General features: G+C 65.1%; 47 protein-coding genes, 1 tRNA gene and 2 riboswitches. Of the genes, 27 read left to right on the top strand and 21 right to left on the bottom strand.

Annotated elements, in window-relative coordinates:
* Positions 1–211 precede the first annotated feature (211 nt).
* The 11 genes from Q0Q48_RS26675 to Q0Q48_RS26625 all read left to right on the top strand — a co-directional run bounded on the left by Q0Q48_RS26675 (position 212) and on the right by Q0Q48_RS26625 (position 7,996).
* Positions 212–445, top strand: coding sequence for a hypothetical protein (locus Q0Q48_RS26675; RefSeq protein WP_295145129.1), 234 nt, complete (start codon positions 212–214; stop codon positions 443–445).
* Positions 446–576: 131 nt separating this feature from the next.
* Positions 577–783 (top strand): helix-turn-helix domain-containing protein, encoded by a 207-nt coding sequence (locus Q0Q48_RS26670; protein WP_295145127.1) that lies wholly within the window; start codon positions 577–579, stop codon positions 781–783.
* 253 nt (positions 784–1,036) lie between these two features.
* Positions 1,037–1,369, top strand: a complete 333-nt coding sequence (locus Q0Q48_RS26665; protein ID WP_295145125.1) for a hypothetical protein — start codon at positions 1,037–1,039, stop codon at positions 1,367–1,369.
* A complete protein-coding gene (locus Q0Q48_RS26660; RefSeq protein WP_295145122.1) occupies positions 1,366–2,256 on the top strand; it encodes a hypothetical protein in 891 nt (296 codons plus the stop codon). Before Q0Q48_RS26665 ends, Q0Q48_RS26660 begins: the two co-directional genes overlap by 4 nt.
* Positions 2,253–3,716, top strand: coding sequence for an AAA family ATPase (locus tag Q0Q48_RS26655; RefSeq protein ID WP_295145120.1), 1,464 nt, complete (start codon positions 2,253–2,255; stop codon positions 3,714–3,716). Before Q0Q48_RS26660 ends, Q0Q48_RS26655 begins: the two co-directional genes overlap by 4 nt.
* Complete coding sequence (locus tag Q0Q48_RS26650; protein WP_295145117.1) at positions 3,703–4,149, top strand: DUF5681 domain-containing protein; 447 nt, start codon at positions 3,703–3,705, stop codon at positions 4,147–4,149. Before Q0Q48_RS26655 ends, Q0Q48_RS26650 begins: the two co-directional genes overlap by 14 nt.
* A gap of 259 nt (positions 4,150–4,408) precedes the next feature.
* Positions 4,409–4,639 (top strand): hypothetical protein, encoded by a 231-nt coding sequence (locus Q0Q48_RS26645; protein ID WP_295145115.1) that lies wholly within the window; start codon positions 4,409–4,411, stop codon positions 4,637–4,639.
* Positions 4,636–4,854 carry a hypothetical protein gene (locus Q0Q48_RS26640; RefSeq protein ID WP_295145113.1) on the top strand — a complete coding sequence of 73 codons (219 nt, stop codon included), beginning with the start codon at positions 4,636–4,638 and terminating at the stop codon, positions 4,852–4,854. Before Q0Q48_RS26645 ends, Q0Q48_RS26640 begins: the two co-directional genes overlap by 4 nt.
* Positions 4,855–4,925: 71 nt before the next feature.
* Positions 4,926–5,723 carry a hypothetical protein gene (locus Q0Q48_RS26635; RefSeq protein ID WP_295145110.1) on the top strand — a complete coding sequence of 266 codons (798 nt, stop codon included), beginning with the start codon at positions 4,926–4,928 and terminating at the stop codon, positions 5,721–5,723.
* Between the two features lie 421 nt (positions 5,724–6,144).
* Positions 6,145–6,660, top strand: a complete 516-nt coding sequence (locus tag Q0Q48_RS26630; protein ID WP_295145107.1) for a hypothetical protein — start codon at positions 6,145–6,147, stop codon at positions 6,658–6,660.
* Between the two features lie 100 nt (positions 6,661–6,760).
* Complete coding sequence (locus tag Q0Q48_RS26625) at positions 6,761–7,996, top strand: hypothetical protein (RefSeq protein WP_295145105.1); 1,236 nt, start codon at positions 6,761–6,763, stop codon at positions 7,994–7,996.
* A gap of 26 nt (positions 7,997–8,022) precedes the next feature.
* Here the strand turns inward: Q0Q48_RS26625 and Q0Q48_RS26620 are convergent, their stop codons facing one another.
* Together Q0Q48_RS26620 and Q0Q48_RS26615 are read right to left on the bottom strand one after the other, a co-directional pair.
* On the bottom strand, positions 8,023–9,474 hold the full coding sequence (locus Q0Q48_RS26620; protein WP_295145102.1) for a TIR domain-containing protein: 1,452 nt from the start codon (positions 9,472–9,474) through the stop codon (positions 8,023–8,025).
* A gap of 319 nt (positions 9,475–9,793) precedes the next feature.
* Complete coding sequence (locus Q0Q48_RS26615; RefSeq protein ID WP_295145099.1) at positions 9,794–10,849, bottom strand: hypothetical protein; 1,056 nt, start codon at positions 10,847–10,849, stop codon at positions 9,794–9,796.
* Between the two features lie 189 nt (positions 10,850–11,038).
* Between Q0Q48_RS26615 and Q0Q48_RS26610 the strand changes: the two genes are divergently transcribed.
* From Q0Q48_RS26610 to Q0Q48_RS26600, 3 genes are all read left to right on the top strand, one after another.
* Positions 11,039–11,497 (top strand): thermonuclease family protein, encoded by a 459-nt coding sequence (locus Q0Q48_RS26610; RefSeq protein ID WP_295145097.1) that lies wholly within the window; start codon positions 11,039–11,041, stop codon positions 11,495–11,497.
* Positions 11,494–11,718 carry a hypothetical protein gene (locus Q0Q48_RS26605; RefSeq protein WP_295145095.1) on the top strand — a complete coding sequence of 75 codons (225 nt, stop codon included), beginning with the start codon at positions 11,494–11,496 and terminating at the stop codon, positions 11,716–11,718. The genes Q0Q48_RS26610 and Q0Q48_RS26605 overlap by 4 nt, the downstream gene beginning before the upstream one ends.
* 410 nt (positions 11,719–12,128) lie before the next feature.
* Positions 12,129–12,470 (top strand): hypothetical protein, encoded by a 342-nt coding sequence (locus Q0Q48_RS26600; RefSeq protein WP_295145092.1) that lies wholly within the window; start codon positions 12,129–12,131, stop codon positions 12,468–12,470.
* Positions 12,471–12,510: 40 nt separating this feature from the next.
* Here the strand turns inward: Q0Q48_RS26600 and Q0Q48_RS26595 are convergent, their stop codons facing one another.
* The 4 genes from Q0Q48_RS26595 to Q0Q48_RS26580 form a co-directional block, all read right to left on the bottom strand.
* Positions 12,511–13,035 (bottom strand): hypothetical protein, encoded by a 525-nt coding sequence (locus tag Q0Q48_RS26595; protein WP_295145091.1) that lies wholly within the window; start codon positions 13,033–13,035, stop codon positions 12,511–12,513.
* On the bottom strand, positions 13,035–13,355 hold the full coding sequence (locus Q0Q48_RS26590) for an STAS-like domain-containing protein (protein WP_295145090.1): 321 nt from the start codon (positions 13,353–13,355) through the stop codon (positions 13,035–13,037). Before Q0Q48_RS26590 ends, Q0Q48_RS26595 begins: the two co-directional genes overlap by 1 nt.
* A 7-nt stretch (positions 13,356–13,362) precedes the next feature.
* On the bottom strand, positions 13,363–14,289 hold the full coding sequence (locus Q0Q48_RS26585) for a hypothetical protein (RefSeq protein ID WP_295145087.1): 927 nt from the start codon (positions 14,287–14,289) through the stop codon (positions 13,363–13,365).
* Positions 14,290–14,637: 348 nt separating this feature from the next.
* A tRNA-Ser gene (locus Q0Q48_RS26580) sits at positions 14,638–14,727 on the bottom strand.
* Positions 14,728–14,848: 121 nt separating this feature from the next.
* Here Q0Q48_RS26580 and Q0Q48_RS26575 point away from each other — a divergent pair.
* Positions 14,849–15,196: a hypothetical protein gene (locus tag Q0Q48_RS26575; RefSeq protein WP_295145085.1), complete on the top strand. Its 348-nt coding sequence runs from the start codon at positions 14,849–14,851 to the stop codon at positions 15,194–15,196.
* Between the two features lie 21 nt (positions 15,197–15,217).
* Here Q0Q48_RS26575 and lepA read toward each other — a convergent pair whose 3' ends face one another.
* The 5 genes from lepA to rpmI form a co-directional block, all read right to left on the bottom strand.
* Positions 15,218–17,020, bottom strand: a complete 1,803-nt coding sequence (gene lepA / locus Q0Q48_RS26570) for a translation elongation factor 4 (protein WP_295145084.1) — start codon at positions 17,018–17,020, stop codon at positions 15,218–15,220.
* A 43-nt stretch (positions 17,021–17,063) separates the two neighbouring features.
* On the bottom strand, positions 17,064–19,460 hold the full coding sequence (gene pheT, locus Q0Q48_RS26565) for a phenylalanine--tRNA ligase subunit beta (RefSeq protein WP_295145082.1): 2,397 nt from the start codon (positions 19,458–19,460) through the stop codon (positions 17,064–17,066).
* Complete coding sequence (gene pheS, locus Q0Q48_RS26560) at positions 19,457–20,536, bottom strand: phenylalanine--tRNA ligase subunit alpha (protein ID WP_295145079.1); 1,080 nt, start codon at positions 20,534–20,536, stop codon at positions 19,457–19,459. Before pheS ends, pheT begins: the two co-directional genes overlap by 4 nt.
* 95 nt (positions 20,537–20,631) lie before the next feature.
* Positions 20,632–20,988 (bottom strand): 50S ribosomal protein L20, encoded by a 357-nt coding sequence (gene rplT, locus Q0Q48_RS26555; protein ID WP_295145076.1) that lies wholly within the window; start codon positions 20,986–20,988, stop codon positions 20,632–20,634.
* Between the two features lie 6 nt (positions 20,989–20,994).
* The gene (gene rpmI, locus Q0Q48_RS26550; RefSeq protein WP_295145073.1) at positions 20,995–21,198 is read right to left on the bottom strand and encodes a 50S ribosomal protein L35; all 204 of its coding nucleotides are present in this window, start codon (positions 21,196–21,198) and stop codon (positions 20,995–20,997) included.
* A 204-nt stretch (positions 21,199–21,402) separates the two neighbouring features.
* On the opposite strand from rpmI, the gene Q0Q48_RS26545 reads away from it, so the two are divergent.
* Positions 21,403–22,161, top strand: coding sequence for an SDR family NAD(P)-dependent oxidoreductase (locus Q0Q48_RS26545; protein ID WP_295145070.1), 759 nt, complete (start codon positions 21,403–21,405; stop codon positions 22,159–22,161).
* Here the strand turns inward: Q0Q48_RS26545 and Q0Q48_RS26540 are convergent.
* Entirely contained in the window at positions 22,158–23,189 is a 1,032-nt protein-coding gene (locus Q0Q48_RS26540) for an alpha/beta hydrolase (protein WP_295145067.1), read from the bottom strand. The two genes, Q0Q48_RS26545 and Q0Q48_RS26540, sit on opposite strands and share 4 nt — an antisense overlap.
* Before the next feature lie 47 nt (positions 23,190–23,236).
* On the opposite strand from Q0Q48_RS26540, the gene Q0Q48_RS26535 reads away from it, so the two are divergent.
* The gene (locus tag Q0Q48_RS26535; RefSeq protein WP_295145064.1) at positions 23,237–24,112 is read left to right on the top strand and encodes a hypothetical protein; all 876 of its coding nucleotides are present in this window, start codon (positions 23,237–23,239) and stop codon (positions 24,110–24,112) included.
* 21 nt (positions 24,113–24,133) lie between these two features.
* Here the strand turns inward: Q0Q48_RS26535 and infC are convergent, their stop codons facing one another.
* The 3 genes from infC to Q0Q48_RS26520 form a co-directional block, all read right to left on the bottom strand.
* Positions 24,134–24,670: a translation initiation factor IF-3 gene (gene infC, locus Q0Q48_RS26530; RefSeq protein WP_295145131.1), complete on the bottom strand. Its 537-nt coding sequence runs from the start codon at positions 24,668–24,670 to the stop codon at positions 24,134–24,136.
* 57 nt (positions 24,671–24,727) lie between these two features.
* A complete protein-coding gene (gene thrS, locus Q0Q48_RS26525) occupies positions 24,728–26,671 on the bottom strand; it encodes a threonine--tRNA ligase (protein ID WP_295145062.1) in 1,944 nt (647 codons plus the stop codon).
* A gap of 194 nt (positions 26,672–26,865) precedes the next feature.
* A complete protein-coding gene (locus Q0Q48_RS26520; RefSeq protein ID WP_295145060.1) occupies positions 26,866–28,002 on the bottom strand; it encodes a glycosyltransferase in 1,137 nt (378 codons plus the stop codon).
* 59 nt (positions 28,003–28,061) lie between these two features.
* Here Q0Q48_RS26520 and Q0Q48_RS26515 point away from each other — a divergent pair, with 59 nt between their 5' ends.
* The gene (locus Q0Q48_RS26515) at positions 28,062–28,808 is read left to right on the top strand and encodes an alpha/beta hydrolase (protein WP_295145057.1); all 747 of its coding nucleotides are present in this window, start codon (positions 28,062–28,064) and stop codon (positions 28,806–28,808) included.
* 95 nt (positions 28,809–28,903) lie between these two features.
* Here Q0Q48_RS26515 and Q0Q48_RS26510 read toward each other — a convergent pair whose 3' ends face one another.
* Positions 28,904–29,767 (bottom strand): SDR family oxidoreductase, encoded by an 864-nt coding sequence (locus tag Q0Q48_RS26510; protein ID WP_295145054.1) that lies wholly within the window; start codon positions 29,765–29,767, stop codon positions 28,904–28,906.
* Positions 29,768–29,803: 36 nt separating this feature from the next.
* Here Q0Q48_RS26510 and Q0Q48_RS26505 point away from each other — a divergent pair, with 36 nt between their 5' ends.
* Positions 29,804–30,652, top strand: a complete 849-nt coding sequence (locus tag Q0Q48_RS26505) for a tetratricopeptide repeat protein (protein WP_295145051.1) — start codon at positions 29,804–29,806, stop codon at positions 30,650–30,652.
* 34 nt (positions 30,653–30,686) lie between these two features.
* On the top strand, positions 30,687–31,334 hold the full coding sequence (locus tag Q0Q48_RS26500; RefSeq protein ID WP_295145048.1) for a hypothetical protein: 648 nt from the start codon (positions 30,687–30,689) through the stop codon (positions 31,332–31,334).
* Between the two features lie 165 nt (positions 31,335–31,499).
* Here the strand turns inward: Q0Q48_RS26500 and rnhA are convergent, their stop codons facing one another.
* From rnhA to ispH, 3 genes are read right to left on the bottom strand one after another with little or no spacing between them, the layout of a single operon-like run.
* Positions 31,500–31,952, bottom strand: a complete 453-nt coding sequence (gene rnhA / locus Q0Q48_RS26495) for a ribonuclease HI (RefSeq protein WP_295145046.1) — start codon at positions 31,950–31,952, stop codon at positions 31,500–31,502.
* Positions 31,949–32,899 (bottom strand): homoserine kinase, encoded by a 951-nt coding sequence (locus Q0Q48_RS26490; RefSeq protein ID WP_295145043.1) that lies wholly within the window; start codon positions 32,897–32,899, stop codon positions 31,949–31,951. Before Q0Q48_RS26490 ends, rnhA begins: the two co-directional genes overlap by 4 nt.
* A gap of 1 nt (position 32,900) precedes the next feature.
* Positions 32,901–33,851 (bottom strand): 4-hydroxy-3-methylbut-2-enyl diphosphate reductase, encoded by a 951-nt coding sequence (gene ispH, locus Q0Q48_RS26485; RefSeq protein ID WP_295145040.1) that lies wholly within the window; start codon positions 33,849–33,851, stop codon positions 32,901–32,903.
* Positions 33,852–33,971: 120 nt separating this feature from the next.
* Between ispH and Q0Q48_RS26480 the strand changes: the two genes are divergently transcribed.
* The 4 genes from Q0Q48_RS26480 to Q0Q48_RS26465 all read left to right on the top strand — a co-directional run bounded on the left by Q0Q48_RS26480 (position 33,972) and on the right by Q0Q48_RS26465 (position 36,499).
* Entirely contained in the window at positions 33,972–34,214 is a 243-nt protein-coding gene (locus tag Q0Q48_RS26480) for a CDGSH iron-sulfur domain-containing protein (protein WP_295145037.1), read from the top strand.
* Complete coding sequence (locus Q0Q48_RS26475) at positions 34,211–34,744, top strand: hypothetical protein (protein ID WP_295145034.1); 534 nt, start codon at positions 34,211–34,213, stop codon at positions 34,742–34,744. The genes Q0Q48_RS26480 and Q0Q48_RS26475 overlap by 4 nt, the downstream gene beginning before the upstream one ends.
* On the top strand, positions 34,744–36,096 hold the full coding sequence (locus Q0Q48_RS26470) for a (Fe-S)-binding protein (protein WP_295145031.1): 1,353 nt from the start codon (positions 34,744–34,746) through the stop codon (positions 36,094–36,096). Before Q0Q48_RS26475 ends, Q0Q48_RS26470 begins: the two co-directional genes overlap by 1 nt.
* 64 nt (positions 36,097–36,160) lie before the next feature.
* Positions 36,161–36,499, top strand: a complete 339-nt coding sequence (locus Q0Q48_RS26465) for a gamma-glutamylcyclotransferase family protein (protein ID WP_295145028.1) — start codon at positions 36,161–36,163, stop codon at positions 36,497–36,499.
* A 12-nt stretch (positions 36,500–36,511) separates the two neighbouring features.
* On the opposite strand, the gene Q0Q48_RS26460 is transcribed toward Q0Q48_RS26465, so the two are convergent.
* Positions 36,512–37,420 carry a LysR family transcriptional regulator gene (locus Q0Q48_RS26460; protein ID WP_295145026.1) on the bottom strand — a complete coding sequence of 303 codons (909 nt, stop codon included), beginning with the start codon at positions 37,418–37,420 and terminating at the stop codon, positions 36,512–36,514.
* A gap of 87 nt (positions 37,421–37,507) precedes the next feature.
* Between Q0Q48_RS26460 and Q0Q48_RS26455 the strand changes: the two genes are divergently transcribed.
* A complete protein-coding gene (locus Q0Q48_RS26455; protein WP_295145023.1) occupies positions 37,508–38,710 on the top strand; it encodes an acyl-CoA dehydrogenase family protein in 1,203 nt (400 codons plus the stop codon).
* 19 nt (positions 38,711–38,729) lie between these two features.
* On the opposite strand, the gene Q0Q48_RS26450 is transcribed toward Q0Q48_RS26455, so the two are convergent.
* Positions 38,730–39,305 carry a TetR family transcriptional regulator gene (locus Q0Q48_RS26450; RefSeq protein ID WP_295145021.1) on the bottom strand — a complete coding sequence of 192 codons (576 nt, stop codon included), beginning with the start codon at positions 39,303–39,305 and terminating at the stop codon, positions 38,730–38,732.
* 315 nt (positions 39,306–39,620) lie between these two features.
* A riboswitch (glycine riboswitch) is annotated at positions 39,621–39,711 on the top strand.
* A gap of 3 nt (positions 39,712–39,714) precedes the next feature.
* A riboswitch (glycine riboswitch) is annotated at positions 39,715–39,807 on the top strand.
* Positions 39,808–39,886: 79 nt separating this feature from the next.
* Here Q0Q48_RS26450 and gcvT point away from each other — a divergent pair.
* The gene (gene gcvT, locus Q0Q48_RS26445; protein ID WP_295145018.1) at positions 39,887–41,008 is read left to right on the top strand and encodes a glycine cleavage system aminomethyltransferase GcvT; all 1,122 of its coding nucleotides are present in this window, start codon (positions 39,887–39,889) and stop codon (positions 41,006–41,008) included.
* A 9-nt stretch (positions 41,009–41,017) separates the two neighbouring features.
* Positions 41,018–41,395, top strand: a complete 378-nt coding sequence (gene gcvH / locus Q0Q48_RS26440) for a glycine cleavage system protein GcvH (RefSeq protein ID WP_295145015.1) — start codon at positions 41,018–41,020, stop codon at positions 41,393–41,395.
* The last annotated feature ends 168 nt before the right edge of the window (positions 41,396–41,563 follow it).

Genomic DNA, 41,563 nt, shown 5'->3' with positions numbered 1-41,563 from the left:
TTCTCCAGCAGGTTTGGACAAGGCTGCCATTTCTAGGTTGTTTGGCCCGGAGATAGCCGAGCCTTCTGCTTCGATCTCGTCCCCGCTACGCGTCGTGCCAGGCGCGCGGCGGATATCGAAAGCTCCGCCTCCTCCGCAATATGTCCATGGACCAGTAGGACCACTGCCAAAGCGTGTCCCCATTACCCCGGCTGCGGGGAGAATCGCAGCGTTGGATTCAACGCCCCAAAAAACCACGGCAGCACGGGCCGCCGGTCGGCGGGGCGCCGCAGTCCCGAAACCCGATGAAGCGATATTGGCCGAAATGAAAAGTCTCGAGGCCTTGGATGGCGACGGATTTTCCGTTCGAGCGTTCGTTCTGGTCAACGAGAAACGGATCAGCGGCCCCAACATCGACGCGAAGGTCCGGCGGCTTCAGCGTAAGTACGACAAGCAAAAGAGCTAGGTTTTGCTGGATGCGACACGTGCGACAACGCAGCCGACCCGTCGGCGTTGTCGCACGTTGTCGTTCGTTGTCGCATGAAAACCGCGCCGAATTGATTGAGTTTCAGCATCACGTTCACTCAAGGAGCGCTGATGCAAACGACGAACAACAGCGGACGCGACGCCCCAATTGCCCTCACTGTTAAGGGCGCCTGCGCGACCCTCTCGATAAGCCGGACCACCCTCTACGAGGAAATCGCGGCAGGTCGTCTGACGGCCAAGAAAGCCGGCAAGAAGACCTTGATCCCGACCAGCTCTGCGCTGGCGTGGCTCAACAACCTCCCCGCCAAAGCAGCCTGACAGAAAAGCGCCGGTCACGGGGTCACTCCCATGCCGGCGCTCGATGCTGTCTGTCTCAACCCGACCAAGGATCAAGAACTATGGATACCTTTCTACGCCCTCAGGCCTTTGCCGTCATTGAAAATTCGAGCCCGGCTCAACTGCCGCCAGCGAAAGCCGAGCGCGAAGACACCTGGAAGCACGTCTCGGTCGCCCTCGCCCCGGTCGTCGCGCGGCTGCGTCGCCTGCGCGCTCTCGACGTGGAGGAAGGGCGATGACCACTAGCCGCTTCGCACTCTACTCCGGGGAACATGGTGCCCAGATCCTCGAATTGAAGGGCCGGGAGGAATGGGCTCTTTCCAATCTTCTCGCTGCGGGTAGCCGAGGCTGCACGCCGATAGACCACCCCGGCCCAAGGTGGAGCGACTACGTCTTCAAGCTGAAGAAGCGCGGCATCGTGATCGAGACGGTCACCGAGGCGCATGGCGGCCCCTATGCCGGCCACCACGCGCGCTACGTCTTGCGCAGCAGGATAGAGCGTGTCTCGGGAAACTCTGCGCCGGTCGCGGCTCCGGTCGCTCATCACGAGCAGCACGCCACCCCATGAGCCGCAGCTACAACATCGTGCGCCCGGGCTTCTGGGCCTGGGCGAAGGAGAAGGAGTTGAGCGCCGCTGCACGCGAGTTGGCGCTCTACTGCCTGACCTCGCCCCATACCAACGGCATCGGGTGCTTCCGCCTGCCCATCGCCTACATCGCAGAGGATATGGGAACGGTACCGGCAACCGTTCGCAAGACGGTTTCCGAGCTGTCGAGAATAGGTTTCCTGCACCACGACGACTCGACGGGCTGGGTTTTCATTCCCGGCTTCCTCGATCACAACCCCATCGCCAACATCAACGTCGGCAAATCGCTGATGCCATTCGTTGAGGCGGTGCCCCGGAAAGCCCCGTTTTATAAGGCTTTTCTCGACGTCATCGAGCGCAGCGCTGAGCGGTTCCCGGAGGGTTTCATAGACCGTATGCGGAACGGTATCGGCGACGGTTCCGCGAACGGTATGCCGACCCACGATCACGATCACGATCACGATCACGATCACGATCACGAACACGACGCTGGCGCGGCCGTGTCGGCCGGAGAGCCGGAAGCTGATCCTGTTGCCGAGGCCTTCACCCTCTACCGCGAAGCCGCCCAGCGTCATGGCTGGAGCATTCCCCGCAAACTCGACGATGACCGCCGCAAGGCCCTGTCTCGGATCTTGAAAGAATGGGACGGGCTCGATGGGTGGCGCGCGGGGCTCGCCAAGGCTGAGGCCAGCGGCTTCCTCACCGGCAAGACGCCGCGAGACGAGGCGCACAAGGGCTGGCGCTGCAATCTCGACTTCCTAACGTCCCCCAGGAAGTTCCGGCGCCTCGTGGAAGGCGGCTACGGCGGCGACATGCCGATGCCCGGTCCAGTGTCCCCGCGCAGCACCTGGGCGGAGGGCATGCCATGAGCGAGCTGCTGCAAAACTACATCCGGCCGCCGGGTATCGAATCTCTCGCGGCGATCGAGGCGCGCGGCTTCGATGCCGAGGAGTTCCTGAAGCTGGATCTGGGCGTGGGTGAGCTGGCCGACCATCCGGGAGTGCTCGCTGTGCCGTACCGGGAGCAGGGGCAGGTCGTCGCCATCCACACCGGGACGTTCGCCAAGGGCGTTGTGGGCCTGCAGGGTGGCCGCTGGCTCGGGATGAGCGTCCCGCCGCTCTACAACGGCGACGTACTGCGGGACGCCTCGCTGGCCGATGAGCCCCTGATTGTCGTTGAGGGCGAGATGGCATGCTGGGCCGCTCTTGCCGCCGGCTTCCGCCGCTGCGTAGGGCTGCCGGCCTCGGTCGCCGGGAAGGGGCGGCAGCCTCACCTGGAGGCCGCTGCGGACCTGCTGAGGGATATTCCCCGCGCGGTGATATGCACCTTCGATGACGAGCACGGGCAGGCGCTGCGGGCCAACATTGCCGACACCTTGGGGCCGGTCCGCTGCCAGTGGGTGACCTATCCGCAAGGCTGTTCGGATCTGCCGAGCACGCTCCGGAGGTTCAAGGCGCGCGGCGTACAGGAGACCATCGCCCGGGCCCGCTGGTACTCCATGCCGGGCTTCTACAGCATGACCGAGTTGCCCGAGCCGCCGATCAATCCCGCATTCGGGACGGGCATTCTGGGGCTCGATGACCACATGCGTCTTCGCCGGGGTGACCTGACCATCATCTCGGGCGTCCCTGGCGCCGGTAAGACCACCTTCGCCAACGAAGTCTTCTGCCGCCTCGCCCTGGCACGCGGCTTCCGGACCATCTGGGCGAGCTTCGAACAGCGCAGTAAGCCCGACCACCGTACCAGCCTCCGGACCTTCCATGCCGGCAAGCCGGAAACGATCATGTCGCCGGCCGAGAAGGAAGCGGCCGACGCCTGGATCGATGAGCATTTCCGGTTCCTGGTACCCGATGACGACACCGAGGCGTCGCTGGACTGGCTGCTCGACATGCTGGGCGCCGCGGTCACCCGCTTCGATCCATTCGCCGTCGTGATCGACCCGTGGAACGCTCTGGAGCACAAGCGGCCACAGGGCATGACGACCACCGAGTACACGGGCGTCGCCATCGAGCGGATCAAGCGCTTTGCCCGCAAGCGCCGTGTCCATGTCGCCGTCGTCGCCCATCCGGCCAAAATGCAGCGCAACCGGGATGGCGAATACCCCAAGCCGACGCTCTACGACATCGCGGATAGCGCCCACTGGGCGAACAAGGCGGATCTCGGCGTCATGGTCTGGCGCAAGACCGGGGACACCGAGGCGGAAATCGCCGTCGTGAAGTCCCGCTATTACCGCGAGCTGGGCACGCCGGGAGCGGTGAAGGGCATCTACGACCAGAACACCGCGCGGCTGACCATTACCGATGACGGGGGAATGCGTGGCCAAGGCTGATACGTCCAAAAACGAAGCAAAAACCCGCGGCAAGCCTTTCCAGCCCGGCAACCCCGGCGGCCCCGGTCGGCCAGAGGGCAGCCGGAACAAGGCAACTTTGCTCCTCGACAAGATGGCCGGAGACGACGCTGAGGCCGTGCTCCGCAAACAACTTGAGTTGGCCAAGAACGGCGACCAGCGCGCCGCTGAAATCGTGCTGAGCCGTGTCTGGCCCGCGCGCAAGTCTCGCCCCGTATCGATTGCCCTACCGCCCGTCTCCACCGCGGCCGATGTTGTGTCGGCCCTAGGGACGGTCGCGGGCGCCATGGCGAACGGCGACCTGACACCGGACGAGGCTCAGGCCGTCTCTGCCGTCCTGGAGGGTAAGCGCCGTGCAATCGAGACCGTTGAGCTTGAAGCCCGAATCACCGCCTTGGAACAGGAGCGCAAATGACGACCATGACGAAGCGATTGAACGCGCTGGAGAAGGCTAGACCGTCAGTGGGCCCAAGAAGGGTCATCCGGCTCCTGGTCGAGCGGGACGAGGGCGAGTCGGCAGAGGCCGTCATTGCCCGATGGTGCGCAGAGAACCCGGACCAGCCCCCACCCGCTGCGGAGGATCTGATCATCCTTCGGTCCATCATTTCGCCGGGGATGCCGGCATGACCATCAGCACCCTTAACCGACGTATCTCGAAACTTGCAGGAGGGGCCATGAGCACGGAAGCCATCAACAAGCAGATCAACGAAACCCTCGCTGCCGCCCGCCAGCGTTCGCGCGAATGGTACCGGGCGGGCAACACTGGTCCGCTGCCCATGCGACCGCTTCGCGAGCCCGGTCCCGATGCGACCCGGGCCGAACGCAGGCTTTACGAGAGGCTGAAGGCCGGCCGAGCACGTGTGGAGCGTGATCGGGCGCAAAGGCAGGCGGAAGGCTCAGCATGAGCATCATTGCGCTGCGGCGCCGGATGCTTCGCATGGACCGTGGCCGGGAAAGTTCACGCCAGTATATCGAGCAGATGTCTGACGCCGAGCTGGAGGCTGCCATCGAGGTAGAGGTGCGCAAGACCGACCCGGCTCTTGCCGACCGGCTGCGGCGGGCGTCGGTCGAAGAGCGCGCGCAGTTGCACAAGCAGATGGCGGCTGGGGAGTTGCCGTGACCCCTGTACATTGCATCCCCAACTGGCACGATCCGGCAAACGGGCGATGGGGCGACTGCTACCGTGCGTGCTTGGCCTCCATCCTGGATCTGCCTTCCGAGCAGGTGCCGCACTTCATTCAGGACCGACAGGCCAAGCCAGAATGGCGGGACGATGAACGGGCGTGGCTCGCGGCCAGGGGGCTACAAGCCATTGTCATGGTGCTCAAATTGCCTCTGCCAACGATCCTGGAGTGGCTAGGAACGATGAATCCGGGCGTGCACTGCATTGTTATGGGCATGGGCTCTAACGGCATGCCTCACGCCGTCGTCGCGTGCGGGGGCAGTATAGTCCACGATCCAGCGGGAAACCTCGGCATCACTGGGCCCATGGAGGGTGGCCATCACGTCCTGACCTTCGTAGGACTCCGGTCGATGGCGAACCCCGCCACCAAGCCGGCCCTGGTCGTCGACATGTCCCCCATTGAGCGGCACGAACGCATCGGCCTGCATTTCAGCGGCGGTAAGGACAGCCTGGCGCTCCTCTACCTGCTGCGCTCCCATTGGGGGCGGCTCACGGTCTACCACGCGGATGCCGGCGACCTGCTTCCCGAGACCCGGGAAATCGTGGGCGCTGTAGAGGCCATGGTGCCGTCGTTCGTCCGCATCAACACAGACTCGCGGGCGTGGCGCCGGGCGAATGGCTTGCCGTCGGACATCGTCCCTTGGTCCTGCACGCCGATGGGTCGCGCCTTCAAGGGCGGCGGGACGGTCCCCCTGGTCGACCGGTTCGCCTGCTGCAGGGCGAGCATCTGGGAGCCCATGTACGAACGTGCGCGGGCTGATGGCGTCACCCTGGAGATTATCGGCACCCACGCCACTGCCGCATGATGCTGGCTCCCAGTACGTCCCCTTCAACGCCACGTCCCGGAAGCCCGCGGCAGACCTGGCGGCGAAGCGCGAGGCAGCCAAGGCCGCGCTCGTTGGCGGGCCAGTTCCGAGGAAACTCGCCCACCCCTGCGTCCAGGCTACCGCAATGGCACTGGCGGCGGCTATTCCCGACCGCCGCGGCGCGCTTACAGTGGGAGGCCCGGGCGTTGCCGGCGTAAGCGTGTCGTCCGAGATGGTCGACCGGTCACTGACCGTGCTGGATGGCATTATCGGGAGGGCGGAGGCCCTTGGGTATGCCGTCGTTACGCGTTCGGCGTCGGCGCGGCTTCAGATCGATGACGTGCAGCTGCCCTTCTAAATAAGCGAGACCTTCCGGCTCAGCGACGCCCCGCCCGACGTGGAGGAGCTAGAGCGGCGGCGCGTGTTCGAGGAGCGCTATCCTCTTCAGGTCGCCAGCTACGGTTTCGTCAATCCGTGGATGTACCGGCCCAGCAGAAGACTTTCGGTGTCGATCGGCTTCGGCGTGATGGATGGGCTGCGCAGCAAGTTTACGGACACACGGCTGGCGAAGGTCGAACAACGGGCAGACGAAATCCTAGCGGAGGCGGTGGCCCATGCTGCTTCCCACAAGGCCGTTCGGGAGAAGGTGGAGAGGCGGCAGGCAGAACGTCTCGCCGAGAGGGAAACTCAGCGTCTCGACGACAAGGACGAGGAACGCGCCAAGTTCATCTGTGAAATGGCAGACGATCTGCGGCGGATTGCTCAGATGAACTCGTTCGTGAAGCACCTACAGGCGGTTAACCCACCTCCGACGTCAGAGGCCGCTAAGTGCTTGCGATGGGGGGAGGAGCACTTGGAGGAAAGACCGGCCGCGTTGGAGCTGGCTGGTATGGAGAAGGCGGTCCATACAAGCGGGTTGTGGGTGGAGCGGGCTTAGGTCCGGCCGCACAGGCGATGCAGCCAAAGCAAGATTTTCCTCGGAGGAAGGTGCTGTGATTTCGCGTGATGAGCTGTACCGCCTCGTATGGTCTGAACCAATGACCACAGTCGCAGGCAGGTTCGAGGTTTCCAGCAACTACCTAGCTCGCATCTGCGACTATCTGAATGTGCCGCGCCCTGGGCGGGGCTATTGGGCGAAACTGGCGGTGGGCAAGGCTCCAGCGAAGGCTCTGCTCCCGCCGGCTGAACCAGGAGAGCCAGAGAGTTGGACGGGGAAAGGCGGGCCGGTCGTTCTGGCGAAGCCGCAAGCAAGCACGCCCCCTCGGGTCAGAAAGCCTCGTCGTGCTCGCGATCAGATCCACGAGCTGATCCGTGATGCCCGAGCGCACTTTGAAAACAGCCGGCCGATCGAGGACGGTGATTATCTAAGGCCGTTCAAGAAGATGCTTGTCGATGTGACGACTTCGAAGGGCGGCCTTGTGAAGGCACTCGCGCTTGCAAATAACCTGTTTAACGAACTGTCAGCGGCAGGCTATCGAGTCGCTCTCGCGCCTCACGTTGGGCATTATCGCCGCGAAGGAATAGACGAACGCGAGATAATCCCGAAGAAGGAGCGTGCTCGCTGGCGGCGAAGTCATTGGGCTCCCCAAAGTCCGACGGTGGTCTACGTCGGGACTGTCGCAATCGGCCTCTCGATCGTCGAGATGTCTGAAAACGTGGCAATGCGGTACGCGAACGGCAAGTATGTACGAGAGAGCGAATACGTAGCGCCGCGTGGGCGGTTCCAAACTGATCACAGCTGGACCACGACCCGTGACTTGCCATCAGGACGTATCAGGATTGATGCATATTCGCCGTACTACGAGGCGACATGGTCGAATAGCTGGCAGGAAGAAAAAGCGCGAACGCTAGACGGCCAGCTACGATCGATTATCCACGCCATTGAAGCCGCCGCGCCTGTTATTGTGGAGAAGCTGGCGGAAGCCGAGCGTGCGAGGGAGGCTCAGCGGCGACGATGGGAGGAAGAGGAGCGCCGCAGAGAACGAGACGCAGACCGAAAGAGCGTTAAGCAATCGGTCGTGGACAGCAAGGCCGAACTTCAGTCAGTAATTTCGCGTTGGTCCGATCTCATTAACACCGCGAAGTTTCTCTCGGAGGTAGCCGAGCGCGCGGCGGCGTTGCCAGAACCCGACAAGAGCAGAACCCTTGAGAGGTTGGCGCTAGCTCGATTCTTCCTTGGTGACCTTGACCCTCTTGGGCCATTTCTGGAGTGGAGGACACCTCAGGAGCGCTATACGTCGCGTTACCCAGATGATGGAGCGGAGGGCTCGTGAATGTTGCTGAGAGCCCATGCCAGCGTTCAAAGAGTATCAAGATTGTCGAGATTCAAAGGCCGCAGTAGGGTGTCTTGCCAGAAGTTCCGATACTCTCCGACCCTGTTGCGCTCGTAACCTTTCATGACTGCCTCCTTGAGCGCAGAGGCACTGGAAAAGCCCGTAAGAGTAGCCAGAGCACTGAACCCCTTCTTTCGAGTTGCGGCCAGAAAAAGTGGAAACTCTCGGTAGCGGTCCGCATAGTACATAAGTTGTGGAAACCAGTGCTTGTCTGAACTCGCAAGGGCCACAAAAAAAAGCACAAGATCTGCTTCGATCAATGATTCGAAGGGAAGGTCGGCTCGTTGCGCGTGCATCTTGAACAGCTCGGCTGCAGGGCTATAAAGCTGAATGTTCTTTGGCTCCCCCAGAACTGTCTGAAGCGTGCGCGAGTACGCATAGAATGCTTCATAGGTCTCGAACTTCGTATCACCGTACCTCTCCGTAGGCGCCTTCAGGTAGTGGAAGGAAAGTATCTCGCGAAGCGTAACGTATGAGTGTGTCTTTAGGAGAGCTGCCACTACGTAGAGGAACGTCTCATAGACAAATAGTCGATGCGCTTCGAACCATGCGTCGTTCCAGCTGGTTACTTCTTCAGGTCTCGCGCTCACGCCTTTCAGGCGCTCAAGCATTTGACAAAGCGCATCCGGGAAATCGGCGCTTCCGGGCAGTTCCGCCTCTAGGAGAACCCAGTCCACAATTAGGTCTCGGGCGGACACAAGCTTTCGAAAATCTTCGATGACCTTCTGGCCAAAATTCTCTTCGGAAGGACGTTCACGGATTCGAAGTACGTCCGCGTATTCAATGCATGCGTTCAGAAATGCACTCCGATATCGAACAATGCCGTGGCGGTTCGTGAGTAGCGCCGATTTTAAGTCCTCAAACTTGGCCCTGACCGGCGACATATTGGTCGAAGCCTCTTCCTGCAGATAGGCGGGAGGAAGCCCTAAAGCGGGTTTGACTAATCGGGGCTTTCCATAAATCTCACGTACAAGCTGTTCCCAGTTCTCGTTCGTCTTCTCCGCTGTCGAAAAGTCAATTCCGATTCTTCCGGCAAGATAGGCCGGCAGTAGGGCTTCATGATTTTCATTGAAAGCGCAAAGGATCGGAATGAACTTCGATTGCACTACCTTCTTGTAGACTTCGGTCGATATCAGCTGCGTCTCTGTTCCAACCCCGGCGCGTCGGGCGTCTGCTTTCTCAGCATATTGCTTGTCGCAAACTACTAGCACATGACTGACCGAGGCATCGGTAACCGATCTTTCCATGAAGGCGTGTTTATCGTCACCCGGCTTGAGGTCGTAAGCATCAATGACAACCTCGACGCCGTTCGACATCAACCGATCGGCCCAGGAGCGAACCAGCTCCTTGTGTTCTGGGCTACTCCAACTGTAGGAAATGAATACCTTCGGTGGATTAGAGGTAGTGGTGTTTGCCATGAGTGCAGCCTTCTAATCATTAGTCCATATGGTCGATGGTCGAGAGGGTGCTGAATTTAGGCCTTCGCCGGGCACCCTTTCAGCATGCGCACCCTGGCGGTGTTCTGCAGGTCTTCTTGGTGCTGATGCAGGTATCGCCGCAAGGCTGCCCCTTGGTGCAGCGCTTGCAGCAGGAGCGCGCGTGCTGGGCCGCTTCGCCCCATGTCAACGTCGTTGCCGGCGGAGCGGACTGATTAGGCCACGGCGTGTAGTCCGCGGCTGCCACGGGAGCCGCCCAAATCAGCAGCAGCGTGACGAGTGCCCGACGTGCTGGCACTGCCTATTCTTTCATTACCTCATAGACTGCTTGGCGCAGCGCCGATTCTACTTTGGCCACCCGGCCGGCGCTCTCCCCGCGCTCAGCCTTTCCAAATGTGGTGAACAAATAGTGTGTACCGTCGCCCGCCGGAACGACGGTATAGCGGAAATCGAACACATCGCCTTGTTCCTCGCAAGCCGTGAACAAGCGAAGCACGGCCTTTGATCTTTCGTCAGCGACCGAGCCGGATGCAAATTTGCCTTTGCAAGCCTTGGCGTCATCTCCAATGATGGTTGCATTCACTTCCTCAAGCGTCACTTTCTTGTTCGGAAGTATCCTGAGGGTGCCGATGAGTCCTTCCGCCCGCCACACCACGTCCGATCCCGACAAATAGTCGCTGTTGAGTTCTGCAATTTCCTTCTTGGTGAGAATGCGAAAATTCGACATGTCCCCTTGAGCAAGTATGTTGGCCACCACTTTCGTCGCCTCTAGTCTCTGTTCGGGCGTGACTGCACTTCCCTGAGATCCAGCGTTATGAGGAACGAGTGGAGCCGGTGCGGCTTGCTGAACTGGAGCATTTCCCGAGTAGCGGCTGGCGCAATTCAGAACCTCGGTGAGAGCGGCATACGTGCCGTCAAGGTTGAACCCATACGTTTGGCCTTCGGCGTACACCTTCATGTGGTAGCCTTTGCGCATCAAGTTGAAGACAGTGCTCTTGGCGGGAAGCTCTGCCGTCGCGACCGTGGCATCTCGCGCAACCGCCTGAAGGTTGTGAGGACCAGCCCCATCTACATAGATTGCGATCGGGACTTGCTGGCCCTTGGTGAACTGCCAGCGCGGATGGGTCCATCCTACTCGCCACGTATAGTCTCCGGAGATCGAGAATAGCATCGTAATGCCGCTATTGTACGTTGCTGACATTGCGCAGTGTGAGAATTGGCCGCGCGTGCTGGTGTAAGCGCCCATCTGCCAGCCGGCGACCTCACGGTTAGAGCCAGGTATCTGCTCTGCATTTGCGGGCCCAGAAAGCAAAGCCAATAGCGCGCCGCACGCGGCGGGAATTGCCCAAGTCTTCAATGTGCTCTCCCCCAAATTCCCACAGGCCGAGCATTGCCAACAGCGGCCAGCCCGTCAACCTTACGTTGAGCGGAGACGGCGCTCTTCGGGCTAAGGTCTTGCGCTCCATTCTTGGCGCCTTGTGCGACGGAGATCTGACCGAGCGCCCATGCTGCTAGGCTGCCGCCGAAGAGAGAGGGAGAAGGGGTAGTGCGTTTCTGGACCTTGATCTTGGTGCAGGCAGTTCTTGGCCTGTTGTTCACTCCCGCTACGGTGCTTGCGCAGACTGTCACCGATGGCGACACGCTAAAGGTCAACGGCGTGACCTATCGGCTCTGGGGAATCGACGCGCCAGAAGCCAAGCAGGACTGCCCGGACGGCTGGGCCGCGGGGCGCCTCGCGACCACACATCTGCAATCCCTGATTTCTGGCCGCAATGTCATCTGCGAGAGGAAGGACACCGATCGATATGGCCGGACGGTCGCGGTTTGCCGGGCGGGCGGCGAGGATCTGGGGGCGATGATGGTCCGCGACGGGTATGCTTGGGCCTTCCTTCGGTACAGCGCGGACTATGCAGGCCAAGAGGCACTGGCGAAAAGGGAAGGGCTAGGCGTGCATCGGCATGATTGCGTGCCGGCATGGGACTGGCGAGCGGCGCAACGCCAATGAGAGATTCGTACTCTTACCCGCCGCGCGGCCTAAGCCGTGAGGAAGCCGCGCGCTATGTCGGCGTCGGCACCTCATTCTTCGACACCTTGGTGGCGGACGGTCGCATGCCTAAGCCGTTCCGGATCGGCAAGCGGGTCATCTGGGATAGTTACAAGCTCGATGCCGCATTCTCAGAGCTGGGGGAGGCGCGCAGCAATTACTTCGACGGGCCGGTTTCCTAACCTGCACTGCTAGCAGCACGTTGGCCGCAGAGATTCGCCTTGCATTCGTGAAGTCCGGTTCATGAGGTCCCTACAAATGGTCGCGCCTGTTCGCGCGTCGTCCATCGCAAGGAGCCTGCAATGATCGAGTTTGCTGTCACTGCCCGCGGCCTTTATTTCCGCTTCCACCTCGCGCCCGAGACCCTGGTGCTGATGCTCATCCTCGCGCGCGTGGTTCAGCGCTTCCTGTAAGCGCCAGCCACTCCCGCAATCCATGGTGTAGCCAGCAATGCAAGCCGCGGACGAATCGCGCCGCGCTCATGACGGCATGCGGACTCGTCGGCAGACGCCGGCCGACCCCAGGCGCTACGACTCCGGGCGAGACAGAACTGGGTGGCGGGCGTGGGGCCGCAGCCTACCCGGAGATCGACATGGTCCAGCGCAGCCCGAACAGTCACGAGATCAAGACCCGCGCCTTTCCCTTTGTCGCACGCCTGCGCCGCGAGGAACCCTTCAGGGCAGCCGACGCGGCCGAGTGGCAAGGGGCCGCTGATCGCATCGCTGGTGGCCCGGACCGCTGGTATGCTCATGCGGGCTGGAAGCATGACTACGGCTTCAAGCTGATCGGCTTTGCCACCCAGGCCCAAGCCGACGAGATGCTTGGTGTGCATTCCAAGACAGTCCGAAACTACATCGTGGCCGGAAAGCTGAAGTTGAACGGCTGCGGCCAAATCCCAATTGAGGCCGTCGATAAGATACGATCCGTCGCGTAGTTGCGCGGTATTGACCTCGCCGAAAGCAGTCGGAGCTCGGTTACTGGCCTTTCAGACGGGATCCGATCACGAAGAGGTCAGCCCGACGAGCACGCAATGCGACGGCAGTCAGATCGGCAGCAACTAGGCGTATCAATCTAACGCGGCTTTCGTCAGCCTTGCGCTTCATACCCTGGAAGCTGCCTCCAGTAATGGCCTCCCAGTACTGGTCTTCCAGCTGGCGAATTTGCGAGGACCCGAAGCCTCGGCATACTGCCTCGCAATAGGTACGAAGACCTTGCATGCGATGAAGGCTGGCCTGGAGGTCGTCGCCAATCTGAGCCGCAAGAATCGACTGGTCCTGTCGCCAGTACGCGACGGCGTCTTTTTCAATCGTGCTGACAAGCTCCCGGAACTCCTTGGCCCGCTCGCTCAGATCAGTTGTTAGTAGTTCTTTGGTTTTTGAAACGCGCCCAGCCCAGTAGCTGAAAACACCGCTGATGGCGCCGCCGGCAAGCGCCGCGGCAATGTACTGCGTCGCCTGCCATAGAAGACTTTGCTGCGTCGGATCCGGAGGCGTCGCCATTACCGATTTGCCGAAAGAACCCCGATTATTCGATCACGATAGGGCACATATTGGGGCGTGTCGGCGCGGATCTGCACACGACGCAGCAGTTCCTTCGATGACCAGCGACCCAATCGCAGAAGTCCCCCAAAGGCCGCGTCGATGAATGAGGAAGGATAGCCCGCCGTTCCATCCAAAATGATGATGAGGTCCTCACCCTTTTCCAAGGGTGGGATAAGGAAATCCTCACGGAAATGCTGCCCCGTATGCGTCCCATCTTCGCGGAAGCGGCCGACGGGCGTCGAGCTGAAGTCCCTCGCAATGTTGATTTCGACCGTCAAAGCACCATCATCCTTCTGGAACCAACAGCGACCACTCAACTATAGTGCCGACTACGGGCTCCGCGTGCTGCGTCGATACCCACTGCCGGTCACGATACAATACCTCTCCGAAGCCGCTCAACACTCTCATCCAGTTATGCGGACTTCCATCGACAAACATCTGCATGTCGTGGAAGCCTTGACCGCGCCCTTGGTGGCCTGTCGAGGATCTGCCATACTGGAGGGCCGCCTGGATTCGTGAAGCGTCGTCGTTCCTGCCTGGGAAAAATTGCGTCATATATCCCTCCAGGTGTTCCCAGAGCCCACTCCTGGGAAGGCGAGCGGGGATGCCTACGCCTTGATCTAGGAACGCGATGCGAAGTTGTCCATTCTTCGGGTCGAAATCTGCCGTCATCCACCAGCGGTTATGAAGGCGAGGCCAATCGTCCGGATCCGGATCCTTGTAAGCATGATGAATTACATTGTTCATCGCTTCGCAAAGAGCGTCGAAGAAGTTCAGGCTGTTGGGCACGCTGCCGCAGAGAGTGTGCAGCTCATCGCGAAGCTGGACAACGCTCGCGGGATCGACCGAATCATTCCGACGCATCCGGAGTACCTTGGTCGGAGATGCGGAAGGCGGGTCATCCGGCAGGTTTGCTACTTCGAGGAGTTCGAACAATCCCACATCTCGGAAGTAGCGACGGATTGAGGGCGCCCAGGCGGCGAAGTCGTAAACGCGAGGTTTGGTCCAAACGTTACGGTGCTGCCGCCACCTATCGATCTCCGCCGCAACATAGAGCGCAGCAGCCGGCGCGGCGAGTTGGACATCTGTGAAGTCCAGATAGACGCGCAGGAGCGCTCCAAAAAGCTTCCTAATTCCAGCGGTAAACTGTGCAACCTCGTTGCGACTTGTCCCAAAGTGCAGCTGTCGCGGGGCATTTAGGACGTAGTGCACCTCTCGTGAACCCTTGAACCGCAATCGCTCCAAGCGGCGCGCGAACTGCCGACCCTCTGCCAATTTGCCGACTGGTGTCCGAGGCTGAGGAATTGGTGCGCGGCCCAGCCGGTACCGTCGCAGCCTTCGCCTGTCGGCTGCTGCGCGCCTAATCTGCATGTGCCGGTTCCAGGGAGAAGGCTTCTTCACGCGCTCCTCTGCTGGCTGGTCATTCGAGCGGCCAATGCGATCGGCCGGACAGCACCTGTCGTAAAGGAGGGTGCGGCTTTCGACTGGTGGGTAGAAAGGGGGGTAGGCTGATCAGCGAGCTTATAAAACACTGATTTTCCAGCCTAAATCCGGAATGTATGGCGGACAGGGCGGGATTCGAACCCGCGGTGGCTGTTACACCACGCACGCTTTCCAAGCGTGTGCCTTAAACCGCTCGGCCACCTGTCCGGGAAGCGCGGTCGGCCGCTCTTATACATCGGTGGATGGTTTGGGCAACGTCCTTCCCCGCCGCGGACCGCTTGGCTAGGGTCGACGGGTTACCTGACCGGCGCTTGGGGGAGTAATGGTCGTGTTTCGTGCCCTAGGCTGGCTGTTCCTGGCCCTTGCTGTCGCAGTCATCGTGCACGACCTGCTCACCTGGTGGTCGCAGGGCAGCTATCCTTTTTCGACCTTCGGAAGCCTCTGGGCGCATCTCGATCCGGCGTCGCTCGGCAACACGCAGACATCGGCGCGGCGCCATCTGTCGGGCGTGCTGTGGACCTGGATGATGCGGCCCCTGCTCACCGTGCCGGCGGTTCCGGCCTTCCTGGTGCTGGGCCTCGTCCTGGTCTGGATCGGGCGTCGTGACCTCGGGCGCCCGGATCCCGGCGTTCTGATGGGCTCGCGCCCGCGCCGGCGCCGTGGCGGGCTCTCCTGATCCCGCCCGACCAGATCCGGTCTAGCGGCTGTCCATCTTGAGGGCGGCGATGAAGGCCGACTGCGGGATCTCCACGTCGCCGACCTGCCGCATGCGCTTCTTGCCCTTCTTCTGCTTCTCCAGCAGCTTCTTCTTGCGGCTGATGTCGCCGCCGTAGCACTTGGCCAGCACGTCCTTGCGCATCGCGCTGATCGTCTCGCGGGCGATCACGCGGCCGCCGATCGCCGCCTGGATGGCGATCTTGAAGAGCTGGCGCGGGATCAGGTCCTTCAGCCGCTCGCACAGCGCCCGGCCGCGCTGCTCGGCCTGGTTCTTGTGGACGATGATCGACAGCGCATCGACGGGCTCGCCGTTCACCAGGATGGTGAGCTTCACCAGCTCGCCTTCCTCGTAGCCGATCATCTCGTAGTCGAAGCTGGCATAGCCGCGGGTCACCGACTTCAGCCGGTCGTAGAAATCGAACACGACCTCGTTCAGCGGCAGGCGGTAGACCGCCATGGCGCGCGAGCCAGCATAGGTCAGCTCGACCTGCTGGCCGCGACGCTCCTGGCAGAGGGTCAGGACGGCGCCGAGATGCTCGTCGGGAGTCATGATCGTGGCCTTGATCCACGGCTCCTGCATGCTCTCGATGTGCGAGGGATCGGGATAGTCGGCCGGATTGTGCAGCTCGATCTCGGTCCCGTCGGACATGCGGATCTTGTAGACGACGGACGGCGCGGTCGTGACCAGGTCGAGGTTGAACTCGCGCTCCAGCCGCTCCTGCACGATCTCGAGATGCAGCAGGCCGAGGAATCCGCAGCGGAAGCCGAAGCCCAGCGCCGCGCTCGATTCCGGCTCGAAGTGGAACGACGAATCGTTGAGGCGCAGCTTCGACAGCGATTCTCGCAGCGTCTCGAACTCCGCGGCGTCGGCCGGGAACAGACCGCAGAAGACTACGGGGACGCTCGGCTTGAAGCCGGCCAGCATCTCGGGCGCCGGCTTGCGGTCGTCGGTGATCGTGTCGCCGACCTTGCAGTCCGCGATGGTCTTGATGCCGGCGATGATGAAGCCGATCTCGCCGGGACCCAGTTCGGCTACGTCGGTGGCTTTCGGCGAAAAGACGCCGACCTTGTCGAGGTCGTAGGCCGCCGCCGCCGCCATCATGCGGATGCGCATGCCCTTCCGGAGCACGCCGTCCTTGACGCGCACCAGGGTGACGACGCCGAGATAGGGGTCGTACCAGCTGTCGACCAGCAGCGCCTTCAGCGGCGCGTTGCGGTCGCCGGTCGGCGCCGGCAGGCGCTTGACCATCGCTTCCAGCAGGTCGTCGATGCCAAGGCCGGTCTTGGCCGAGACCTTCACCGCCTCCGACGTGTCGATGCCGATCACGTCCTCGATCTCGGTGCAGACGCGCTCGGGATCGGCCGAGGGCAGGTCGATCTTGTTCAGGACGGGGATGATCTCGTGGTTCGAATCGATCGCGTGATAGGCGTTGGCCAGGGTCTGCGCCTCGACGCCCTGGCTGGCATCGACCACCAGCAGCGAGCCCTCGCAGGCCGCCAGCGACCGGCTGACCTCGTAGGCGAAGTCGACATGGCCCGGCGTGTCCATCAGGTTCAGCACGTAGGTCCTGCCGTCCTGCGCCGGATAGTTGAGGCGCACGGTCTGCGCCTTGATGGTGATGCCACGCTCGCGCTCGATGTCCATCGAATCGAGCATCTGGTCCTGGAACTCGCGTTCGGTCACGGCACCGCAGCGCAGCAGCAGCCGGTCGGCCAGCGTGCTCTTGCCGTGGTCGATATGGGCGATGATCGAGAAGTTCCGGATCAACGACAGGTCGGTCATTTCTGCTGACGCCTACGCTTGTTCGAGAAAAGTACCGTTCGTATTACCCGCGCAGCACGGCCCCCGTCGCCTTGGCGACGGCAGCCACGATCTTGTCGGACACCGCCTCGATCTCCGCATCGGTCAGGGTACGCTCGACCGGTTGCAGGGTGACGGCGATGGCCAGCGACTTCTTGCCCTCCGGCACGCCCTTGCCGGCATAGAGATCGAAGACGCGGGCCGCGGTGATCATCACCTTGTCGGCGTTGCGCGCGGCGCGCACCAGCTTTTCCGCCTCGACGCCCGCGTCGACTAGGAAGGCGAAGTCGCGCTCCAGCGGCTGGAAGGCCGACAGGACCAGCTTCGGCCGCGCCTTGGTGGCCTTTGCCTTGGGCAGTGGCGGCGCATCGAGGAATACTTCGAAGGCGGCCACAGGTCCCTTGAGGTCGGCGGCGGCGACGATCTCGGGATGCAGCTCGCCGAAATAGGCCATCACGCGATCGCCAAGCTTGAGCGCGCCCGAGCGGCCGGGGTGATACCAGTTCGGCGCACCTGGCTGGGACGACAGCGTGTCCGGCGCGCCGATGGCGCTGAGCACCGCCAGCGCATCGGCCTTGGCGTCGAAGGCATCGACGGGGCGTGCGGGCCCCGCCCAGTTGCGCGGGACCGCCATGTGATGGCGGATGCCGGCCGCCACCGTGCGCTGGCCCTGCGGCGTCGCATCCTTGTATTGCGGGCCGACCTCGAACAGCGCCGGATCGGCGAGGCCGCGCGCCTCGTTGCGCGAGGCCGCATCGATCAGGTTGGGCAGGATCGAGGGCCGCATCGTGTCGAGCGTCGCGTCGATCGAGTTGAGCAGACGCACGTCCGCACCGCCGCCGCCGAAACGCTCGGCCTTCTTCAGCGGGAGGAAGGACCAGGTCACGGCCTCATTCATGCCGCGCGCGGCGAGCGCCCGCCGCGCCTGCGGCGTGCGCCGCTGCAGGGCATCGCGCACCGGCCTGGAGGTGGCCGACAGGCTCGGCAGCGAGGTCGTCGGGATGTTGTCGAAGCCGAAGACGCGAGTCACTTCCTCGACGAGATCGGCCTCGCCCACGATGTCGGGGCGCCAGGACGGCACGGAGGCGGTCCACGGGCCGCTGCCCTCGATGCCGAATCCCAGCTTCGTGAGGATGGAGGCCGTGTCGGCGGCCGAGACCTCGATGCCGGTCAAGTTCTTCACGCGATCCGTGCGCAGCTCGTAGCGGCGCTGCCAGGCCGGCATCACGCCGCTGCGGGTGATCTCGCTGCACTCGCCGCCGCACAGGTCGAGGATCAGTCGCGTCGCGACATCGGTTCCCCATTCGACCGACTGCGGATCGATGCCACGCTCGAACCGGTACCGTGCATCGGATTGGATGCCGAGTTTGCGGCCGGTGGCGGCGACGCGGATCGGGGTGAAGTAGGCGACCTCGAGGAACACCTCGGTGGTGCCTTCCTGGACGCCCGTATCCTCGCCGCCCATGATGCCGCCGATGCCGTGCACGCCCTTCGCATCGGCGATCACCGATACCGCGGGATCGAGCGTGTAGGTCTTGCCGTCGAGCGCCAGGATCTGCTCGCCTTCGCGCGCCTGGCGCATGACGAGGTCGCCGGAGAGCTTGGCGGCATCGAACACGTGCAGCGGGCGGTTGAGGTCGAAGGTCACGAGGTTGGTGATGTCGACCAGCGCCGAGATCGGGCGCAGGCCGATCGCCTTCAGCCGGCGTTGCAGCCAGTCGGGCGAGGGGCCGTTCTTCACGCCGCGGAAGTGCCGGCCGACCACGATGGGGCAGGGGCTGTCGGGCGCGGCCTCGTAGCCGTGCGTCCATTTGATCGGGCTCGCGTAGCTGCCGGCGATCCTGTCCATCTTCACGGGCTTCAGCGTGCCGAGGCCGGCGGCGGCGAGATCGCGCGCGATGCCGTGCACGCCGAGGCAATCGCCGCGATTGGGCGTCACCTTGATCTCGATCACCGCGTCGTCGAGGCCCAGCGCCTCGGCCGCCGACTGGCCGGTCACGGTTTCGGCCGGCAGGTCGATGATGCCGCTATGATCGTCGCCGAGCTGCAGCTCGCGTGCGGAGCAGAGCATGCCGTTGCTCTCCTCACCTCGGATCTTGCTGGCCTTCAGCGTGATGCCGGTGCCGGGAATGTAGCTGCCGGTCGGCGCGAAGATGCCCTTCATGCCGGTGCGCGCGTTGGGCGCGCCGCACACGACCTGGAGGATGCCGGTGCCGGTATCAACCTTGCAGACCCTCAGCCGGTCGGCGTTGGGATGCTGTACCGCTTCGACCACGTAACCGACGATGAAACCCTTCAGGGTCTCGGCCGGGTTGGTGATGCACTCGACCTCGAGGCCGAGCATGGTGAGCGTGTCGCGCACCTGCACGAGCGTCGCGTCGGTGTCGAGATGCTCCTTGAGCCAGGACAGGGTGAACTTCATTTCACGGCCTCCAGAGCCGAGAAGCCGTAGTGGCGCAGCCAGCGCAGGTCGGCGTCGAAGAAGGCGCGCAGGTCAGGAATGCCGTATTTCAGCATGGCGATGCGATCGATGCCCATGCCGAAGGCGAAGCCCTGGTAGACGGCGGGATCGAGGCCGCAATTGGCGATCACGTTGGGGTGCACCATGCCGGAGCCCAGGATCTCCAGCCAGGAATCGCCGGCGCCGATCTTCAGTTCGCCGCCCTTCCACGAGCAGCCGATATCGACCTCGGCCGACGGTTCGGTGAAAGGGAAGTAGGAGGGGCGGAAGCGCAGCGGCAGGTCGTCGACCTCGAAGAAGGCGCGGCAGAAATCGACCAGGCAGCCCTTGAGATGGCCCATGTGCGTCGTGCGGTCGATCACCAGGCCCTCGACCTGGTGGAACATCGGCGTATGCGTGGCATCGCTGTCGATGCGGAAGGTGCGGCCGGGAACGATGATGCGCAGCGAGCCGCCGTCGGCCAGGCGCTTCTGCACGTCCTTGTTCAGCATCGTTCGTGCCTGGACAGGAGACGTGTGCGTGCGCAGTACCATCGGCGTGCCGTCAGCGCGCGACGGCAGATAGAACGTGTCCTGCATCTGGCGCGCCGGATGGTCGGGCGGGATGTTGAGGGCGGTGAAGTTGTGCCAGTCGTCCTCGATGTCCGGACCATCGGCCCAGGTGAAACCCATTTCGCCGAAGATGGCGCCGATCTCGTCCATCACCTGGCCGATCGGATGCAGTGTGCCCTGTCCCTCGGGTCGCACCGGCAGGGAGACGTCGATCTTCTCGGATGCGAGCCTGGCTTCGAGGGCCGAGGCGCTGAGCGAGCCCTTGCGCGCCTCGAGCGCCGCTTCGATTTCGCCCTTGAGCTGGTTCACCCGCGCGCCGAACTCCTTGCGCTGCTCGGGCGCCAGCCCGCCCAGCGTCTTCATCAGGCCGGTGACGCTGCCCTTTTTGCCGAGCGCCGCCACGCGGGCGGCCTCCAGCGCGCCGAGATCGGCGGCGGCCTGCACGGCGTCGAGCGCCTCGCTGCGAATCGTCGAAAGATCGTCCATCTTTCCCACTCTCGAAACCGAACACGAAAAAAGGGAGCCTGCGGTCCAGGCTCCCTCTTTGCGATTTCTGCCAGCCGCGCGTTACGCGCAGACGACTACTTGAGGGCGGCCTGGGCCTGGTCGACCAAAGCCTTGAACGCTGCCGGCTCACGCGAGGCGAGATCGGCCATGACCTTGCGGTCCATCTCGATCCCGGCCTTGATGATGCCGTTCATGAACTGGGAGTAGGTCATGCCATGCTCGCGGGTCGCAGCGTTGATGCGCTGGATCCAGAGGCCACGGAACGCGCGCTTCTTGTTGCGGCGGTCGCGGTAGGCATACTGAAGGCCCTTCTCGACCTTCTCGATGCCGACGCGGAACGCCGCCTTGGCGCGGCCGCGATAGCCCTTGGCGAGCTTCAGGACCTTCTTGTGACGAGCGTGTGCAGCCACGCCCCGCTTTACGCGTGCCATGGTCTGTTACCTCTCGTACGGGAAGAAATTGCGCGTGAGGATGCGGGTATCCGGCTCGGACACGATGGCCATGCCTGTCGCCTGACGGAGGAAGCGGTTGCCCCGCTTGCTCATGCCGTGGCGCTTGCCCACGACCCCATGCTTCGCTTTGCCCGAGGCCGTGAAGCGAAAACGCTTCTTGGCCGCGCTCTTGGTCTTCATCTTGGGCATTTTTGTTCCTTTTCAAAGGGTTAGCGCTTGCGCGCCGGTCCCGGCCCCCTGTGTGAACAAACGGCCGGAAAGTCCTTACGAAGCAGCCGAGGCAATGCCCTTATTGGCCAAGCCACCCGAAGGAACGGGGCTTATACAGAGGCGGCCCGATACGTGCAAGCACGCCGGGACCGGGCCAAATGGCCCTCTGACGGGGTTTTTCGCATGAAACTGGCAGGCAAGGTGGCTTTGGTGACGGGCGCGCAGCAGGGCATCGGGGCGGCGATCGCTCGGGCGCTGGCGGGCGAGGGGGCCGACCTGGCCGTGAGCTGGCTCGACGATCGGGCGGGCGCCGAGGCGGTGGCGCGCGACATCGCCCGGGCCGGCCGCAGGGCTCACCTGCTGAAAACCGACGTCTCGAAGGTCGCCGAGATCGAGGCGATGGTCGCCGAGACGGTGAAAGTGCTGGGGCCGCCCGACATCCTGGTGAACAATGCCGGCGTGTATCCGCGGGTGCCCCTGCTCGAGATGAAGGAGAGCGACTGGGACTATCTGATGGACATCAACCTGAAGGCCGGCTGTTTCGCCGCCATCGCCGTCGCCAAGGCGCTGATCGCTTCGGGCAGGAAGGGCGGCTCGATCATCAATCTCTCCTCGCAGTCGGTGCGGGGCGCCGTGCGCGGCGTCCACTACAGCGCCAGCAAGGGCGGCGTGGTCTCGATGACCCGGGCGATGGCCCTCGAACTCGCGCCTTACGGCATCCGCGTCAACGCGATCGCGCCCGGGACTACCGACACAGCCCAGCCGCGCTACGGCAACACCGACGCCGAGCTCGTCGAGATGGCCCGCGCCAACATCCCGCTGGGCGGCAAGCTGCTCACGCCCGAGCAGATCGCCCGCACGGCGGTCTTCCTCGCGTCGGACGATTCGGATGCCACGACGGGACAGGTCCTGCATGTCAACGGCGGGTCGTACATGCCCTAACAGGGGGGCTGCTTCTTGCCCGTCTCGATGAAGGCCGTGAAGCAGGGGCCGAACTTGCGCGCGAAGCTGGAATCAGCGGCGTTGTGGCCCTTGAAGCCTTCCGGCGCGTCGATGATCTCGGCGTCGACGCCGTTCTTCGCGAGGATCGAGCGGGCGTCGTCCATGCGGCCGCCGACATCGTAGGCATCGCCGGCGAAGTTCACCACGATGAGGCGCGGGCCGCGCTTGATGCCTTCGAGCACGTGCTGCCACTCCGAGCGCGCCCGGGTCAGGTCGCGCATCTTCTCGACGACCCCGTGATGGGCTGCCGCGATCGAGATCACGCCGTCGGCCGCGGCGCCGCGCTGCAGTGCCGCCAGCGACACCCAGGCGCCCGCCGACTGGCCGGCCAGGATCACGCGCCGGTAGCCCAGCGCACGGGCCTTGGCGACTGCGTCGGCCAGAGCCGTGGCGTCGCTTGCCCAGTCGGTGATCCATTCGCGGTCGAAGCGGTAGAGGTCGTAACCCAGGCGCGTGAACCGGCCGACCCAAGGCTGCGGTGCGCTCTCGGTCGAGTTCCGGCCGGCCATGTAGCCGTGGCTCCAGACGAGCAGTCCGGTCGCGAGCTGCGGTCCACGCATCGACCAGTAGGGTTGCGGCCGCAGCCGGCCGATATCGGGCGCACCGACCGAACGTGCCGGGACGAGTTCGCGCCAGTCGTGTCCGGTGACCGTGTAGTTGTTGACGATGTGGAGCTTGCAGTCATGCTGGGTGCGCTCCTGGCAGCGCTTCAGGGCCGAGGTTATGGCCTGCGTCGGGTCGGCGCCGCCGGCACCGGCCCACCAGCTCGCCCGCCCGTCGGGTGCCACGACGAAGGCGCGGTGCGGCCCGAAATTCTGGAAGTCGGTGAGGGACCGGGCGGCCTCGCTGTTCAGGGCCTGGGCGGGAGCGGGCGCTTGCGAAGGGGCCGGCGATGGCGTCTGGGCGTGGGCAGCGGCGGTCGCGCCGAACACAGCCGCAACGATGAAGGTGCTGATGCGTTGGATCACGGGCGCAGGCTAGCACTCTCCGCCCCGACTTCCCTAGGGATCCTGGCATGATGAAGACGGCAGCCTTCGTTCTCATGGCGCTCCTCGCGGCGGCGCCGGCGCAGGCCCAGCTGCAGGCGCCGCCCGTCTCCAGCCTTCGGGCTGACCCGGCAATGCCGCCTGCAAATGCACAGGCCGCGGCAACGCCGCTGACGGCGCTTTCGAGTTCGGAAAAGGTCCGGGAAAATCCCGGCGTGCAATATCTGCTGATGAAGACCGTCGTCGCGCGGTCGATCGGCGTGGTGAAGACGCGGGCCCTGCCGGTCGAGGCCGGTGGCTACAATCTCCTGAAATATTGCTGGACGCCGGCCAACGTGCTGGGCGACTGGGGCGACAGCGCGGGCCTGACCGGCGAACTGGTCGTGCGTGCGCTCGAAACGCTCTCCTGGTCGCGCGATCTCGCGCGGGCCGGCTATCCGGAAGGCCCGGTCGCGGAGGCGATCGGTCGCTACGATGCAGCGCTGGTTGCGGCCTCCTTTGCGGAGGCCACGCGGACACGCGCCTTCGAAGCCCTGCGCGCCGAACTCGAAGGCCTGCAGATGCGGACGCCCGGCGCATCGCAGATCGTGGCGCGCGAGCGCTGCAACCGGCAGCCCTCGTCCTTCGGATTGAACGTCGCGACGGCGCCGCCAGGGGGCCGCGCCCGCTTCATTCCCTACGTGTTGCACCAGTTTTGCCTAGCCCAGCAGATCGCCCCGGGCGACGCCGTGCGGTGCGACTACTGGCAGTCAGCGAAGGGCGACCGGCCGATGTCGTTCGCCGGCGAGACCGTCTACAGCGTGAGCTGGCCGGACGATACCGTCGCGACCACGGGGCGCTTCAATCCCGACGAGCAGCGTGCCGCCGGAACGGTCACGCTGCGGCAGCGGCCCCCGAAGAAGTAGGGGCCGCGCGGCTCGGCGCCGTTACTTCGGCGCCAGTACCATGATCATCTGCCGGCCTTCCATGCGCGGCATCGACTCGATCTTGGTGTGTTCGTCCATCTCGCCGCGGACGCGGTTCAACACTTCCATGCCGAGGTTGGCGTGCACCATCTCGCGGCCGCGGAAACGCAGGGTGACCTTCACCTTGTCGCCTTCCTCGATGAACCGCTTCATGGCGCGCATCTTCACTTCGTAGTCGTGTTCGTCGATGTTCGGGCGCATCTTGATCTCTTTGACCTCGATGACCTTTTGGTGCTTGCGCGCCTCGTGGGCCTTCTTCTGGGCCTCGTACTTGTACTTGCCGTAGTCGGAGATCTTGGCGACCGGCGGTACGGCGTTGGGCGAAATCTCGATCAGGTCGAGGCTTGCCTCTTCGGCCATCTCGATGGCCTCGCGCGTGCTGACCACGCCGACCATCTCGCCGTTCTCGTCGATCAGTCGGACTTGCGCCGCGCGGATCTCGTTGTTGACGCGCGGACCCTCGCGGGTGGGCGCAGTCTGTTGGGCAGGTCTTGCTATGTCTTTCTCCTGTGCTGAAGCCCCGGTTCCGGGGGCGGGTATGGGGTCCGGACCGCCCTAGAAGGGCGGCCGGGCCTCCTCTGAAAGTTTAGTGACGGCGGCCCCGAGTTCAAGGACCTCCTGCTTTTCCGAGCCCAGGCGGCGGATCGCCACCGTGCGGGCTTCCATGTCGCGCCGGCCGACCGCGAGGATCAGGGGCACATGGGCCAGCGAATGCTCGCGGACCTTGTAGTTGATCTTCTCGTTGCGCAGGTCGGTGTCGACCCGCATGCCGGCGGCCCGCAGGGCGGCGGCGACCTCCTCGGCATAGCCATCGGCGTCGTTCACGACCGTGACCACCACCGCTTGCGTCGGCGCCAGCCAGAGCGGGAAGCGGCCGGCATAGTTTTCGATCAGGATTCCGATGATCCGTTCGAAGCTGCCGAAGATGGCGCGGTGCAGCATGACGGGCCGCTTGCGCGATCCGTCCTCGGCCACGTAGCTCGCGTCCAGGCGCTCCGGCAGGACGAAATCGACCTGCAGGGTGCCGCACTGCCAGTCGCGGCCGATCGCGTCGCGCAGCACGAACTCCAGCTTCGGCCCGTAAAACGCGCCTTCGCCCGGGTTGAGTTGGAGTTCGAGCCCGGCGGCCTTGGACGCCGCCTTGAGCGCGCCCTCGGCCTGGTCCCACACCGCGTCGGATCCGGCGCGGACCGGCGGACGGTCCGAGAACTTCACGAAATAGTCCGGGAAGCCCAGGTCCCTGTAGATCGAGCCCAGCAGCTCGCAGAAGCGGATCGTCTCGCTCTCGATCTGCTCCTCGCTGCAGAAGATATGGGCATCGTCCTGCGTGAAGTTGCGCACGCGCATGATGCCGTGCAGCGCGCCCGACGGCTCGAAGCGATGGCACGAGCCGAACTCGGCCATGCGCAGCGGCAGCTCGCGGTAGCTGCGGAGTCCCTGGTTGAAGATCTGCACGTGGCAGGGGCAGTTCATCGGCTTCAGCGCGAAGATGCGCTTGTCGTCGTCGGCGAGGAATTCGCGCAGGCCTTCCTCGTTCTCGCTGAGATACATGTTCTCGCGGAACTTCTCCCAGTGGCCCGACGCCTCCCACAGCTTGCGATCGACCAGCTGCGGCGTCTTCACTTCCTGGTAGCCGCCCGCATCCAGCCGGCGGCGGATGTAGCTCTCCAGCGTGCGCCAGAACGTCCAGCCCTTCGGGTGCCAGAACACCATGCCCGCGGCCTCTTCCTGCTGGTGGAAGAGGCCCATCTCGCGGCCGAGACGGCGATGGTCGCGCTTCTCGGCCTCCTCGATGCGATGCAGGTAGGCCTTCAGGTCCTTGTCCGAAAAGAAGACCGTGCCGTAGACGCGCTGGAGCTGGGCATTGTTCTTGTCGCCGCGCCAGTAGGCGCCCGACACCTTCGTGAGCTTGAACGCCTTGCCGAGCTTGCCCGTCGAGGGCAGGTGCGGCCCGAGGCACATGTCGAGCCAGTCGCCCTGCTTGTAGACCGAGATCTCCTCGTCCTTCGGCAGCTCGTCGGCCCACTCGGCTTTGAACTTCTCGCCGTGCTGGACGAAGTAGTCCTTGATCTGCGCGCGGTCCCACACCGAACGCTCGATCGGCAGGTCGCGGTCGACGATCTCGCCCATCCGCTGCTCGATCTTCGCGAAATCTTCGGGCGAGAAGGGCTGGTCGCGGACGAAGTCGTAGTAGAAGCCGTCCTCCGTCGAGGGGCCGAACGTGATCTGCGTGCCGGGATAGAGTTCCTGCACCGCCTGAGCCAGAACGTGCGCCGCGTCGTGGCGCAACAGTTCGAGCGCATCGGGATCGCGCGACGTCACGATGCCGATCTTCGCGTCGCGATCGACCACGTGGGCGAGGTCGACCATCTTGCCGTCGACGCGCAGGGCGAGGGCGGCCTTGGCCAGGCCCGGGCCGATCGAGGCGGCGATCTCCGCGCCGCTGACCGGCTTGTCGAAGGACCGGACCGAACCGTCCGGCAGGGAAATATTGATCATTGTGTTCACCAGCTGAAAAAATTCCGAACGAAGTTCATCCGCCGACACGAACGGTCGGACGACGCCAGGCCGGGAAGCCGCACGAGTGCGAGCCCGGCCGAATCAAGTTCGGACGGTGGTGATTACGGCAGGAGCGGTGAAAAACCGGCGTTCCATGTGCCCGGAGATAGTTGCCGGGCAACGCTGAGTCAAGGTCAGCGGGCGGCCAGACGGTGGTAGAGGGCCAGCAATTGCTGATTGGACTGCGCCAGGCCGTAGGTGCTGCGCACATGCTCCTGCGCCGTGCGCGCGAGTTCCGCGCGCCGCTCGACCGACAGGGACAGCGCCGCCTGCAGCGCCTCGGCCAGCGCCGCCGGCACGCCGGCGGGGGCCAGCCAGCCCGTGACGCCGTCGGGCCGGATCGTCTCCGCGGCGCCGCCGCCATCCTCGGCGACCACGGGGCGTCCCATCGCCTGGGCCTCGACCAGGGCCCGGCTGAAGCCCTGGCGCGCGCCGCCCGTCGACACCACGACGTCGGCCAGCATGTAGGCCGCCGGCATGTCGTCGACATAGGGGCCGATCTGGACGCGGCCGTTGAGCTGCGCCGCCTCGATGGCGCGCTCGAGTTCCTTCTCGAAGGGCGTGGGCGCGCCGGTCGAGCCGAGCAGCAGGCAGAACACGTCGTCGCGGCCCAGCCGCTTGATCGCCTCGACCAGCATCTTCTGTCCGTTGTCCTCGCCGAAGCGGCCCGGACAGAGGACGAGATGGCTGCCGTCGGGCACGCGCAACTCGCCCGCGAGCCGGATCAGCCGGTCGGCGCGCACGATCGCCGGATCGAAGCGGTCGAAGTTGATACCGGGGGTGATGATCTCCAGCCGGTCCTGCAGCTGGGGGAAGCGCTCCAGCGCATCGCGCGCGACATGCTGCGAGACGGCGATCACCGCATCGGCACGGGACTGCCGTCCCTCGACGAGGCGTCCTGTAAGATCGGTGGCGAGGAACGGCCGGTGCAGGGTCGCGATCCACTTGATGCCGAGGCGGCGTGCGAGGGCGCGGGCCACCCAACCGGTGGAGGGTGAACGCGCCTGGATGACGTCGATCTTCGCTTCGCGCAGGCTGGAGGCGAGCTTGCCGGGCAGGGTCAACCGCCCCCACACCGGATGGGACGGAGCCGGAATTTCGATATGGCTGGCGCGCAGCCGCAGCAGGTCGGGGACCATGCTGCCGCCGGGCGATGCCACGATCGCCGAACCGCCCGCCGCGATCACGGCTTGCGCCGCTTCGAGCGTGGCGCGGGCCAGGCCGCCACCGGCCAGGGTTGGAACGATCTGAAGCAGGGTGGGCGCGGACACGGGCTTGGCTTTTGGCTACATGATCAAAGGGTGGCAGCAGGTAACACGGGAGGCGCAACGTGGGTAGAGTCGAGCGGCTGCAGCGCGACGACGGCAACACCATCGCTTATGCAACGACGGAAGGACGTGCGCCGACGGTCGTCTTCCTCGGCGGCTTCCGGTCCGACATGACCGGCACCAAGGCGGTCGCGCTCGAAGCCTGGGCCGGGAGGACGGGCCGCGCCTTCCTGCGTTTCGACTATCTCGGCCACGGCCAGTCTTCCGGCCGCTTCGAGGACGGAACGATCGGCCGCTGGCTCGACGATTCGCTCGCCGCCATCGACCGATTGACGAAAGGCAAGCTGGTGCTGGTCGGATCGAGCATGGGCGGATGGCTGTCATTGCTGGCGGCGCGCGCGCGGCCCGAACGCCTGGCTGGCCTCGTGCTGATCGCCGCCGCGCCGGACTTCACCGAACGCATGCTGCTGAACGGCCTCTCGCCAGAGGATCGCGCGACCCTGGAGCGCGACGGCCGGCTCGAACGCCCCTCGCAATATTCGCCCGAGCCCTCGGTCTTCACCTGGAAGCTGATCGAGGAGGGCCGCCATCATCTCTTGCTCGACAAGCCGCTCTCATTGCCCTGCCCGGTGCGCCTGCTGCACGGCCAGAGCGATCCCGACGTGCCATGGGAGTATTCGCTGCAGATCGCAAAACATCTCGACGCGCCCGAGGTCATCACCACCTTCGTGAAAGGCGGCGACCATCGCCTCAGCACCCCCGCCGACATCGCCCGCCTGATCGCAACGGTCGAGGAGTTGGTGGATTGATCTCATTGGAGCGCGCCACTCCAGTGGCGCTCAAGATTCGTCGGTGACCAAGGTATGAGCGCCACTGGAGTGGCGCGCTCCCTTGCGACACCGCGCTAGCCTTCAGCAGCTAGAATCGCCTTCAGCCCTTCGCGATAGGTCGGATAGCGCAGCACGACGCCCAGTTCCCGTTTCAGCTTCTCGTTCCTGACGCGCCGGCTCTCCGCATAGAAGGAGCGGGCCATCGCCGACATGGTGGGCGCGGCTTCGTCCCAGGGAATGGCCGGCGGCACCGGCCGTCCCAGCAGCTCACAGGCATAGGCGATGACGTCGGCGTTCGGCGCAGGGAGATCGTCGGCGACGTTCCAGATTTCCGTTCCGCTTTCACGTGTCGTCGCTTTCAGCGCACTGGCGGCGAGATCCTCGACATGGATGCGCGAGAAGAACTGGCCGGGCTTGTCGATGCGTTGCGCGGTACCCGCGCGCACGCGATCGAGCGTGCTGCGGCCGGGACCGTAGATGCCGGGCAGTCGCATGATGTGCAGCGACGCTTTCGTCTCCGACGCGAGGTCGCGCCAGGCCTGTTCGGCGGCGAGGCGCTGCCGGCTGCGCGGCTGCGTCGGCAGAGCCGGTGTCGTCTCGTCGACCCAGCCGCCGTCGTGACTGCCATAGACGCCGGTGGTGGAGAGGTAACCCAACCATCGCGCCCGGCCGAGCAGCGCGCGGCAGGTCCGCAGCGCCGGATCGCCGGACTCACCCGGTGCGATCGTGCAGATCACGTGCGTTGTGTCGCCGAACGCTTCGGTGGAGAGCGCAGTCGAGCCATCGAACCGGTGGGCCTCGATGCCGGCTTCGCGCAACCTGCCTGCCTTCTCTTCGCTGGTGCAGGTCCCGGCCACCGCCCAGCCCTGCGCCCTCGCAAGCTTGGCGATTTCAAGGCCGCTGAAGCCCAGGCCGAAAATGAAAAGTCGTCTTGTCATCTTGTCAGGAACGCCTCGGCACGGTTCTTTTCAACCATGTTGTTCAAAGCAAAGCCGCTGTGGCCGCTGCTCGGCCTCCTCGCCGCGTCGCCGTCGCTCGCGCAGCCCATTCCCGTCGTCCCGGCTCCCGTCCAGTCCTTGCCCGGACCGCCGGCGCTGGAAACGCGTCCCGATCACGTCCGCCGCTACACCGAATGCATGCAGCTTGCGCGGATGGAGCCGCTGAAGGCGCTGCCGGCGGCCGAGAAGTGGATCGTCGAAGGTGGCGGCATGGGCGCCCGTCATTGCGTTGCCGTGGCCATGTTCCAGTCGGGCAAGCATGCCCAGGCCGCGGCGCAGTTCGAGGCCATCGCCCGCGACATGGGCCAGGACCGGCCGGGCCTGCGGGCCGAACTCTATGCCCAGGCCGGACAGGCCTGGATGGAGGCCGGTGCCGCCGACAAGGCCGCCGCGGCGCAGACCCGCGCCCTCGAACTCAAGACCGACGATCCCGACCTCTGGATCGATCGCGGCCTCTCTTACGCCGCGATGCAGTCGTGGCCGCGCGCCATCTCGGACTTCGACCGGGCCATCCGCCTCCGGCAGGACGATATCGACGCGCTGGTCCTGCGCGCCGCGGCTTGGCGCAATGCCCGCGATCCGGGACGTGCCATGGTCGACGTGAATCGCGCTCTGTCGATCGCGCCGGACCATTCCGAGGCGCTGCTCGAGCGCGGCTTCATCAATCTGGCCCGCGGGTCGCGTGATGCGGCCAACGCCGACTTCAACCGCGTGCTGAAGCTGGTCCCCCCGGGCTCCGCGGCGGCCCGCCGCGCCGAGGCGGGGCTGGCCGGTGGGGCGCCGGCGGCTCCCGCGGCGACGCCGGCGCCGGCCGGGAAGCGATAGCCTCGCGAGGGGCGCTCGGGTAAAATGCCTGCAAATGAATAAAGCCCTCTCCTCCATCGCCTTCGTCGGTGCGCTGGTCCTCGCCGCGCCGGCTTTCGCCCAGCCGGCCGCCGCGCCGCAGGCGCCGTCCTCCTACTATCCGGCGCCGCCGCCGGACCGGGCGCCGGTCGTCGAAAAGGGCGCCTCGACCTCGAACCTGTCTTCGCCCCTGCCGACCGCACCGCACGCGGTCGAGCGCACCATCATCGATTCCGACGCCGAGGCGCAGCTCTTCGCCGAAGCCCGCAGGATCACCTGGGGCCGCTATGCCAAGATCAAGGGCGCCAAGCCCGGCGAGCTCATGGTGACCAAGCAGGGCAATGTCTGGGTGGTGAAGGGCCGCATCGACAGCGTGGCGCCCGGCACCGAGGGCGACTGGGCCTTCATCGACGGCGTGGTCGAACGCATCGGTGCGAACGTCGTGCAGATCCGCGGCGAGGTGGGATTCCGCGTCGCCAAGGTCGAGAAGGGCACGCCCTGCAAGGTGGCGGGCCTGCTCAACTTCCGCCGCTCGGGCAAGTCGCAGGTGTGGCGTCTCGCCGAGGGCGATAATCCCTGCGACGGCACGCGCGAAGGCTTCGACCTCGTGATGGAAAAACCGGTCGAGAAGAAGCCCGTTCCGGCACAGCCGAAGCGGAGCTGATCTTCCAGGGTCTTTCCGCTTCGGATTGAACCAGACCGAGGAGGGCTGTGCTTTGCTGGGGGCGCGCCACTCCAGTGGCGCGTCTTCGTTTGTTGCGGGCAATGATCGCGCCACTGGAGTGGCGCGCCCCCGGCGCAGATCTCGGGGTAAGGTCCTTGTTGCCCGTTAGCGCGACGCCCTGATCGTCGCGATGGCCGCGCGGGCCAGCGCGTCGGCGCGTTCGTTCTCGGGATGGCCGCTATGGCCCTTAACCCAGTGCCATTCGACGTGATGGGTGGTCCGGGCAGCATCGAGGCGCTGCCAGAGTTCGACGTTCTTCACCGGCTTCTTGTCGGACGTCTTCCAGCCGTTCTTCTTCCAGCCGTGGATCCACTTGGTGACGCCGTCCTTCACATAGACGCTGTCGGTGAACAGCCGGACATGGCAAGGGCGCTTCAAGGCCTCGAGCCCCTGGATCGCCGCCATCAGTTCCATGCGGTTGTTGGTCGTGAGCTTGTCGCCGCCCGACAGTTCGCGTTCCTTCTCGCCCATGCGCAGGATCGTGCCCCAGCCGCCCGGGCCGGGGTTTCCGCTGCACGCGCCGTCGGTGAAGATCTCTACTTTCGGCGCTTCGCTCACAATCCGTAATCCGGGAGAGAGGTGACGCCGCGATGGAAGCGCAGCTTGGCGAGATATTCTTGCGGGTCCTTGCGCTTCACCAGCGCGTTGGGCGGGGTGTGCACCCAGTCGTAGAGCCGCGTCAGCAGGAAGCGCAGCGCCGCGCCGCGGGCCAGCAGGGGCAGCGCCTGCTTCTCGTCGTCGCCGAGCTTGCGCACGCGCTCATAGCCCTGCAGCAGCGCGCGGGCCTTGGTGGCGTTGAAGGAATTGTCGATCTCGAAGCACCAGGCGTTGAGGCAGATCGCGACGTCGTAGGCCAGCAGGTCGTTGCAGGCGAAGTAGAAATCGATCAGGCCCGAGAGCTTGTCCTGCAGGAAGAAGACGTTGTCGTTGAACAGGTCGGCATGGATCACGCCGGCCGGCAGGTCGCGCGGCCAGTGGGCTTCGAAGAACTCGATCTCGGCGCCCAGCTCGCGGTCGAGCGGTGCATCGATCTCGCGGCGCGAGCCTTCCCAGAGCGGGCGCCAGCCCGCCACCGAGAGCGCGTTGGGCCGCTTGAGCGCGAAATCCTGGCCGGCGAGGTGCAGGGCGGCCAGCGCCTCGCCGACGGGCGCGCAATGCGCGACCGTCGTACGGCGCGGCCACATGCCATGCAGGAAGCTCGTGATCGCCGCCGGTTTCCCGGCCAGGGTGCGCAGCGCGTTGCCGTCTCGGCCGTGGATCGGCTGCGGGCAGGTGATGCCGCGCGCGGCGAGATGGTCCATCAGACCGAGGAAGAAGGGCAGGTCCCGCGGATCGACGCGCTTCTCGTAGAGCGTGACGATGAACTGGCCCTTCGTCGTCGTGAGCAGGAAGTTGGAATTCTCGACGCCCTCGGCGATTCCCTTAAAGGATTCGGCCTGGCCGATGTCGTATTCGGCAAGAAAGGCTTCGAGCTCGGTGTCACCGACTTCCGTGTAGACCGCCACGTCAGGCCACCAGCGCGCGCGGCAGCTTGAACACGACGCTTTCCTCGGTCGTACGCACTTCCTCGACGGTGACGTCGTAGCGGATGCGGCAGGCCTCGATCAGCTCGTCGACCAGCAGCTCGGGCGCCGAGGCGCCGGCCGTGATGCCGAGGCGGCGGGCCTCGCCCAGCCAGCCCCAGTCCATGTCGGCGGCACGCTGCACCAGGCGCGACCGCTCGCAGCCATAGTTGGCGGCGACTTCGACCAGCCGCATCGAGTTCGACGAATTGGGCGCGCCGATCACCACCATCGCATCGCAGCGCTGAGCGATCGCCTTCACCGCGGCCTGGCGGTTGGTCGTGGCGTAGCAGATGTCTTCCATCTTCGGCCCCTGGATCGACGGGAACCGGCGGCGCAGCGCGGAGACGATGCCGGTCGTGTCGTCGACCGACAGGGTGGTCTGGGTCGCGTAGGCGAGATTCTCCGGATCGGCGACGACAAGCGTCTCCGCCTGCGCCACGTCCTCGACCAGCACCACCTTGCCGGGCGGCAGCTGGCCCATCGTGCCGATCACCTCGGGGTGGCCGGCATGCCCGATCAGCACGACGGTCCGGCCCGACTGGGCGTGGCGCTCGGCCTCGCGATGGACCTTGGAGACCAGCGGGCAGGTCGCGTCGACATAGAGAAGGTTGCGGCGGGCGGCCTCGGCCGGCACGGATTTCGGCACGCCGTGCGCGGAAAAGACGACGGGCCGGTCGTCGGGCACTTCGTCGAGTTCGTCGACGAAGATCGCGCCCTGGGCTTCCAGGTTCTCGACCACGAAGCGATTGTGCACGATCTCGTGCCGCACATAGACCGGCCGGCCGTAGCGCTCCAGCGCACGCTCGACGATCTGGATGGCGCGGTCGACGCCGGCGCAGAAGCCGCGCGGGCTGGCGAGCAGGATCGTGAGCGGCTTCTTCGGGGCAATCATGAAATTCGTTCGACGCGATGCCGACCCGTTCGCTTGCGGGCCTGCGGACCATTGCCTAGAGTCCGTGCAGTACGGATTGGCGCGGCACCGTAACAAAGCCGCCGCTACGGGGAAAGCAACATGACTGAACCGGTTGTCGCGGCCAGGGCGCCATCGAAGGTGGCTCTCGAGGCGGGCAAGGATTACTGGTGGTGCGCCTGCGGCCTGAGCAAGTCCCAGCCCTTCTGCGACGGCAGCCACAAGGGCACCGGGCTTGCCCCGATGAAGTATTCGGTCGAGAAGGCCGGCGACTACTGGCTCTGCGACTGCAAGCACTCCTCCAAGAAACCGCTTTGCGACGGCACACACAAGACCCTGGCATGACCCTCAAAATGTATCTCCGCGCCGCGCCTGTCGCGCTGGCGCTTCTCGTCTCCGCCTGCGGCGGCAAGTCCGAGGACTCCGCGACCGCCTATTGTCCGGCGCCGTTCACGGTCCAGGATGCGGGCCGGCTGACCCATTTCAAGGAGGGACCGGGCCGCGATCCGCGCGACGTCGAGTACGAAGCGGCGCTGACCGGTGCCGGAACGAAGTGCTCGTTGCGGCGCAATCAGATGGACGTGACCCTGATCATGCGCGTCGCGGTCAGCGCCGGCCCCTCGGTCGTCGCCGGCCAGACGCGCGTGCCGTACTTCGTGCGCGTCATCGGCGCCTCGGGCCAGGTCGTCCAGGGCCAGGATTTCACCGCCGATTTCAAGCTGTCGAGCGCCAACCCGCGCGGCCAGTCGCAGGAGGAGCTGAACCTCACCCTGCCGTTCAACCAGATTTCGGAACTCGGCAGTTACCGCATCGCCGTCGGCCTCAAGCCGTCGATGGAAGAGCTCGACTACAACCGGCGGGCGGGCCTGCGCTGATGAGCGCCTATGCCGACAGGCTGGAAGCGTTGGCCGCCCAGGCGGCCGATCGCTGCACGGCCTGCGGCAAGTGTTTCGAGGCCTGCCCGACGGCCCGCGAAAGCGGGCTCGATGTCGGCGAGGCGGTGCAGCGGGTCGGCGAACTCGTGTCGCTGACGCGCAGCGGCGGCGGCGCAGCGCCGCTGCTCGACAAGTGGCTGGGCGCCTGCGATGGCAGCGCCCAGTGCAGCGCCGCCTGTCCCGAGGACATCAACGTCCGCCAGTGGGTGACCATCGCCAGGATGAAGTCGCTTCAGGCCGTGCGGCCGGTGCAGGAAGGCGCGGCCAATGCAGCCGGCCGCTTCCGTCACATGGCGCAGGCCGTGCGGTTGCTCGCCAGCATGCAGCTTCCGTCCGAGACGCTGAAGAAGATCCTGGCGCCGGCCGAGCGGCGTACCGCCGACGTGCTGTTCTACACGGGCTGCAACGTGCTGCGTACGCCGCACATCGTGCTGAACGTCATGGACATCCTCGACGCGCTGGAGCTCGACTTCGACGTGGTCGGCGGTACCGCTCACTGCTGCGGTGTCTATCAGTTCCAGGAGGCCGACCTGCCCACGTACGAGCGCATGGGCCATCGCACCTTCCAGCGCTTCGGCCAGTCGGGCGCCTCGAAGGTGCTGACCTGGTGCCCGACCTGCACCAAGAATTTCGACGAGCTGGAGAAGGACGTCGAGGAGCCGTCGTTCGACCTTGGCCACGTGAGCGAATTCCTCGCGGCCAACCTCGAGGCGCTGAAGGCGCGTTTCGTGGCGGTCCAGCCGAAGCGCCGCGTCGTGATCCACGAGCATCAGGGCATCGGCGCCACGGTCGAGAGCGTGCGCAACCTGCTGCGCGCCGTGCCCAACCTGGAACTGGTCGAGTTGCCACAGGATTCGGGCTTCTCCTACGCCTGCGGCGGCCAGGCCGCGAAGTTCAAGGCGCGCGAGCAGGCGATCCATCGCGATCTGGTCATGGGCGCGGTCGAAGCCGGCGCCGACACGATCGTCACAATGTACCATTCCTGCCATCGCGCGCTGTCCGGCGCCGAGGCGATCTATCCGTCGCTGCGGGTCGTGAATTTCACCGACGTGCTGGCCGAGGCGCTGGGCCGTGGCGGCCATCCCGACTACTACCAGCTCTACAAGCGCGGCGGCGCCATGGACGAAGCCGTGCAGGCCGCGCGCGGCTTCCTCGAGAACAACGGCGTGCGCATCGACGAGAACGCCGTGAAGTCGCTGACCGCCGACATCTTCAACGAGACCGGCGTCGGCGGCCCGCGCGAGGCCTTCGCCGAAGCCTTCGCCGCGCTGGCCCGCGAAGGTTCAAATTAGCCCAGGTGGCTCAATGGAGCGCGCCACTGGAGTTGCGCGCTCCGATGATGTCAAAGGAACCGAAGTGACCGACGTCTGGCTCTTCTCCTACGGCACGCTGCAACAGGAAGACGTGCAGCTCGCGACCTTCGGCCGGCGGCTCGAAGGCCGTGCCGATGCCTTGCCGGGCTATGCGACCTCGCTGCTCGAGATCCGCGACGCCGAGGTGGTGAAGACCAGTGGCAAGACGCATCACCTGATCGCGCTGCCATCCAGGAATGCTGGCGACGAGGTGCCGGGCGTCGTGCTGAGGATCACGGCGGCGGAACTGGCTGCCGCCGATACCTACGAGGTCTCGGATTACAAGCGCGTCGCGGTGCGCCTGAAGTCCGGCCTCGAAGCCTTCGTCTACGTCGCGGCCTGACCTGCACCGCCGTCAACCGTCGCGGAAGGCGTCGACCACGAGACTGCGCAGCCAGCGGTTGGCGGCGTCGCCGTCGGCCGAGGCGTGCCAGTAGAGATAGAGGTCGAGGGTCGGCATCCGGAAGGGAAACGCCACGGTCTCGGTCTTGAGGCCGGCCGACAGGAGGGGGACGTACCGCTCCCCCATGGTGACCACGAGGTCGCTCGTGGCGACCACGCGCAGCGCCGCGAGATAGTTGCGGCAGCGCAGGCGGATGCGACGACTGAGGCCGCGCTTGGACAGCTCGACATCCTCAAGGCCCGGCCCCTGCCGGCGCGATGTCACCATGACATGATCCTGCTCGAGATAGCGGTCGAGCGTCAGGCCCTTGCTCAGGGCGGGATGGCCGCGCCGCATCACGACCGCCGGCCGGTCCGCACTGATCTTCTGGCGCCGCACGCTGTCGGTCAGCGGCAGGGCGATGTCGACGGCGAGGCTCACGGTGCCGGCGGCAAGGGCGCTTTCGAGGTTGCGCCGGCGTACCTGCACCGTGCGCAGGGCGATGCCGCGTCCGGCGCGGGCGATGCGGCTCATGATGGCCGGCAGCATCAGCGTCTCGGTGGGATCGCGCAGGCTGATGGTGAACTGCGCTTCCGATGTCGCGGGATCGAAACGGCCGGCGCCGGCGACCAGCCGGTCCAGCGCCTCCAGGCCCTGGCGCAGCGGCGCGACCAGTTCGCGGGCGAGCGGCGTCGGCACCAGCTTGCGGCCTTCGCGGCTGAGGAGCGGATCGCCGAACATCAGGCGCAGACGCGCCAGCGAATGGCTGATCGCCGACTGGCTGAGGTTCAACCGCTCCGCGGCGCGCGTGACGCCACCTTCGCCGAGGATCGCATCGAGCACGCGCAGCAGTTCGAGGTCGGCGCGGCGTTCATGAGCCATATGAATGGATTTCCATGAGGAACCACCATTTTCCTCATTGTTGGCTCGCGCCTAGCTTGCGGTCAACCCAACCGCAGGAGGCGCGTCATGGAGTTCGTTCATTCCGACAAGGTCAAGGCACTGCAGGAAAAGGTCGCTGCCTTCATGGACGCCCATATCTATCCCAACGAGGACCGCTACGAGCGCGAGGTGGCGAACGGCGACCGATGGCAGCCCAGCCCGATCATGGAGGAACTCAAGGCAAAGGCGCGCGCGGCCGGCCTGTGGAACCTGTTCCTGCCGGGCGACCATGGCGCAGGGTTGACCAACCTCGAATACGCGCCGCTCTGCGAGATCATGGGTCGCTCGAATATCGCGCCCGAAGCCTTCAACTGCTCGGCACCCGACACCGGCAACATGGAGACGCTCGCCCACTACGGGACCGAGGCGCAGAAGAAACAGTGGCTGGAGCCGCTGCTCGACGGCTCCATCCGCTCGGCCTTCGCGATGACCGAGCCCGCGGTCGCCTCGTCCGACGCGACCAACATCGAAAGCTCGATCGTGCGCGACGGCAACGAGTATGTCCTGAACGGACGCAAGTGGTGGACGACGGGTGCCACGAGCCCGCTCTGCAAGATCCTGATCTTCATGGGCAAGACGGATGCGCGCAATCCGGACCGCTACCGCCAGCAATCCATGATCCTCGTGCCCCGCGATACGCCGGGCGTCACGGTGATGCGCAGCCTGCCGATGTTCGGCTACGACGATGCCCCGCACGGCCATGCCGAGGTGCTGTTCGAGAATGTCCGCGTGCCCGTCGAGAACGTGCTGCTGGGCGAGGGCCGCGGCTTCGAGATCGCCCAGGGAAGGCTGGGGCCGGGCCGCATCCATCACTGCATGCGCGCCATCGGTGCCGCCGAGCGGACGCTGGAGAAGATGTGCAGGCGCGTGAAGTCGCGCGTGGCCTTCGGCCGGCCGCTCGCCGAGCAGACGGTGACCCTGGAGCGCATTGCGGAGGCCCGCATCATGATCGAACAGGCGCGGCTCCTCGTGCTCAAGGCCGCCTGGATGATGGACACGGTCGGCAACAAGGTCGCCCGTCCGGAGATCGCGATGATCAAGGTCGCGGTGCCCGCCATGCTGACCAAGGTCGCCGACATGGCAATCCAGGCCTTCGGCGGTGCCGGCGTCTCGGACGATTTCGGTCTTGCCTACACCTACGCCACGGCCCGCTCGATGCGCATCTTCGACGGCCCCGACGAGGTGCACCGCAACCAGATCGGCAAGCTGGAGCTTTCGCGGTACAATTGAGGCAGGCGATCCGGTCGGACTATCGCTGCGGGGTCGCCAGAACCGCCCAGGCGGCATCGGCAAAGAACGCGGTGTGGTCGCTGAGTGGCCCTTCGAAGCGGCCGTAGACCTTGTAGGTCGCTGGCTGCATCACGGTGCCGATGGCCGAGGCCGCGGCAAGGTCGGGATCGCGCGCCGGGATCTCGCCCGCCGTCATGGCGTTCACGATCACCTCGCGCACCACGTCGACCGGGTTGGGGGTGCCGTCGGGCACCATTGCCAGGAACAGGTGCTGGGTGAGCAGGTGGTAGGCGAAGAGCGACCAGTCCCGGTCCGCCCATTCGCAATAGCAGCGGACGATGGCGTCGATTTTTCCACGCAAGTCCGTGGCCGGCTGATGGGCCTCCGCCAGCGCCTCGGCCAGCGCGCGATGATGGCCGAGGAAGATGTCGAGGGCGAGCTGCTCCTTGCTGGGGAAGTAGCGGTAAATCGTGCCCTCGGCGATCGACGCCGCCATGGCGATCTCGCGGGTCGTGGTTTCCGCCACACCCCGCGCCACGAACAGGGTGAGGGCCGCGCGCTCTACGCGGGCTTTGGTCTCTTCGGCTTTGCCCATGCGCCGCAGTCTATGAGGGAGCGCTCACTCGGAAAAGTGGGCACGTCGCCTTCAGTGTCGCACAGCCAGCGCCAATCGATGACCCAATCGCGGGTCGCCACCGATGCGGGAGGAGCGTCGCTCTGCAGCTTGAGAAATTCGTCGAAAGACCGGCGGATGAACATGCCAACCTCCAAGAGTGAGTGACTGCTCATATTATTAAGTGAGCAATCACTCAATTTCAAGTGCGGAATCTCTTTTCCCGCGATTTCGAGGGGCTGCGTGCCTTTGTGCGTGGACGCCGAACAGGGGCCTGCCTATGGTCGCGTCACCCAAACGATCCCTGTGGGAGAGCCCATCCGCGAGGATGGCGCCGAAGGAGCAACCGGCCCCGGAAACTCTCAGGCCAACGGACCGCAGGAGGATGGGTCTCTGGAAAGCGGCTTGCGCCCCATTCGGCGCACGCCCACCGACGAAGTAAGCCGGCTCTTTTCCGGCGAATCTTTCAGGTCTCCGGACAGAGGGGGTCGCGAGCGGCGCAGTCCTTGCGTCGCCAAGGCGCGACTCTGGTCGCGTTCAACGCGACTTCGACGGAGACTCTTTTGACCGAAGCACCTGCCGGCCCCCTGAAGCGCACGCCGCTTTACGACCTTCACCGCGAGCTGGGCGCGCGCCTGGTGCCGTTCGCCGGCTACGAGATGCCGGTCCAGTATCCGACCGGCATCCTGGTCGAGCACAATCACACCCGCACCGCCTGCGGCCTGTTCGACGTCTCGCACATGGGCCAGGTGCGGCTCACCGCGAAGCCCGGCCACGACGCGGCCAAGGCGATGGAGACCCTGGTGCCCGGCGACATTGCGGGCCTGCAGCCGGGCCAGCAGCGCTACACCCAGTTCACCAACGATGCCGGCGGCATCCTCGACGACCTGATGGTGACCAGCACGGGCGACCACCTGCTGGTGGTCATCAACGCCGCCTGCAAGGACGCCGACCTCGCGCACATGCAGAAGCATCTCTCGGCCACCTGCGAGGTCGAGCCGATGTTTTCGCGCGGGCTGCTGGCGCTGCAGGGACCGCAGGCAGCGGCAGTCCTGTCGCGGCTGGTGCCGCAGGTCGCGACCATGAAGTTCATGACCGGCGCCTATGTCGTGATCGACGGCGCGCGCTGCTACGTCACGCGCTCGGGCTACACCGGCGGCGACGGCTACGAGATCTCGACCCCGGCCGACCAGACCGATGCGATCGCGCGCAAGCTGCTCAGCCATCCCGAAGTGAAGCCGATCGGACTGGGCGCTCGCGATTCGCTGCGCCTCGAGGCCGGGCTCTGCCTCTACGGCCACGACATCGACACGACGACGACGCCGGTCGAAGCGGTGCTGCTGTGGAGCGTCGGCAAGGAACGGCGAGTGCAGGGCGGCTTCCCTGGCGCCGCTGTCGTGCAGAAGCAGATTGCCGAGGGCTCGGCGCGCAAGCGTGTCGGCCTGCTGCCGGAGGGCAAGGCGATCGCGCGCGAGGGCGCGGAGATCGTGATCGGCGGCAAGACCGTCGGCATCGTCACGTCGGGCGGTTTCTCGCCGACACTCGGCCGCGCCGTTGCCATGGGCTATGTCGAGCGCAGCCAGTCAGCCAATGGAACCAAGGTCGATCTCATGGTGCGCGGCAAGCCCGTGCCGGCCGAGATCGTGCCCATGCCTTTCGTCAAACACGCCTACTACCGCGGATAGGAGATCAAGATGGCCGAGACCAAGTACACCGAAGAGCATGAGTGGATCCGCGTCGAGGGCGATGTCGGCACGATCGGCATCACGCAGTACGCGCAGGAGCAGCTTGGCGACGTCGTGTTCGTCGAGGTGCCCGCCGCCGGACGCACGGTCGCCAAGGGCGAGGCCTGCGCCGTCGTCGAATCGGTGAAGGCGGCATCCGACATCTACGCGCCGGTCGGCGGCGAGGTCGTCGAGAGCAATGCCGCGCTGGCCGACTCGCCAGGCGACGTGAATGCCGAGCCGACGGGCAAGGGCTGGTTCTTCAAGCTGAAGCTCGCCGACAAGGGCGAACTCGCCGGCCTGATGGACGAAGCCGCCTACGAGGCTTTCGTGAAGAGCCTCGGCTGATCATGGCTGGGGGCGCGCCACTCCAGTGGCGCGGTCTTCGCTGACATCGGCCCTGACGCGCCACTGGAGTGGCGCGCCCCCAGCAAAGAGCAAAGAGCATTCTAGGAGCTTCAATGCGTTATCTCCCTCTCACCGACGCCGATCGCCGCGAGATGCTGAGCGTGATCG

The organism is uncultured Reyranella sp., from assembly GCF_945957355.1.
Classification (GTDB): Bacteria; Pseudomonadota; Alphaproteobacteria; order Reyranellales; family Reyranellaceae; genus Reyranella.
The sequence above is the reverse complement of the archived record's forward strand: the minus strand, read 5'-3'. Positions and strand labels throughout refer to the sequence as shown.

What these genes read in the sequence shown, in the direction of transcription:
- Q0Q48_RS26670 (WP_295145127.1), top strand. Translation starts at nt 577, where the DNA reads ATGCAAACGACGAACAACAGCGGACGCGACGCCCCAATTGCCCTCACT.
- Q0Q48_RS26665 (WP_295145125.1), top strand. Translation starts at nt 1,037, where the DNA reads ATGACCACTAGCCGCTTCGCACTCTACTCCGGGGAACATGGTGCCCAG.
- Q0Q48_RS26660 (WP_295145122.1), top strand. Translation starts at nt 1,366, where the DNA reads ATGAGCCGCAGCTACAACATCGTGCGCCCGGGCTTCTGGGCCTGGGCG.
- Q0Q48_RS26655 (WP_295145120.1), top strand. Translation starts at nt 2,253, where the DNA reads ATGAGCGAGCTGCTGCAAAACTACATCCGGCCGCCGGGTATCGAATCT.
- Q0Q48_RS26645 (WP_295145115.1), top strand. Translation starts at nt 4,409, where the DNA reads ATGAGCACGGAAGCCATCAACAAGCAGATCAACGAAACCCTCGCTGCC.
- Q0Q48_RS26640 (WP_295145113.1), top strand. Translation starts at nt 4,636, where the DNA reads ATGAGCATCATTGCGCTGCGGCGCCGGATGCTTCGCATGGACCGTGGC.
- Q0Q48_RS26625 (WP_295145105.1), top strand. Translation starts at nt 6,761, where the DNA reads ATGACCACAGTCGCAGGCAGGTTCGAGGTTTCCAGCAACTACCTAGCT.
- Q0Q48_RS26620 (WP_295145102.1), bottom strand. Translation starts at nt 9,474, where the DNA reads ATGGCAAACACCACTACCTCTAATCCACCGAAGGTATTCATTTCCTAC.
- Q0Q48_RS26605 (WP_295145095.1), top strand. Translation starts at nt 11,494, where the DNA reads ATGAGAGATTCGTACTCTTACCCGCCGCGCGGCCTAAGCCGTGAGGAA.
- Q0Q48_RS26600 (WP_295145092.1), top strand. Translation starts at nt 12,129, where the DNA reads ATGGTCCAGCGCAGCCCGAACAGTCACGAGATCAAGACCCGCGCCTTT.
- Q0Q48_RS26595 (WP_295145091.1), bottom strand. Translation starts at nt 13,035, where the DNA reads ATGGCGACGCCTCCGGATCCGACGCAGCAAAGTCTTCTATGGCAGGCG.
- lepA (WP_295145084.1), bottom strand. Translation starts at nt 17,020, where the DNA reads ATGACCGACCTGTCGTTGATCCGGAACTTCTCGATCATCGCCCATATC.
- pheT (WP_295145082.1), bottom strand. Translation starts at nt 19,460, where the DNA reads ATGAAGTTCACCCTGTCCTGGCTCAAGGAGCATCTCGACACCGACGCG.
- pheS (WP_295145079.1), bottom strand. Translation starts at nt 20,536, where the DNA reads ATGGACGATCTTTCGACGATTCGCAGCGAGGCGCTCGACGCCGTGCAG.
- rplT (WP_295145076.1), bottom strand. Translation starts at nt 20,988, where the DNA reads ATGGCACGCGTAAAGCGGGGCGTGGCTGCACACGCTCGTCACAAGAAG.
- rpmI (WP_295145073.1), bottom strand. Translation starts at nt 21,198, where the DNA reads ATGCCCAAGATGAAGACCAAGAGCGCGGCCAAGAAGCGTTTTCGCTTC.
- Q0Q48_RS26545 (WP_295145070.1), top strand. Translation starts at nt 21,403, where the DNA reads ATGAAACTGGCAGGCAAGGTGGCTTTGGTGACGGGCGCGCAGCAGGGC.
- Q0Q48_RS26535 (WP_295145064.1), top strand. Translation starts at nt 23,237, where the DNA reads ATGATGAAGACGGCAGCCTTCGTTCTCATGGCGCTCCTCGCGGCGGCG.
- thrS (WP_295145062.1), bottom strand. Translation starts at nt 26,671, where the DNA reads ATGATCAATATTTCCCTGCCGGACGGTTCGGTCCGGTCCTTCGACAAG.
- Q0Q48_RS26510 (WP_295145054.1), bottom strand. Translation starts at nt 29,767, where the DNA reads ATGACAAGACGACTTTTCATTTTCGGCCTGGGCTTCAGCGGCCTTGAA.
- Q0Q48_RS26505 (WP_295145051.1), top strand. Translation starts at nt 29,804, where the DNA reads ATGTTGTTCAAAGCAAAGCCGCTGTGGCCGCTGCTCGGCCTCCTCGCC.
- Q0Q48_RS26500 (WP_295145048.1), top strand. Translation starts at nt 30,687, where the DNA reads ATGAATAAAGCCCTCTCCTCCATCGCCTTCGTCGGTGCGCTGGTCCTC.
- ispH (WP_295145040.1), bottom strand. Translation starts at nt 33,851, where the DNA reads ATGATTGCCCCGAAGAAGCCGCTCACGATCCTGCTCGCCAGCCCGCGC.
- Q0Q48_RS26480 (WP_295145037.1), top strand. Translation starts at nt 33,972, where the DNA reads ATGACTGAACCGGTTGTCGCGGCCAGGGCGCCATCGAAGGTGGCTCTC.
- Q0Q48_RS26475 (WP_295145034.1), top strand. Translation starts at nt 34,211, where the DNA reads ATGACCCTCAAAATGTATCTCCGCGCCGCGCCTGTCGCGCTGGCGCTT.
- Q0Q48_RS26470 (WP_295145031.1), top strand. Translation starts at nt 34,744, where the DNA reads ATGAGCGCCTATGCCGACAGGCTGGAAGCGTTGGCCGCCCAGGCGGCC.
- Q0Q48_RS26460 (WP_295145026.1), bottom strand. Translation starts at nt 37,420, where the DNA reads ATGGCTCATGAACGCCGCGCCGACCTCGAACTGCTGCGCGTGCTCGAT.
- Q0Q48_RS26455 (WP_295145023.1), top strand. Translation starts at nt 37,508, where the DNA reads ATGGAGTTCGTTCATTCCGACAAGGTCAAGGCACTGCAGGAAAAGGTC.
- Q0Q48_RS26450 (WP_295145021.1), bottom strand. Translation starts at nt 39,305, where the DNA reads ATGGGCAAAGCCGAAGAGACCAAAGCCCGCGTAGAGCGCGCGGCCCTC.
- gcvH (WP_295145015.1), top strand. Translation starts at nt 41,018, where the DNA reads ATGGCCGAGACCAAGTACACCGAAGAGCATGAGTGGATCCGCGTCGAG.